Raw genomic sequence first — 57,671 nt, 5'->3', positions numbered from 1 at the left:
GATCGCCGACGAGCCGACCACGGCGCTGGACGTCACCACGCAGGCGCAGATCATCGAACTGGTCGCCGACCTCCAGGCCCGGCTCGGCACCGCGGTCGTCTGGGTCACCCACGACCTGGGCGTGGTGGCGGGCATCGCCGACACCGTGGCGGTCATGTACGGGGGACGGATCGTCGAGCAGGGCCCCGTCGACGCGGTGTTCGACACGCCCACCCACCCGTACACCCGGGCGCTGCTGGCGGCCCGGCCGGACCCGTCGCGGCGCGGCGAGGACCTGGTCGCCATCCCCGGTTCGCCGCCGAGCCCGCTGGACCTGCCGCCCGGCTGCGCGTTCTGGCCGCGCTGCCCGGTCCGTGCCGATCCCCGCTGCGAGCACGAACTTCCCCCGCTGACCCCGGTCGGCGAGGGGCACACGGTCCGCACCTTCTACAGTGGAGAGACCGGATGAACGCCGACACCCCGGACGTGGTGGCCGAGCTGGACGACCTGAAGGTGCACTTCCCGACCCCGGCGGGAACGGTCCGCGCGGTGGACGGCGTCAGCCTCGCCGTACGCCGAGGGGAGACGCTCGGGCTGGTCGGCGAGTCGGGAAGCGGCAAGTCCACTGCAGGTCTGGCGCTGCTGCGGCTGGTCGACCCGACCGCCGGCCGGGTCCGGGTGGCGGGCGAGGACGTGACCCGCTGGTCCCGCCGGCGCCTGCGCGCGACGCGCCGCCACGTGGCGATGGTCTTCCAGGACCCGCAGGCGTCGCTGGACCCGCGCCGCACGGTCGGCGACAGCATCGCCGAGCCGCTGTTCGTGCACCGGCTCGCCAGGTCCGCCGCCGCCCGCAAGGCCCGGGTCGCGGAGCTGCTGGACCTGGTCGGCCTGCGCGCCGACACCGCCGGCCGGTACCCGCACGAGCTGTCCGGCGGCCAGCGCCAGCGGGTCGGCGTGGCCCGCGCGCTGGCCGGGGAACCGGACCTGATCGTCCTGGACGAGCCGATCGCCTCGCTGGACCTGAGCGTCCAGGCGCAGATCATGAACCTGCTCCGGCACCTGCAACGCGACCTCGGGCTGACCTACCTGTTCATCGCGCACGACCTGGCCGCCGTCGAGCACATGAGCGACCGGATCGCGGTGATGTACCTGGGCCGCATCGTCGAGACCGGCCCGCCCGAGCGGATCTACCAGCACCCGGCGCACCCCTACACGGCGGCGCTGCTGTCGGCGGTGCCGGTGGCCGACCCCCGCGTCGAGCGGGAGCGCCGCCGCATCGTGCTCACCGGCGACATCCCCAGCCCGGTGGACCCGCCCAGCGGTTGCCGCTTCCGTACCCGCTGCCCGCAGGCCCGCCCCGCGTGCGCCGAGACCGACCCGGTGCCGGCCGAGGTGGGCCCGGGTCACCACGCGGCGTGCCTGTTCCCGCTCGACGGCGAGCGCGACGGCGGCCTGGGGGAGGACGGCGCGACGACGCGCGCCGACGCCGGCACGTCGTAGGCTCGCGCCCATGGCGTTCACCACCCGGCCGACGCTGCGCGGCACGTTCGGCATGGTCTCCTCCACGCACTGGCTGGCCAGCCAGTCGGCGATGGGTGTGCTGGAACGCGGCGGCAACGCCTTCGACGCCGCGGTGGCCGCCGGTTTCGTGCTGCACGTCGTGGAGCCGCACCTCAACGGCCCGGCCGGTGAGGTGCCGGCGATCCTCGCCACCGCGACCGACCCCACACCGCGGGTGCTGTGCGGCCAGGGCCCGGCTCCGGCCGCCGCCACCGGCGCGCACTTCCGGTCGCTCGGCCTGGACCTCGTCCCCGGTGCCGGACCGCTCGCCGCCGTGGTGCCGGGCGCCGTCGACGCCTGGCTGTTGCTGCTGCGTGACCACGGCACCCGCACGCTCGCCGAGGTGCTGGAACCGGCGATCGGCTACGCCGCCGCCGGCCACCCGCTCGTCGGCGCGGCCGGGCAGACCGTCGCGCGGGTCCGGTCGCTGTTCACCGGCCACTGGCCGACCTCCGCGCGCCTCTGGCTCCGCGACGGCCGCCCGCCCGCGCCGGGGGAGATGGTCACCAACCCGGCGTACGCGGACACGCTGCGCCGCCTCGTCGACGCGGGACGGGCCGCCGGTGCGGACCGGGAGGCGCAGATCGAGGCGGCCCGGCGCGCCTGGCGGGAGGGTTTCGTCGCCGAGGCGATCGACGCGTTCAGCCGGCTGCCGTTTCGCGACTCCAGCGGGCGCGCGCACGCCGGGCTGGTCACCGGCGACGACCTGGCCGGATGGTCGGCCACCTGGGAGGCGCCGGTCACGCTGGACTGGCACGGGCACACGATCGCCAAGACCGGCTTCTGGGGCCAGGGTCCGGTGCTGCTCCAGACGCTCTCCATTCTGGACGCGCTCGACGACCCGGCCGTCCACGACCCGTCGAGCCTGGAGGGCATCCACGCGCAGGCCGAGGCGCTGAAGCTCGCGTTCGCCGACCGGGAGGCGTGGTACGGCGACACCGGCGTGCCGGGGCCAGCGCTGCTGTCGGCGCGGTACGCCCGCTCGCGGGCCGCGCTGGTCGGCGAGCGTGCCGACACGACGCTGCGTCCCGGCAGCCCGGCGGGTGAGCCGCCCCGGCTCCCGTCCCACCTGCGCGCCGACGCGGGTCGCGGGGCCGTCCCGCGGGATCCGAGCACCGGCGAACCCACGGTACGGGCGGACGGCGTGACCCGCGGCGACACCTGCCACGTCGACGTGGTGGACCGGTGGGGCAACATCATCTCCGCGACGCCCAGCGGCGGCTGGCTGCAGAGCTCACCCGCCATCCCGGAGCTGGGGTTCCCGCTCGGCAGCCGGTTGCAGATGTGCTGGCTGGAGGAGGGGCTCGCCTCGACGCTGCGGCCGGGCCGGCGTCCGCGTACCACGCTCAGCCCGACGCTCGTGCTCCGCGACGGCGAGCCGGTGATGGCGTGCGGGACGCCCGGTGGCGACCAGCAGGACCAGTGGCAGCTGCTGTTCCTGCTGCGGCACCTGGCCGGCGGGCAGGAGTTGCAGGAGGCGATCGACGCCCCGATGTGGCACACCACGAGCCTGCCCGCGTCGTTCTATCCGCGCGAGGTCGAGCCGGGCGTGCTGGTGCTGGAGGACCGGATCGACGCGGATGTGCTGGCGGGCCTGCGCGCCAGGGGCCACACCGTGCGCCTGTCCGGCCCGTGGAGCCTGGGCCGCATGTGCGCCGTGACACGCGACCCGCGCACCGGAGTGCTCTCCGCCGCGGCGAACCCCCGAGGCGCCCAGGGCTACGCCGCAGGCCGCTGACCCTCCCGGTCAGGTGTCGATGCGGGTGATGTTGCGGATCTTGTTGGCGGCGTCCAGGGCGGCCACCTTGTACGCCTCGGCCAGCGTCGGGTAGTTGAAGACGGCGTCCAGCAGGTAGTCGACGGTGCCGCCGCAGCCCATCACGGCCTGCCCGATGTGGACGATCTCGGTGGCACCGGTGCCGAAGACGTGCACCCCGAGCAGCCGCCCGTCCTCGGGTGAGACGAGCAGCTTCAGCATCCCGTAGGAGTCGCCGACGATCTGCCCCCGGGCCAGTTCCCGGTAGCGGGCGATGCCCACCTCGAACGGTACTGACGCCTCGGTCAGTTCCTCCTCGGTCTTCCCGACGAAGCTGATCTCCGGAATCGTGTAGATGCCGATCGGTTGCAGGTCCGACATGCCGCGCGCCGGTTCGCCGCAGGCGTGCTGGGCGGCCAGCCGGCCCTGTTCCATCGAGGTGGACGCCAGCGCGGGGAAGCCGATCACGTCGCCGACGGCGTAGATGTTGTCGACGGCGGTGCGGTAGTCGGCGTCCACGGTGATCCGGCCCCGGTGGTCGGCGGTGAGCCCGGCCGCCTCCAGCGCGAGGTCGTCGGTCTGCCCCTGCCGCCCGGCCGAGTACATCACCGTGTCCGCGACGATCTTCTTGCCGCTGCGCAGGACGCAGAGCGCGGCGCTGCGGTGCTTCTCCACGGAGGCCACCTCCTCACCGAAGCGGAAGGTCACCGACAGGTCCCGCAGGTGGTACTTCAGGGACTCGACGATCTCCTCGTCGCAGAAGTCGAGCATCCGGGGGCGTCGCTCGACCACCGTCACCTTGGTGCCGAGCGCGGCGAACAGGGACGCGTACTCCATGCCGATCACCCCGGCCCCGACCACGACCATGCTGCCCGGGACGGCCTGAAGGTTGATGACGCCGTCGGAGTCGACGATCGTGCGGTCGTCGAAGTCGACGCTGTCCGGGCGGGCCGGGCGGGTGCCGGCGGCGATGACGGCCTTGTCGAAGCTGACCCGGGTCTCCCGGCCGGAGCCGGCGTCCACCCAGACGGAGTGGGCGTCGGCGAACCGGCCGGTGCCGGTGATCAGCGAGATCTTGTTGCGGGCCAGCTGGTTGCGGATGACGTCGGTCTGCCGGGTGATCACGTGCTGGGTGCGGGCGGCCAGGTCGGCGACGGTGATCTCCTCCTTGACCCGGTAGCTGCTGCCGTAGAGGTCGCGCTGGCTCAGCCCGGTCAGGTAGAGGACCGCCTCACGCAACGTCTTGGAGGGCACGGTGCCGGTGTTTATGCACACTCCGCCGAGCATGTCGCGGCGGTCCACGATCGCCACCCGGCGGCCCAGCTTCGCCGCGGCGATCGCCGCCTTCTGTCCACTCGGTCCGGAGCCCAGCACCAGCAGGTCGTAGTCATACACGAGCGCCAGCCTCGCAGGGTCTCGCAACCTGTGCCAGCCGGGACGCCCCCACGAAGATCGATTACTGCCGTAGGGTGCGCTGGTGCGCCGCCCCATAACCCTGATCATGATCCTCGGACCGCTGCTCGTCGCCGGGTGCACCACCGCTCCCGCCGCCCCGGCCGCGACCCCCTCCGCCTCCACCCCGCCGAGCCCGACCGCGCCCGCCGTCGACTACGCCGCCTGGCAGGCGGGGCGGTCGACGCCGGTCGCCGACCCGGTCTATCCGGCCCGGGGCACCGACGCGCTGGACGTCCTGCACTACGACCTCGCGCTGGAGTGGGCGCCGTCGACCACCACCCTCACCGGCACCGCCACGCTGCGGATCCGGCCGGTGAAGGACGCGCCGGACCTGGTCCTCGACTTCATGCCCTACCAGCTCGACAGCGTCACGCTGGACGGCGCGACGGTTCCCGGCGCGGTGGCCAAGGAGAAGCTGACCGTCTCCGCCCCGGTGGCGGCGGACAAGCCGGTGACCCTGGTGGTCACCTACCACGGCCGGCCGAAGACGACCCCGATGCCGTCGCACCGCAAGGACACCGAAGCCCTGGGTCTCACCGTCAGCAAAGAGGGCGGCCTCTGGACCATGCAGGAGCCGTTCGGGGCGTTCACCTGGTACCCGGCGAACGACCAGCCCTCTGACGAGGCCCTCTACGACATCCGGGTGACAGTGCCGGCGGGCTGGTCCGCGATCGCCGGCGGCACGCCCGCCGGTCAGTCCGGCACCACGTTCAGCTACCGCAGCACCGACCCGGTCGCGACCTACCTGACCACGCTCGCGGTGGGGAGGTACCAGAAGCTGACCGTGGCGGGGCCGCGCGGAGTGCCGCTGACCTACTGGTACCGCAAGGGCACCGACGACAAGCTGCTGCCGTACCTGAAGAAGTCCCCGCAGTACCTGACCTGGCTGGAGAAGAAGTTCGGCCCGTACCCGTTCCCCTCCGGCGGCGTCGTGGTGGTGGACTCGGCGTCGGGCATGGAGACCCAGCAGATGATCACGATGGGCCGGAAGATCGAGAACACCGCGGCCCGCCGGGACCGCTGGGGCAGCGACCTGATGCACGAGTACGCCCACCAGTGGTTCGGCAACTCGGTCACGCCCACCACCTGGCGGGACCTGTGGCTGAACGAGGGCTGGGCGACGTACATCCAGGACCTGCACACCAAGGAGAGGATGAAGCTCAGCGAGGCCAGCCTGGACCGGTACCTGCGCGAGGGTGACGCCGCCCTGCGCAAGAAGCTGGGCCCGCCCGGCCGGCCCGACCCGAAGCGGTTCGCCGAGGGGAACGTCTACCTGTGCCCGGCGGCGATGCTGCGCGAGATCCACCGGACGCTCGGCGACAAGGCGTTCTTCGCGCTGGCCCGCGCCTGGGTCCAGGAGCAGCGCAACACGCCGCAGGACCGGGCCTCGTTCATCGCCTTCGTCAACAAGCAGACCGGCCGGGACTTCACCGCGCTGATCAACGCCTGGCTGGACTCCCCGACCACCCCGAAGAAGATGACCCCGAAGAAGATCGGCTGACGCATCGCGGGGCCCCACCCGTCCGGCGGGGCCCCGCGCCGCGTCTCAGCGGCCCTGCAACGCGCGGACGTTGTCGCCGAACGTCCAGCCCTTCGACCCGTCCCAGTTGACCGACCAGGTCATCAGGCCCTTCAGCCGCCCCTGGTAGGTGTTCCACGCCTGGGCCACCAGCGCCGGGCTCATGTAGCCGCCGCCGGCGCCGACCTGCGCGGGCAGCCCGGGGACCTGCCGGTCCAGCGGGACGCGGACGGTGGTGCCCTGGATGACCAGGCCGGCGTCGAGGCAGTTGGTCTGCGCGACGAAACCGGCCACCGTGCCGGCCGGGTACGAGTCACCGGCGCAGCCGTACATCGAGCCGTTGTAGTACTGCATGTTCAGCCACCACAGCCGCCCGTTGTCGGCGTACTTCTTGACGATCGGCAGGTACGCGCCCCAGATCGAGCCGTAGGTGACGCTGCCGCCGGTGACGTACGCGGTCTCCGGCGCCATGGTGAGCCCGAAGCCGGCCGGCATCTGGGCCAGCACCCCGTCGATGATCCGGATCAGGTTGGCCTGCGAGGGGGAGAGCTGGTTGATGTTGCCGCTGCCGGTCAGGCCGGTCTCGATGTCGATGTCGATGCCGTCGAAGTTGTGCCGTTTGAGGATCGGCACGACTGTGGCGACGAACCGGTCGGCGACAGCGCTGGAGCTGAGGTCGATGCCGGCGGTGGCGCCGCCGATGGACAGCAGCACGGTGAGCCCGGCGGCCTTGGCCTGGCACACCTGCGCCGGGGTGGGCACCTTGACGCCGGCGTCCATGCCGTCCTCCCAGAGCACGGTGCCGTCGGCGCGGATGACCGGGAACGCGGCGGTCACCACGTTGTAGCCGTGCCCGGTGATCCGGGAGTCGGTGACCGGGATCCACCCGAGCCCGGGGTGTACGCCGTTGGCGGCACCGTCCCAGTTCTCCCAGTAGCCCTGGAGCACCTTCCCGGACGGCCGGGACCGCAACGCACAGGTGTCCCCGCCGGGCGTGGTCGGGCTGGACGACACGGTCGGCGTGGGCGATGGCGGCCGGGTGGGGGAGGCGGACGGAGAGGCGGAGGGCGTGGGCGATGGCGGCCGGGTGGTGGGGCTCGGCGACGGCGTGCCACCGGTGCAGGCGCCGAGGTCGGTCCAGAGCGCCGGTACGGCGGCCGGGGTCCAGCCCGCGCCGGCCGGCGGGGTGTGCGTGACGAGCGCCTGGTAGAGCCGGCCGGCATAGGTGGCCCGGCTGCCGGCGGTCCAGGTGACGCCCTCGGCCCAGACCGGCGCGTCACACGCGACGAGCGCGCCCACGGCGCCGGTCGGTGTGGCGGCGGTGGCGGGCAGGGCGGCGGCGGTGGCGGCGAGCAGCGCGACGCCACCGAGCAGAGCGGTCATCCCACGTCGAAGTCGCATGACATACCTCCTCATCGATGCGCCGGAGGTTATCAGTTAACTTTGTTAAGTGTAAATGCGGCGTACCCTGTCACCACCCCGCTCAGGGCGTGAAGCAGGAACGAAAGCCGCCCTCGGGCGGCCGGGAAGGACGGCGGCGGACGTGGACGCCAGACGCACCACGGTGCGCGACATGCGCCGGGCCAACCGCTCGGTCCTGCTCACCCGGATCTGGCTGGACGGCCCGCTCAGCCGGCACGAGCTGGGCCAGTCCACAGCGCTCAGCCTGGCCAGCGTCAGCAACCTGGTCGGCGAGATGATCAACGAGGGCCTGGTCGAGGAGGCCGGCTCGGTCGAGTCCGACGGCGGCCGTCCCCGCGTCCTGCTGCGCGTCGCGCCCGGCTACGGCTACCTGGTCGGCGCCGACGTCGGCGAGACCCGCGTCCAGGTGGAGCTGTTCGACCTGAGCATGACCGCGCTGGCCAAGGCCGAGTACCCGATCGACGCCGCCGACCCGGACCCCGAGCGGGTCGCCGGGCACCTGCGGCACGGCCTCGCGGCCGTCACCGAGCAGGCCGGCGTCGACCCGGCCGCGGTGCTCGGCTTCGGCGTCGCCGTCGCCGGCACCGTCGAGCGCGCCGCCGACGCCGTGGTGCACGCCCAGACGCTCGGCTGGGACGGCGTGCCGCTCGGCGCGATGCTGCGCGCCGGCACCGACGTGCCGGTGCACGTGGACAACGGCGCGAAGACGCTCGGCCAGGCCGAGATGTGGTTCGGCGCAGGCCGCGGCGTCCGGCACGCGGTGGTCGCCCTGGTCGGCTCCGGCGTCGGCGCGAGCGTGGTCGCCGACGGCGTCGGCTACCGCGGCGCGCACAGCAGCGCCGGGGAGTGGGGCCACACCACCATCGTGTACGGGGGCCGCCGCTGCCGCTGCGGCAACCTCGGCTGCCTGGAGGCGTACGTCGGGGCGGAGGCGGTGCTGGACCGGTTCCGCCAGGCCAACCGGGGCCGCCCGGCGCCGGGCGCGGACGAGGAGACCGCCTTCGGCGAGCTGCTGCGCTCCACCGGCCGCACCGCCGCGACGGTGATCGACGAGACGGTCGGCTACCTGGGCGCGGGGGTGGCGAACCTGGTGAACCTGTTCAACCCGGAGCGGGTGGTGCTCGGCGGCTGGGCCGGACTGGCCCTGGGCGAGCGGCACCTGCCCGCCATCCGCGAGGCCACCGCGCGGCACGCGCTGCGCCAGCCGTACGCGCAGACCTCGATCGAGCTGTGCCGGCTCGGCCCGGACGCGGTCGCGATGGGCGCGGCCACCCTGCCGATGACCCGGCTGCTGCGCGACGGCGGCGTGCCCCGCGACCCGGCCGCCCGCCCGGGCCCGGCGTGGGGGCCGGGCCGCCGTCACTGACCTGACCGGCCCTGCCCCCACGCCGGACGACGTCAGCGCTGCCCGCGTACCCGCCGGACGGTGTCGCGGTACCAGAGCGCGCTGCGCTTGGGGGTGCGGCGCTGGGTGTCGTAGTCGACCCGGACGATGCCGAACCGCTTGTCGTAGCCGTACGCCCATTCGAAGTTGTCCAGCAGCGACCAGGCGAAGTAGCCGCGCACGTCGGCGCCGGCCGCCCGGGCCCGGGCCACCGCCCGCAGGTGCTCGGTGAGGTAGCCGACCCGGTCGTCGTCGGCGACGAACCCGTCGGCGTCCGGCTCGTCGTCGAACGCGGCGCCGTTCTCGGTGATCACCATGGGCACGCCCGGGTAGTCGCGGTGCAGCCGCACCAGCAGGTCGGTGAAGGACTCCGGCACGATCTCCCAGTCCATCGCGGTACGCGGCAGGTCACGGCGCACCACCCGGCGTACCGGCCTGCCGTCGTCGTCGCGGTCCCGGCCCCGCTCGTCCACGCCGGAGTGCAGCTGCCCGAAGTAGTAGTTGACCCCCAGCACGTCGATCGGGGTGGCGATGACGTCCAGGTCGCCGTCCTGGACCGGAATCTCCACCCCCTCGGCGGCCAGGTCGGCGATCACGTCCTGCGGGTACGCCCCGCGCAGCACCGGGTCGAGGTAGAGCCGGTTGCCCAGCCCGTCGGCGGCCCGCGCCGCGTCCCGGTCGGCGGCGCTGTCGGTGGCCGGGTCGGCGGTGGCCAGGTTGAGCGTCAGGCCCAGCTCGATCGGGGACCGGGCCGCCTCGCGCAGCCGCCGCGTCGCCAGCCCGTGCCCGAGCAGCAGGTGGTGCGCCGCGGCGATACCGTCGCCCAGGTTCCGCCGGCCCGGGGCGTGGTCGCCGTAGGCGTACCCGAGCATGGCCGAGCACCACGGCTCGTTCAGCGTGGTCCAGGTGCGGACCCGGTCGCCGAGCGCGGCGAAGACCAGCTCCGCGTAGTCGGCGAACCGGTGGGCGGTGTCCCGGTTCGGCCAGCCGCCCGCGTCCTCCAGCTCCTGCGGCAGGTCCCAGTGGTAGAGCGTCACCCACGGCTCGACGTCGCGGCCGAGCAGCTCGTCCACCAGCCGGTCGTAGAAGGCGAGCCCGGCCACGTTGGCCGGACCGCGCCCGCCCGGCTGCACCCGGGGCCAGGCCACCGAGAACCGGTACGTGTCCAGCCCCAGGTCGGCGATGAGCGCGACGTCCTGCGGCATCCGGTGGTAGTGGTCGCAGGCCACGTCGCCGTGGTCGCCGTTCGCCACCGCGCCGGGCACCCGGCAGAAGGTGTCCCAGATGGACGGCGTCCGGCCGTCCTCGGCCACCGCGCCCTCGATCTGGTACGACGACGTCGCCACCCCCCACCGGAAGGTCGGCGGCAGCGTGTCGATCGGGTCCGTACCGGCGGCCGGCGACGGGCGGGTGAGGTCGGTGTCCATGGTTCTCCTCGCGGGTAGCGGGTGGTGGTGTCGGGCGGGTCAGCGGGACACGGGCGCGACTGCCGGGTGCAGCCGGCACGCGACGGCCCGCGCCGGGTCGTCGACGCGCGGCGCGCCGAGCACCGGCACCTGCTCGTCGCACCCGTCGAACGCCTCCGGGCAGCGGGGGTGGAACGCGCAGCCGGACGGCATGGCGCGCAGGTCCGGCGGGGAGCCGGGGATGCCGGTCAGCTCGCGGCGCGGCCCGTGCAGCGCCGGGAACGAGTGCAGCAACCCCTCGGTGTACGGATGCAGCGGCTCCCGGTACAGCCGTGCGGCGGGCGCCTCCTCGACGATCCGGCCGCCGTACATGATCGCGATCCGGTCGGAGAACTCGACCAGCAGCGACAGGTCGTGGGTGATGAACAGCACCGCGAAGCCGAGGCGGTCGCGCAGCTCGGCGAGCTGGCCGAGGATCTGCCGCTGCATCACCACGTCCAGCGCGGTGGTCGGCTCGTCCATGATGACCACCTGCGGCTCCAGCGCCAGCGCCATCGCGATCATGACGCGTTGCCGCATGCCGCCGGAGAGCTGGTGCGGGTAGCTGTCCAGCCGGTCGGCGGAGATGCCGACCAGGCGCAGCAGCTCCTTCGCCCGGGCGAGCCGGCCCGTCGCCGTGCTCTTGGGGTCGTGCGCCCGGATCACGTCGAGCAGCTGGGTGGAGACCTTGTGCACCGGGTTCAGCGAGTTCATCGCGCCCTGGAACACGATCGACGCCTCCGCCCAGCGGAACTCGCGCAGCTGCGCCGGGCTGAGCGTGAGCACGTCGACGGGCGGGCCGTCCGCCGGGTGGTAGATCACCTGACCGCCGCTGACCACGCCGGGCGGGGGCAGCAGCCGGGTCAGCCCGTAGGCGAGCGTGGACTTGCCGCTGCCGCTCTCTCCGGCCAGGCCGAGCACCTCGCCGCGGTGCAGCGTCAGGTCGACGTCGCGGACCGCGCGGACCGCTTCCGCGCCGACGCCGTAGTCGACGCACAGCCTGCGGATCTCCAGCACCTGGTCGCTCATGCGCGCGTCCCTCTCTCGTCGGCGTCGGCGGGCGGCCCGTCGGTGCCCCGCGCCCGCATCGGCACCGTGGCGGTGACCGGCGCGAGCACCGGGGTGAACCCGACCCGCATGCGGACGGCCCGACCGTCGGCGGTACGGATCCGGGTGCGGCCGCCGGTGCGCAGCCGCGGGCTGACGAACTCGTCGATGCCGAAGTTGATCAGCGCGAGCGCGGTGCCGAGCAGCGCGATGGCCAGCCCGGCCGGCACGAACCACCACCAGGCGCCCTGCGCCAGGGCCTGCTGTCCCTGGGCCCAGAACAGGATCGTGCCCCAGTTCCACGACGTCATCGACGAGACGCCGATGAACGCCAGGGTGATCTCCGACATCACCGCGAAGATGACGGTGCCGACGAAGCCGGAGGCGATGATCGCGGTCAGGTTGGGCAGGATCTCGAACCCGATGATCCGCCAGGTCCGTTCGCCGGTGGCGCGCGCGGCCTCCACGTAGTCACGGCGGCGCAACGACAGCGTCTGGGCGCGCAGCACCCGGGCGCCCCACGCCCACGACGTGAGGCCGATGATGAGCGCCACGAGCATGTCGCTCGCCTGGTCGACGAGAGACGTGACGATGATGATCAGCGGCAGCGCCGGGATCACCAGGAACACGTTCGACACCGCCGACAGGCCCTCGTCGGCAGCACCGCCCAGGTAGCCGGCGGTCACGCCGATCAGGATCGACAGGATCGTGGCGAGCACGCCGGCGGTCAGGCCCACCACCATCACGCTGCGCGCGCCGACCAGGATCTGACTGAAGATGTCCTGCCCGAGGTGGGTGGTGCCGAACCAGTGCCGGGCCGAGGGCGCCTGGAGCACGTCGGCGCTGCGCGCGTCCGGGTCGTACGGCGCTATCCACGGCCCGATCACCGCCAGGAGCACGTACACCCCGAGGACGGCGAGGCCGGTCGCGGCCTTGCCGTTGGCGACGAAGCGGAACCGGCGGCGGCGGGCCCGGGCCGCGGGCTGCGCCATCGCGCCCTGGCCGGGGATGACCTGCTCGATGCTGGACGGGGAGAGTGTCATCGTTCAGCTCTTTCGGGTCCGTGGGTCGAGGAGCAGGTACGCCACGTCGGCGAGCAGGTTCGCCACCAGCACCGAGATCGTGATGATCAGGAAGATGCCCTGCATGAGCGGGTAGTCCTTCGCGCCGACGGCCTGGAAGAGCTGGAACCCCAGGCCGGGGTACGAGAAGACGATCTCCACGAGCAGCGTGCCGCCGACGATGAAACCGAGCGACAGCGCGAACCCGGACACGTTCGGCAGCAGCGCGTTGCGGGCGGCGTAGCTGAGCGCCACCCGGCGCTCGGACAGCCCCTTGGCGTGCGCCACGGTGATGTAGTCCTCGCTGGCGACGGTCACCATCATGTTGCGCATGCTGAGGATCCAGCCGCTCATCGACGACACCAGGATGGTCGCCGCCGGCAGGATGCTGTGCTGGATCGCGCTCGGCACGAAGTACGCGTCGAACGCGGGCACCAGCCCCGGCTCGTAGCCGCCCGAGGAGGGGAAGAAGCTGCCCGGCCCGGCGAACAGGGCGATCGCGACCAGGCCGAGCCAGAAGTACGGGATCGAGGACAGGAACGTGGTGGCCGGCAGCAGCCCGTCGATCCACGAGCCGCGCCGCCAGCCGGCGCCGACGCCGAGCGCGGTGCCGAGCAGGAAGCTGACGATCGTGGTGACGCCGACCAGGCCGACCGTCCACGGCAGGCTGTCGCCGATCACCTGCGACACCGGGGCGGGGAAGAACGTGAACGACAGCCCGAGGTCGCCGCGCAGGAGCTGCCCCCAGTAGGCGACGTACTGCTCCCACAGCGAACTGTCGGAGTCCAGCCCGAACAGCACCCGCAGCGACGCGACCGCGTCGGCGCTGATCCGGCCCTGGTTGCGGGAGATCAGCGACTGCACCGGGTCGCCCGGGACCATCCGCGGGATGAAGAAGTTGAGCGTGATCGCCGCCCAGGCGGTGAACAGGTAGAAGGCCACCCGTTGCAGCAGGAACCTCACCGGGCCGCCTCCGTTCCCGCCGCCGTCACGCCGTTGGCCCGCGCGGCCGCCACCGTGTCCGCGTCGTACAGCCAGCAGGCGGCCCAGTGGCCGGGCGCGTCGTCGACCGGGATCGGCTGTGGCAGGTCGGTGGCGCAGCGCGGCATCGCCGCCGGGCAGCGCGGGTGGAACCGGCAGCCGGCTGGCGGGCGGATCAGGCTGGGCGGCTCGCCGTGGCCCCGCTCGCCCGCCGCCGCGTCGTCGCCGCCCGCGCCGGTGATCCGCTCCGGGTCCGGCGCCGATTCGATGAGCAACCGGGTGTACGGGTGGGCCGGCCGCTGGGTGACAGTCTCGCTGTCGCCGCCCTCGACCATCCGCCCGGCGTACATGACGATCGTCTCGTCGGCGAAGTAGCGGGCCGAGGCGATGTCGTGGGTGATGTAGAGGATGGCCAGGTCGAGCCGGTCCTTGAGGTCCTGGAGGAGGTTGAGCACGCCCAGGCGGATCGACACGTCCAGCATGGACACCGGCTCGTCGGCGAGCAGCACCTCGGGGTCGGCGCCGAGCGCCCGCGCGATCGCGACGCGCTGGCGCTGCCCGCCGGACAGCTCGTGCGGGAACGCGTCGAGGTAGCGCTCCGGCGGGGTGAGCGCGACCCGGGTCAGCAGGTCGGCCAGCGCCTTCTCCAGCCCGTCCGGCCCGGTACCGGCGTTGCCGTGGACGCGCAGCGACCGGGTCAGGTGGTAGCGGACCGTGTGCACCGGGTTCAGCGAGGCGAACGGGTCCTGGAGGATCAGCTGCACCCGGCGTACGTACGCCCGGAACCGTCGCCCGCCGCGTACCCGGGTCGATTCGCCGTGCAGCCGGATGTAGCCGCCGGTGCGCGGATAGAGCTGGGCCAGCAGCCGGGCGACAGTGGACTTGCCGGAGCCGGACTCGCCGACCAGCGCTGTCACCCGTCCCCGGCGCAACGCGATCGATACGTCGTCGACGGCGTGCACCACCGCCGGGGTGCGGGAGAGGAGGTCACGCAGCCGCCGGCGGACGGGGAAGTGCTTGGTCAGGCCGACGGCCTCCAGCACCACCTCGTCGGCCGGCGCCGGTGCGCTTTCGGTCAACGTCATGCCGCATTCCTGTCTGGGGTTGCCGGTAGCGAGGGGTGGGCGCCGCCGGCCCGGCCGCGCGATCGTGGCCGGACCGGCGGCACCGGGTCAGCCGGCGGCCGGCTTGAGGTGCAGCACCACGTCGACCGCGTTGGGCTGGGTGGGCTGGAGCGCGCCGTACGGGTTCGAGTCGTCCGGCCAGCCGGTCCAGTTCTTCGTGCTGTACGCGCCGCCGATGTTGTCCGCGCCGACCGGGATCATCGGCACCTGCTCGACGAAGATCTTCTGCAGGGTCGCCAGCGCGGTGGTACGGGTGGCGTCGTCGGTGGCGTTGGCGTACGACACCAGCGCGTCGGTGGCATCCTTGCTCTGGAACCGGCCGAAGTTGCCCGCCGGGGAGGCGGTGCCGACCGGCTTGAGCACGCGGCCGTCCATGATGGTCCGGTAGATGTCGTACGGCGTGGCGCCGGACTCGGTCCACCGGAACGTGGCCTCGAAGTTGCCCTGCTCGACGTTGCGGAACCAGGCGTCCTGGTTGGCCTTGTCGATGGTCGCCGCGATGCCGATCTTCGCCAGGTTGCCCTTCACGATCTCCAGACTGGTCTGGTAGTCCGACCAGCCGGCCGGGTCGGTCAGCCGGATCGTGACGGCCTTACCGCTCTTGTCCTTGAGCGTGCTGCCGTCGAGCTTGTAGCCCGCGCCGGTGAGCAGCGCCTTGGCGCCCTCGACGTCGACCTTGTGCTCCTGGCCCTTGTACTCCGGTGCGATGAACGAGTCACCGGCCGGGCTGGGCAGGCCGGTCACGCTCTTGACCTCGGGGTGGAAGTAGCCGGCCTCGGCGGTGGTGAAGATGTCCGCCCGGTCGACGACCATGTTCATCGCCTTGCGCAGCGTCGGGTCGTCGAACGGCTTCTTCGTGGTGTTCAGGTAGAGGCCGTGGATGCCCAGCACCGGCGGCGCCCACATCTTGTGGTTCTTCTGGTCCTTGGCCACGAACACGGTCTGGTAGTTCGGGATGAAGACGAAGCTCCACTCCGACTCGCCGTTCGCCAGCGCGGTGGTCTGCGCGCTGTTGTCCGTGTAGGACGTGTACCGCAGCTCCTTGACCTTCGGCGGGTCCTGCCAGTAGCCGCTGTCGCGTACGGAGAGCGTCGTGGTCGCCGGGGTGAACGACTTCAGCGTGTACGGGCCGCTGCCGACCGGCTGCTTCACCGGGTCGGTGGCCGGGTCGGCGATCTTCTCCCACAGGTGCTTGGGCACGATCGGCACCCGCCACAGCACCTTCTGCTGGTTGACGAACTGCGGGCTGGACATCGAGATGGTGACCTCGTTGCCGCTGGCCACGGCGTCGGTGTACGGCACACCCTGGTCGTTGAGGGCCGGGAACTTCTTCACCAGGTTGTAGGTGAACGCGACGTCCTCGGCGGTGACCTTCTGCCCGTCCGACCAGGTGGCGTTCTCCCGGATGGTCACCTTGACCGTCTTGTAGTCCGACGACCACTCCGCCTTGGTGGCCAGCCACGGCTTGAACGGCTCGGCCGGCTTGACCGGGTTCCACATCATCAGCGGCTCGTAGATCTGCCACCGGTAGCCCAGCGACGCGGCGGCCGAGGTGGTGAGGAACGGGTTGTTGTTCTCCGCCTGCGGGCCGTTGGGCATGCCGACGTTCAGCACCGTCGCGGCCTGGCCGTTCTTCTTGTTCGCGTTCGGGCTGTCGCCGCAGGCGGCGGCGCCGGTGACCATCGCGCCGGCCAGCGCGAGGGCGAGGAGTTGCCGTCTTCTCATGGAGGTCTCCCTCGGTAATCCCGCATTCCTCGGGCGGGATGTGGTGGATGGAGGGTGTGCGGTGGTGCCACCGGCGGGCGGACCCGCCGGCACGGTCGCCGGGTACGCGGGGTGGGTCAGGTGACGCGGGCGCCCGTCGGCTCCCGTGTGTCCGCCGGGTCCTGTGTGGTCGGGTCGCTCGCGTTCCCGCTCACGCCGGTGGAGTCGCGGGCGGTGAAGCCGGTGGGGATGACGGTCGGGGTGTCAGGTAGCGGGGTGCCGGCGAGGTGGCCGATGAGCAGCCGGGCGGCGGCCGTACCCATCTCCCGCAGGGGTTGGCGCACGGAGCTCAGCGGCGGGTGGGTGTGCCCGGCCAGCGGGAGGTCGTCGAAGCCGACCACCGCCACGTCCTGCGGGACGCGCCGTCCGGCGTCGCGCAGCGCCTGCAACGCCCCGGCGGCCGACAGGTCGTTGTGGGCGAAGACGGCGTCGAACGGTACGCCGTCGGCGAGCAGCCGCCGCACCGCCGCGCGCCCGCACTCGACGGTGAAGTCGCCCTCCACCACCCGTTCCGGCTCGATCTTCAGGCCGGCTTCGGCGTACGCGCCGGCGAACCCGGCGAGCCGCTCCCGGGTGCAGCCGAACCGGCGCAGGCCGGTGACGATGAGCGGCCGTCGTCGCCCGAGCGCCAACAGGTGCGTCGCGGCGGCCCGCGCCCCTGCCTCGTTCGTGGTCCGCACCGACGGGAAGCCCGGCTGGTGGCCCCGGTCGTCGATGAGGATCACCGGCAGGCCGCGGCGGTGCAGTCCGGTGATGTAGTCCAGCGTGCCCTCGGGCTCGACCACGAGCAGGCCGTCGAACGACTTGGCCGACACCTGGGAGGCGAACCGGCGCATCGACTCGTCGCCGTGGGTGCAGGTGAACAGCAGCATGCCGTAGCCGGCCGCCTCGACCACGTCGGCCGCGCCCTGGAGCACCTCGCTCATCCAGGGCCAGGTCAGCGCCGGCACCAGCATGCCGACCACCCGGGTACGCCCCCGGGCCAGCCCGACCGCGCGGGCGCTGGGCACGTACCCGAGGTCGCTGATCACGGCGCGGACCCGGTCGGCGGTGCGCACGTGGACCTCACCCTTGCCGTTGAGGACCCGGGAGACCGTCGTCTTGCTCACCCCGGCGCGGGTGGCCACGTCGGCGATGGTGATCGGCACGTGACGCTCCTGGGTCGCAGGGATGTGCGGGGTGTTTCGGAACCGGTTGCGGAAGCGGTTCCGTGGCAGTCAACCCAAGTGGCGTCGGTCACGTCAATCACAGATGGATAACGATGTATTACTAAGTTCGAGCCTTGAAAAAAGCGCCCGGGCTGGGGGTCTGCCGATCACGGTGATGAGCAGGGTCGATGCCTCGTCGTCGGGCGCGCCGTCGTCCGAAATGGATGCTCAGGCGCGCGCGTACACGTCGCCGGAGTTGGCCTCGTCCGGCAGCGCGCGCAGGTACGCGGCCACCTCGGCCGCGGGGCGCCAGCCCGGCAGCGCGAACCGCATCTCGTCCCCGAGCGCCACTGTGAAACCGGTGAAGCCGAGCGCGGTGAGCCGGTCCAGGCAGCGCGCGGCCAACTCGCGGGCGATGGTGGTGAACTCGAACGACAACGCCGGGACCGGCCGGCTCAGTCCGGCCAGCACGGCGTCCTCGAAGCCCTCCACGTCGATCTTGACGAACGCCGGCACGCCGTACGCGGCCACGAGCGTGTCCAGCGTGGTCCCCGGCACCTCGATCTGCGCGTCCCAGGTCTCGTCCGCCCAGCCGGGTGCCCCGACGGCGGCACGCACGAACCCGGGGGAGGCGGTGGAGACGGTCGGGTTTGCCGAGTTCACGTGCAGCCGCACCGGATCGGCGGTACGCCCGCAGGCCGCCTCCACCACTGTCACCGCACCGTCGCCCGCGTAGATCTCGCGCAGCGCCCGGGCGCACAGCGGCTGCGGCTCGACCGCCACCACCGTCGCGCCGAGGCGGCGGAAGCTGCCCAGCCGGTCGCCCACGTGCGCGCCGACGTCGAAGACCAGGTCACCGGCGCGGACCAGCGGGGCGTAGAACGCGTCCAGGGCGGAGTCGCGCGCCGGATCCCCGTGATAGAAGTCAAGCGACCGGCGCAGGCCGGCCATCGCCGGGTCCGCCCTGAGCGCCTCGACCACCCCGTCCCGCACCCCTCCGACGCTAGCCAGCGAGCCCGCCCCGCGAGCGTCATTCGTATCCTTGAGGCGAGCACCACATCCTCCTAGGATGCTGTAGAAGTTGTGGCGTGCCACGCCCGCTGAGCGCGTCATGCGAGCCCGCGATGACAACGCCTGGGAGATCTTGGTACGAAGCGGCCCGCATGGGGGCTGCCCGCATGGGGGCTGCCCGCATGGGGGCCCTCTCGTACCAAGATCTCCTGCAATCACGGTGACCGGAACGCGGATCCCGCCCATTAGGAGCCGCCCTCGTTCGCTGGCGCCGGGAAGCCGTTACGGGGTTTCGACGACCTCCTGGCCGAGCGGCCACAGCGCCGCCGGAACCAGCTTGAAGTTCGCCACCCCGAACGGGATGCCGATGATCGTCACGCAGAGCGCGATGCCCGCGAGGATGTGCGACAGGGCCAGCCACCAGCCGGCCAGCACCACCCAGAGCACGTTGGCCAGGCCGGAGGGGAGGCCGGCGCCGGGCTTGGGCACGATCGTGCGGCCGAACGGCCACAGCGAGTACAGGGCGAGCCGCAGCGAGGCGACGCCGAACGGGATGGTGACGACCAGGAGGAAGCAGATCAGCGCGGCCACGCCGTAGCCCAGGGCCAGGACGAAACCGCCACCGAAGACGAGCCACAGCAGGTTCAGCAGAAAGCGGATCACCACTCCATGATCCCTCGCGTCCGCAAGGGCCCGGGAATACCGGCGCGAGCGCCGGGTAGAGGAGGACGTGATCGAGCCCGAGTCGGCGTGCCCGTGGCGCCCGGGCGGGCGGTGCCGTGACCCCCGTCGCTCCAGCGGCACGCCGGGAGTTCCGGGAGGCGTACGAGCGGCTGCGCCGGTACTTCATCGTGGCGCTGCAGGCCGGCCTGGCCGCCGGCTTGGCCTGGTACGTGGCAAGCACGCTGCTGAAGAACCCGCAGCCGCTGTTCGCACCGGCGGCAGCTGTGGGCACCATCGCCGCGGCGATCGGCAACCGGATCCGCCGCACCGCCGAGCTGCTCGGCGGGGTGATCGTCGGTGTGCTGGTCGGCGACCTGATCATCAAGCTGATCGGTGCGGGTCCGGTGCAGACCGGCCTGGTGGTCGCCCTCGCCATCTCGCTCGCGGTGGTGATCAGGGGCAGTGGCGCCGTGATGGTGCAGGCCGGCAGCACCGCTGTGCTGCTCGGCACCGTGGAGCCCAACGCACCCGACCTGGCCGTGCCGCGTACGGCGAACGCGCTGGTGGGCGGCGGGGTGGCGGTGGTGGTGGCGCTGCTGCTGTTGCCGCTGAACCCGGTCCGGGTGGTGCACCGCGCCGCCGGGCCCACCCTGGACCTGTTCGCCAAGGAGCTGACCGCCACGGCGAACGCGCTCGCCGCGGGTGACGCGCGGGCGGCCGGGGCGGCGCTGGAGCGGCTGTCGGACATCGCCCGTTCCCGGGCGCGGGCGGCCGGCCTCGGCTTCTCCGGCACGATCGTGGCCTCGCAGCTCTTCATCGTGGTCGGCGAGCTGCTCCAGGCATCCGGCATGACCAAGATCGAGGCGGACCGGATGGCCGGCGTCTGCGAACACCGAGCGGAATCCCGCCCGGACCCGAACGCCCGTTAATCTGCGGAGGTGGGAGTCGATGATCTGTACCCCGCCGCGCGGCTGCCCGCGGCGCAACGCGCGACCGCCGCGGCGGGCCTGGACGCGCTGCTGCTCACCCCCGGTTCCGACCTGCGCTACCTGACCGGCTACGACGCCCGCGAGGGGGAGCGGCTGACCTGCCTGGTGCTGCCCGCCGAGGGTGAACCGACGCTGATCGTGCCGGTGCTGGAACGCCCCGACGCCGAGGCCGCGCCCGGCACCGGTTTCCGGATCGTCGACCACGCCGACGGCACCGACCCGTGGCCGCTGGTGCGGGCGGCGTTGCCCGGCCCGGTCCGTGCCGTCGGCCTGGCCGACCGGATGTGGGCCCAGCAGGTCCTCGCGCTGCGCGACGCGCTGCCCGGCGCGGCCCAGCGGCTCGCCTCCGACGTGCTGCGGGAGATGCGGATCCGCAAGTCGCCGGCCGAAATGGCCGCGCTGGCCGAGGCGGGCGCCGCGATCGACGCGGTGCACCTGCGGATGGGGGAGTGGCTGCGCCCCGGTCGCACCGAGCGGGAGGTCGCCGCCGATCTCGCCGCGGCGATCCGGGCGGCCGGGCACGCCGCTGTCGACTTCGTCATCGTGGCCGCCGGCCCGAACGGCGCGAGCCCGCACCACGGCACCTCGGACCGCCCGATCGGTGCCGGCGAGCCGGTGGTGGTCGACATCGGCGGCACCATGCCGTCGGGCTACCGCTCCGACTGCACCCGCACGTACGTCGCCGGTGGAAGCGCCCCGGCCGAGTTCGCCGACTACTACGCGGTGCTGTGGGAGGCGCAGCGCGCAGCGGTGGCCGCTGTCGCGCCGGGCGTGACAGCCGAGGCCCTCGACGCGGTCGCCCGGGACGTCATCGCCGCCGCCGGTTTCGGTGACGCCTTCCTGCACCGCACCGGGCACGGCATCGGCCTCGACGGCCACGAGGAGCCGTACGTGGTGACGGGCAACCCCCGGCCGATGGAGCCCGGCATGGCCTTCTCGATCGAGCCCGGGATCTATCTGGCCGGGCGGCACGGCGCCCGGATCGAGGACATCGTGGTCTGCACGGGCGACGGCGTACGACGGCTCAACACCACCACCACGGAACTCGTCACGCTGTGACCGCCGGTCACCCCGCGTCGAGGGCCACCAGCCGCTCCCGCACCTCGGCCACGACGGGATGCTCCGGCACCAGGGCCGCCAGGGCGTCGGCGAACGCCCGGCCGGCGGCCAGGTGCCGGTAGTCGCGCAGCGTGTCGAGCGCCGCGAGCAGTTCCAGCCGGACCGGCCCGGGCCGGGACAACTGCTCGCGTACGCGCGGCGGCAACCGCGCGTACGCCTGCGCGCGGAACGCCGGGTCGGTCATCCCGGGCACCTCGAGAAGCAGATCGACCAGTTCGCCGTCGTTCAGGGACGACGGCGAACCGGTGGCGGTGCGGGGCGCGGGCACGACGGTCGCCCGCGGCGGCTCGGCGGCCAGGTGCAGCAGCGCCTGCCGGAGGACGACATAGGACCGGTGCCGCGGGGAGTCGGGCCGGACGATGCCGAAGTGGTCGCCGGGCAGCACTCCGGTGTCCGGGAAGACGCTGCGGGCGGACGCCGGTGACACGACGGCGTCGCTCTCGCCCGCGAACGCCAGCACCCGCATCGACGGTTCGGGCACGTGCACGATCCGGTGCAGCACGGCGCGTTGGGCGTCGAGCACCGCGGCGTTGAGCGGCCGTAGTTCCCGCTCCTGCGGGTTGGCGCGCAGCAGCACCCGGCGGGCCGGCAGGCCGAGGTCGGAACCCGCCGTCGGGCAGGCGTACATGAGCAGGAGGCGGATGCGGGCCAGGTCGGGATCGTCGTCGGTCAGCATCCGGGCCAGGGCCCGCTGCGCCACCAGGCCGCCCTGGCTGTGCGTGACCAACGCCAGCCGGGGACAACCGGCGAGATCGTGGCGCAGGAACGTGCGCAGCCCGTCGGCCACCTCGTCGAACGTCGGCACCTGCCGCAGCGGGTGCACGGACAGCAACGACGTGGCGTAGCGGAAGGCGTGTGTCTCCACGTCGGCGAGCGCGGGATCGCGGCGGATCAGATCGCGCCAGGCCGACCACACCTCGTCCGAGGAGAGGAAGCCGTGGACGAACACCACAGTGGTTGTGGCCACGGCCTCACGCTAGCACCGTGCCGCCCGCCGAGGACCGTCCGAAAGCCGTCGCGCCACGTTGTGGCGATTCGGCAAGCCGGGCGCTGTCGAGGGCCGCCAATATGGATAATGACTCCCCGTGAATCAACCGTACGCAATCGACGTCGACTCGGAGTTAGTCGATCTTGGAGCGGTCTCATTGGACCGCCTTCCTGAGCTTGACCAGGAGATTCTCGGTCCGGTCATGGGCCGGCTGCTGCGCCGTGTCGACGATCCCGAGAGCATCACCAGTGGTTACAATCCGCAACGACTCGACTGATTTCGGCCGTCCGGGTGGAGGACGCATGACCGTCACGCTGCCGCTGGACGAGCCGGTGCGGCACCGGCTCGGCCGCCACCACTTCGGGGCCCTGGCGGCGGGCGGCGGCGACGCCGGCACCGTCGATGAGCTCCTGACCGCCGAGCACAGCTGGCGGCTCCTGCAACTGCGCGCCGTGCTGGACGCGGTGGCCGAGACACCGGAGGCGGCGGGTCCGCTGCCGCCGGTGGCCGACGCCTGGGCGCTGCTGGTCGCCGCGCAACGCCACGCCCCGGCCGTCGTCGACCGGCTGCTCGCGCATCCGCACGTCGGCACCTGGGCCGGTTACGTCCTGCGGCGGCTGCGCGGCTCCACAGTCACCGCCGAGGGTCCACTCTGGGTGGACCTCGGGTACCTGCACGCGCTCGCGGCCGCGGCCGGCGTACGCGCGGGCCTGCCGTCGTTCACGCTACGGGTGCCGGTGCGCGACGGGTTCGCCGCGCTGCCGACGCTCGGTGGCGCCGTGCTGCCGGCCGGGCAGCGGTGGGCGGTGGCCGAGGTCGCCGCCGCCGACGGCGAGGCGACGGTCGCGCTGGACGGCCACCGGGTCGAGTTCGACAGCGCGGGCGGCGGCACGGACGGCTGGTTCGCGCTGCCCACCGTCCGGGCCGAGGCCGGAGGGCAGGAGCTGACGGTCGGGCTGGACTTCCTCGACCCGTACCGGAATCTGCGCAGCCCGACCCCGCCGGACCTGGACACGGTCGCGGCGATCGACCGCTGGCGGACACTGCTCACCCAGGCGTGGGAACTGCTCGTCCGGGTGTGCCCGGAACGTGCGGCGCCCATCGCCCGTGGCCTGTTCTCGGTGGTGCCGCAACGCCCCGCGGAGCGGTTCCGCACCATGAGCGCGTCGGCCGGGGACGCGTTCGGCAGCATGCTCATCTCCGAGCCGGAGGACGCGCCGGAACTCGCTGTCACACTGGTCCACGAGTTCCAGCACATCAAGCTCGGCGGCCTGCTGCACCTGACCCCGCTGCTGGTCGCCGAGCCGCGGCACAGGCTGTACGCGCCGTGGCGGGACGACCCGCGCCCACTGGGCGGTCTCCTCCAGGGCGTGTACGCCTTCGTGGGAATCACCGAGTTCTGGCGGGCGTACCGTCCGGTGGCCGGCGGCGCGGCACGGACCGTGGCGCACTTCGAGTTCGCCAGGTGGCGGCGGCAGGTCACCGCGACCCTGGCGGAGCTGCGGACCCGGCCCGAGCTGACCGACGTCGGCCGGCGCCTGCTGGCCGGCCTCGCCGACACCGCCGCGACCTGGTGGTCCGAGCCGGTGCCGGCGGAGGTGCTCGCCGCGGCCGACGCCGCTGTGGACGATCACCGGGCCCAGTGGCGGCTGCACCACCGGCGTCCCGACCCGGCGGTGGCGCAGGCGTTCGCGGCGGCCCGGGAGGCCGGTGACGCCCGCCCGGACGGCGACTACCCGGAGCCGCCGGTCGAGGCGGACGCCGGCGCGCGTCGGCTCGACACCCGCGCGGTGCTGCTGCTGTGGCGGCTCACCGACCCGGAGGGCTTCGCGCGGTTGCGCAAGGACCCGTCGAGCGTCGGCGAGCAGGTCAGCGGCGCGTCCGCGGCCGACCTCGCCTACGCCGCCGGTGAGGTCGGACAGGCACACGAGCTCTATCTGGCGGAGCTGTCGACCGGCTCGGCCAGCCCGTCGGCGTGGGCCGGGCTGGGGCTTACCACAGCCGCGCTGGGCTTCGCCCCGGCGGCCGAGGCGCTGCGAAGCCGGCCCGAGCTGGTCCGGGCCGTGCACCGTCTGCTCCGCGCCGGATCGCCCGTCGACCCGGTGGACCTGGCGGCCTGGGTGGGACCCTCCGCGGGTTGACGCCACTGTCCACGGTGGCGGGCGGTCACCGCCACCGTGGACCCCCGGGCTACAGCGGCATCGGATCCAGGTCGCAGTCGCCGCGGACCGTCGGGTCCAGACCGGCGCGGGTCGCCGGGTGTGTGTCGCCGAGGGTCCGGCGGAACGTCGGGCCGATCTCGTCGAGCAGCGCCCGGCCTTCCGTGTCCCGGCCCAGCGCGATCAGATCCATCGCGAGGTTGCCCAGCGCGATCAGCGTGGTCGGGTGCTCCGGCCCGAACACCTCCCGCGCCCGCTCCACCGTCGCCTGGTCAAGCTCGTACGCGGCCCGGTGCTCGCCGAGCACGTAGAGGTCGTTGCCGAGGTTGATGGACGCGGCGAGGGCCAGCGGATGGTCCCCGCCCAGGCGGCGGGTCAGCACCGCCAGGCCCGCCTCGTTCATCGACCGCGCCCGCGCCGCGTCGCCGCGCAGCCGGTGCACGATCGCCGCGTTCGCCCGGGCCGCCACCGTGTACGGGTGCTCGTCGCCGAACAGTTGCCGGTAGTGCTCGCCGATCTCCTCGCTGAGCTGCGCCGCGGCGTCCAGTTCGCCGGTGGCGCGCAGGTCGACGGCGAGACCGAACGCGGCGAGCAGCGTGTCCGGGTGGGCCTCGCCGTACCGGGCGGCGAAGCCGTCGCGTACCTCCTGGGAGAGGGCGCGGGCGGCGACGTGGTCACCGGCCTTGCGCACCGCGGAGGCCAGCCGGCGGCGGGCCAGCAGCGTCTGCGTCTGGGCGCTGCCCCAGACCAGCGGCAGCCGGTCCACCACATTCTGCATCTCGGCCCGGGCGGGCAGGTACTCGCCCAGTTCCCGCCGGTCGATGATGAGGTTCAGCAGGGACTCCAGCGTCTGTGCGTGGTCCTCGCCGAACAGCAGCACCCGGTGCGCGTAGGTGGCCTGGTCGACGGCGAAGGCCCGCCGCATGTCGCCGGTGAGGCGCAGGCTGACGGCGAGGTTGTGGGCGGCGTTGAGCGTGCTCGGGTCGTCCTCGCCGAGCAGGGCCACGTGCCGCCGGTAGACGTCCTCGTCGATCCGGAGGGCCTGGGTGAAGTCGCCGGCGACCCGCAGGTCGGCGGCGACCGCGCCGAGGGCGCTCAACAGCTCCTCGGTGTCCTCGGCGGTGGCGCTCTCGTGGGCCCGCAGGATCCGGGTGTTCAGGTCGGCGGCCTCGGAGTGCCGGCCGAGCCGGTAGAGCATGAAACCGAGCCACTGGCCGACCTGGAGCGTCATCGGGTCGGTCTCGCCGAGCCGCTCCCGCCAGGTCTGGTAGGCGTGCCGGGACAGCTCCAGCGACGCCTCCATGTCGCCCCACCAGTAGAGGTAGCGGGCCTCGTTGTAGACGAGTTGATGCACCCAGCCCTGGGCGGACTCGACCGCGCCGGAGACCAGCACGTGCGGGTACAGGTCGGCGTAGCTCGGCCAGTTGCCGGGCGTGTCCGGGTCGTTGCGGTCGCCGGTGGCGAGCAGCCGGTGGGCGCTGGCGCGCATGGCGTCGCGTTCGCCGTCGTTCATCCGGTCCAGGAGCACCGCCTGGATCAGCCGGTGCATCTGGATCGAGTTGGTGCGGTGGATGACCCGGGCCAGCGCGTACCTGTTGATGTCGCGGATCGCCCGGCCGAGCCGCATCGGGTCGCGCAGCGCGCCGTTGAGGTCGGGGTGGATGTCGGCGTTCTGCGCGCCGCTGAACAGCGTGCGGGGGATGGGCTCCGGGGCGAGGAAGGAACACACCTGCAACAGCCGGAACGCGGCCGGGTTGGCGACCACCAGGCGGTCCAGCGAGACGTTCCACGCGGCCGCCACCGGCAGCTGGTAGTCCATCGGGGGCGCCTGTTCGAGCAGCTCGACCCGCTTCTCCTCGAACAGCCGCAGATACTCCTCGGCCGGCATGCCGGTCTCGGCCCGCCAGGCGGCGGCCTGCTCCAAAGCCAGTGGCAGGTCGCCGAGCGCCTCGGCGAGCCGGTCGGCCTCCTCGTCGGTGAGTTCCGGGCCGCGCCGGCGGAGCAGCTCGACGCTCTCGGTACGGCTGAAGACGTTCACCTCGAGCGTGCGCGCCATGGAGGCCCACTGCGGGTTGCGCGAGGTGATCATGATGCTGCCGGAACCGCCGATGGGCAGGTACGGCAGGAGCACCTCGGGGCTCTCCGCGTTGTCGAAGATCAGCAGCCAGCGCGGGTAGGGCCGCCCGAGCCGCAGCGCCTCCTGCACCGCGAGGCGGGCGCTGCCCACGTCCGGCCCGGCGGTCAGGTTCATTCGGTGGGCCAGCTCGACCAGCGAGGCGCCGATCTGGGTGGCGCGCTCGGCGGGGATCCACCAGATCAGGTCGTACTCGCCCTGATGCTGGTAGACGTACTCGACGGCGAGATGCGACTTGCCCACCCCGCCCATGCCGTGCAGCGCGTGCGGCAGCACCGCCGTGGTGCCGCCCTGAATCTGGCGGTGCAGCAGGGCGAGCAGGTCGGCGCGGCCGGTGAAGTTCGGGTTGCGGGGCGGGACGTTGCCCCAGACGGCGGGGGTCCGGCTGGGGGTGGTGGCGTCCACTGGGGTCGACGACAAACCGGCTCCTTCAGCGGGGACGCTACGGGGGACGTCGGCATCTTCGCCTACCGCCATGATGACATTCGTGCCCCGCGATGCGGGAGTGTCGCGGACGTCGCGTTCGCCCGGCGTGTCCGGCTCGATCGCCTCGCGCAGCCGCCGGGCCCGCCGCAGGTAGCGCCCGGACAGCGCGCGCAGCACCGCCGTCTCGATCCGGGCGACGGAACCGGCCGGGTCCAGCGGCGTGCCGTCCGGGTCGGACAGCACGCGGCCCCACGCCGCCAGCTCCGGCCGCTCCGGGCCGAGCCGGGCCGCGACCGTCCGCCAGACCCGTACCGTGTCGGCCCGGCGGCCGATCGCCAGCAGCTCCTCCCGGACGCCGGGGCGGAAGTCGACGCCCGCCCGCCCCGGCCGCGGCTCGACCAGCGGCCCGGTGAACACCTCGGCGAGGTGCACGTCGCCGGCCTCCGGCACCACCTCGTCGCGGACCACCGCGATCACCGCCGGCTCCAGCGGCGCCGCGGCCAGGCCGGTGGCCAGCCGCAGCGCCGTCGGTGAGGCCCAGGAGACGAACTCGCGTAGCGCCGCCGCCGGATCCCACCGCTGCGGCGCCCGCCGTCGCGGCGGTTGCGGCGGTTGCGGCGCCCGGGCGTACGCCAGCACGGCGGGCAGGTCGACCCAGCGCGGATGACGGCCCGCGATCAGGTCCACCCAGGCGGCCAGCCAGCGGGTCCGCAGCTCCACCACGGGCACCGGGATGGCGTCGGGGTCCGCCCGGCGGCCCAGGTCGGGCAGCGCCCGCAGCGGGTCCGGCTGCCGCCACCACAGGCGGGCGTTCGGCACCCCGGCCCGGGGCGCCCGCAGGCCCAGACGCTGCGCGGCGAGGCCGCCCCGGTGCCACATCTGCTGCGGCAGCAGGTGCACGACGGCCACCGGGTGGCGTTGCGCCCACGCGCGCAGGTGCGGCAGCGCCGCGCCGCTGCGCCAGGCCGGGGCGGCCCCGTCGGAGAGCACCAGGACGATCCGGTGCCGCCGTACCGCAGGCAGTCCCGTCCCCGCGGGCACGGCCGGGCCGTGACGACCGTGGCGCAGCATCACCTCCTCGGGGCCGGTTCCGCTGGTATCGAGGCGGCACACGCGTACGTCGTGGAAGGCCACGTGCCGGCGCAGCAGCGTGACGAAGGTCCGCACCCGGGCCGACCAGACCGACATCGACGGGTGGTCGTCCACCACGAGCACCGCGTCCCAGCGAGCCCGGGCGGCCCGCCGTAGCACGGGCCGGACCAGGCCCGCCTCGGCCTGCGCGGCGGTGGCCTCCTCGTCGTACACGATCAGTTCCCGCGGCGAGACCAGCCGCCGGAAGGGACGCAGCACCTCGGCGAGGTTCTCCTCGCCGGAGGTCGTGCCGGCACCGGCCGGGCCGACGGCGAGCCGGGCCGGCACCGTCATTCCGGGTCCGCCGTCGGCCCGCCACGCCACAGCACCTCGGCGAGACGGTCCCAGTCGGCCTCGCCGCCGTCGGCGGTGGCGAGCTGCACCGCGTCGAGGAGCTGGTCCAGCGTCGGCGGGTCCGGATCGCGTTGCCGCTCCAGGAACGCCCGCACCAGCCCGGCGGCGGCCGCAGGACGCTCGGCGAAGTGGGCCTCCACCATCCCCAGCAGGGTCGCCTCGTCCGGGTCGGCCATCCGCAGCCGCAGGCAGTGGCGCAGGAACGCCGGCGGGAACGCCCGGTCCTCGGTGCAGGTCATCACCACGAGCGGGAACTCGTGGCACCGGATCCGGCCGCCGCGCACCGTGGCCCGGCCGCCCGGGTCGGCCGTGTGCACCGTCACTTCGGGGCTGCGCGGCGCCGCCCGGACCAGCTCGGGAATGGCGAAGCCGCCGTCGTCGAACACGGTACGCAACTGCTGGGGCAGGTCGATGTCGCTCTGGTCCAGCTCGTCGATGAGCAGCACCCGGGGGGTGCGGTAGGGCAGCAGCGCGGTGCCCAGAGGCCCGAGACTGAGATGCTCGCCGAGTTCCTCCCCGACGGACCGGCCGGGGCTCTGCCCGGCGCGCACCCGCCCGAGCGGGTCGTGCTGCCAGAGGCCGGCGCGGACCGTGTCGTGGGTGCTGACCGGCCAGTGCAGCACCCGGCCGAGGCCCAGCTCCCGGGCGATCCGGTAGGCCAGGCTGGACCGGCCGGACCCGGCCCGGCCGGTGACCAGCAGCGGGCGGCGGAGCAGCAGCGCCGCGTTGACGACGTCCACCTCGCGCGGGTCCGGGTGGCGGGTCGTGACCGGGCCGAGCCGGCGCTCCCGGTCCGGATCCTCGGCGGGCGCCGGTGGCTCGTCCGGCCCGCCGTCGAAGGCACGCCAGCGTGGCGGCGCCGGCCAGCGCCGGTCCCGATCGGCCGGGTCGATCGGTTCCCCGGTGCCCCGGTAGACGCGCCAGCCGGCGCTCTCCGGCGCGCTCATGCCGGCCACCCCAGCCGGTCGTCCGGCCGGTTCAGCTCCGGGGTGCGGTCCGGGTCGTCCCAGAGCACCACCAGGTGGCGGCCGTTGTGGCGGTCGGTGTGCGGCTCCAGGGCGAGCGCGTCCAGCCGCGCCCGCCGGGCGTGCACCGGGAGGCGCGCGATGCGTCCGTCGGCGGTCATGTCCCGGATCTCCTCCCAGAACTCGGTGTCGGACGGGCGGGTGCGGTGCCAGACGATCACCGGCAGGCCCGCCCGCAGGGCGGTCATCACTTCCTTGAAGCCGAACCGGTTCTCCGGCGGCGTCGCCGGCGCGGAGCTGAGCAGCAGCGTCGACCAGCTCAGGTCGGCGGTCAGCTCGGCCTCCAGCCGGGTGAAGTACGCCGTGCCGTCGGGCCGGCTGCGGAAGAGGCGGCTGTGCGCCGGCTCGGCCTGGAGGTGTTCCCAGCGGCGTCGCCACGCGCGGTGCCATTCGGGCTGGCGCAGCCGGTCGAGACTGCGGACGACCACCGGGTAGTCCATCGCCAGCACCTTCTGCTCCAGGTGGGCGCTGGCCGCCTCCTTACGCCACCAGGCGACGTCCTCGTTGAGCAGCTCCACCGGCAGGACCAGCTCGACGGCGACGTCGGCCCGCCGGTCCGACCACTCGATCTCCATCTGGTGGACGATCCGCTCCACAGTCGCCTCCAGGTCCGCGTACGCGACGTCGGTGAGCTGGCCGTGGCGGCGGGAGTGCCAGCCCTGCGCGCCCTGCCACTGCCGGTAGTGGGAGACGGTGTAGACGGTGCTGCCGGGGGCGAGGTCCGGCTCGACCTGGATCACCAGGTAGACGTACGGCTCGGGGGTCTGGTCGCCGGCGTTGACCCGCGCCCGCCGCAGGTCCAGGTCCCCGGTCAGGCCCAGCAGGCTGGCCTGCCGCTGGTTGCGGTCGCGGATCGCGCGGGCCGTGGCGGTGTCCACCTCGTGCTCCAGCAGGACCAGGAAGAGCATGTTCGGGGGCAGCCCGCGTGCGGGCGCGTTCTGTCCGGTCAGGTAGACGAAGACGTCCCAGGCGCTGACGCACCACGACGGGGGCGTGGCGGTCGTGTGGGCGGTGGCCCGCTGGTAGAGCCAGCCGAGCGAGTCCGGTCGGTGCGTGGACAGCGCCGGGCGCAGCCTGGTCCAGTCCTCGGGGGTCAGCAGCTCCACCACGTCCATCTCGTGGCGCAGCCGGTGCAGCCGGCCGAGCTGGGCCGCGGCCGGCCCGAAGAGGGCGACGACGTCGACCAGGGCGCCCAGGTCGCCCCGGCAGCCGCGGACGATCTCCGCGCTCTGCGCGCGGGGGTTGCGGTAGTCGTCGAGGCCCTGGTCGGACAGCCGCTCGCGCAGCCGGACGACCAGTTGCTGGCGGCTGTCGGCCTCCTGGAGCAGGCGCATCCCGGACAGCAGCTCGACCAGCTCCTCCTCGATGCGGTGCCGGGGATCGGCGCCGGGAGACGGAAGCTGCGTCATGTGCCATCCGGTTCGTCACGCGGCTGGGGAACAGGGCCGACCTGCGGTGCCGCGACGGCGCGGCGACGGGCGGCGGCGATGGACGTCCATGATCGCAGTAGGGGAGACCGTCTCACGTAGACTGTCCGGTCTCCGACACCGGCGGCGTAATCCATCGGCACCCTCCGATCGATGACGGCCGAGCACGCACCATTCTGACGGTCGGGTCAAGTGGCGACCACGGGGTGTGCGCGGAGGTGCTCCCTGCCCTACCCGAACGACCGTTAAGCTGAACGTGTCCGTACCCCGGACGCCGCACCGGCTCACCCACCCCACGGAGCTCACCGCGCTATGAACGTCGACCGGATCCTGCCCACCGGCGAGGCCCACGACCTGCTGGACCTCGCCACCGAACTCGCCGACCGCGAGCTGGCCCCGGCAGCCGCCGGGTTCGAGTCCCGCGGCGAGTTCCCCCGGGAGGTGCTGCGCACCCTGGGCCGGGCCGGACTGCTCGGCCTGCCGTACGCCGAGGAACACGGCGGCGCCGACCAGCCCTACGAGGTGTACCTCCAGGTGCTGGAGATCCTCGCCAGCCGGTGGCTCGCCGTGGCCGAGGCGGTCAGCGTGCACACGCTGTCCTGCTACCCGCTGGCCCAGTTCGGCACCGACGAGCAGCGCAAACTGCTGCCCGACATGATCGGTGGGGAGCTGCTCGGGGCGTACTGCCTCTCCGAGCCGCAGGGTGGCTCGGACGCCGCGTCGCTGACCACGCGGGCGGTACGCGACGGCGGCGGGTACGTGGTGACCGGCACCAAGGCGTGGATCACGCACGCCCGGGTCGCCGACTTCTACAACATCTTCTGCCGCACCGGCGGCCCCGGCCCGAAGGGCATCTCCTGCCTGCTGGCCGACCGGTCCACCCCGGGCATCCACCCGCAGGCCGCCGAGCGCACCATGGGCCTGCACGCCTCGCCGATCGCGCAGATCGCCTTCGACGACGCCCGGGTGCCGGCGGAGCGGCTGATCGGCGGCGAGGGCGCCGGGTTCACCATCGCCATGTCCGCGCTGGACTCGGGTCGCCTGGGCATCGCCGCGTGCGCGGTGGGCCTGGCCCAGGGCGCGCTGGACTACGCCGTCGGGTACGCCCGGGAGCGCAGTCAGTTCGGCCGCCCGATCATCGACTTCCAGGGGCTCGGGTTCAACCTGGCCGACGCCGCCACCCAGATCTCCGCGGCCCGGGCGCTCACGCTCGCCGCCGCGCGGCTGCGCGACGCGGGCCGCCCGTACTCGATCGAGGCGGCGAAGGCGAAGCTGTTCGCCACCGACGTGGCGATGCGGGTGACCACCGACGCGGTGCAGGTGCTCGGCGGCGCCGGGTACGTCGTCGACCACCCGGTCGAGCGGTACATGCGCGAGGCCAAGGTGCTGCAGATCGTCGAGGGCACCAACCAGATCCAGCGGCTGGTCATCTCCCGCGCGCTGGCGAGGGGCTAGCCTGTCGCGGTGACCTTCCCCCGGATCACCGTGGACCCCGACGTCATGGGGGGTGCGCCCTGCGTGCGGCAGTCACGCATCCCCGTGGCCACCCTGCTGGCCATGATGGCCGAGGGCATGTCCGTCACCGACATCCTCACCGACCTGCCGTTCACGGACGACGAGGACATGGCGGAGGTGCTGAACTACGCCGCGGACGCGGTGCGCGACCGGACGGCGCGCTGAGGGTCACCGCGGCGGGCCGGGTGCGGCGTGGGAGCGCTTTTCCGGCTAGGGTGCAGCGCGTGGAGGAGATCGACCGTGCCATCGTCGCCGCGCTGACCGGGGACGGTCGGCTGTCGTACACGGACCTGGCCGAGCGGGTGGGCCTGTCGGTGTCGGCCGTGCACCAGCGGGTCCGCCGGCTGGAGCAGCGCGGGGTGATCAAGGGGTACGCCGCGCGGGTGTCGTTCGAGGCGCTGGATCTGCCGCTTACCGCGTTCGTGGCGATCCGGCCGTTCGACCCGTCGCAGCCGGACGACGCGCCGGATCGGCTGGCGCACCTGCCCGAGATCGACTCGTGCTACTCGGTGGCGGGGGAGGACTTCTATCTCCTGCTGGTGCGGGTGGCCAGCCCGGCCGACCTGGAACGGGTGCTGCAGGAGATCCGCACCTCCGCGAACGTCACCACGCGCACGACGGTGGTGCTGTCCACGCCGTACGAGAACCGGCCGCCGAAGATCAGTGGCGAGCTGTCCGGTCGGGGGCGTCCCCGGCCGGCGTCGGAGCCGGCAGGTTCCACCGCCTGATCACCCGCCGGCCGTGCTCGTGTCCGAGCACGCTGAGCGTCGCGGTGTCCAGCCGCAGCAGCGCGCCGGCCGAGGGCGGCAGCCCGATCCAGCGCGCGCCGAGCACCCGCAGGCTGTGTCCGTGCCCGACCACTGCGACGTCGCCCTGCACCAGCAGCGCTGCGGCCCGGTCCAGGACCCGGTCCAGGCGGTCGCCCACCTGGTGCGGTGACTCACCGCCGGGGCCGCCGTCGGTCCAGATCGACCAGCCCGGCCGTTCCCGCTGGATGTCCGCGGTGGTGCGGCCCTCGTACTCGCCGTAGTTCCACTCGGCCAGGTCGGGTTCGACCGCGTCGACGGTGAGCCCGGCCAGGGCGGCGGTGCGGGTGGCGCGCCGCCGGGGGCTGGACAGCACCCGGGCGAAGCGCCGGCCGGCGAGCAACGGGGCCAGCGCGGCCGCCTGCCGCTCGCCGTCGGGGGTCAGGTCGAGATCGGTGTACGAGGTGTGCTGGTGGGCGGCGCTCCAGGTGGTCTCGCCGTGCCGGATCAGCAGGATCTCGTTCACCGGCCCAGTCAACCACGCCGGGGCGGAGCCGGCCCGCCGAAGGTTTACCGGGAAGGCGGCGCTACCGGGTCGCCGGCGCGGGCTCGGTGTCGCGTGCCGGCTCCGGCCGGCCTGGCGCCTGTTCCCGGTCCGGCGCGCGGCCGGGGCGCAGTTGCAGGACCGCGGCGGAGGCCAGCACCAGCGCGCCTCCGGCGAGCTGCGCGGGGGTCAGGGCCTCGCCGAGGGTGAGCGTGGCCAGTGCGGCGGTGACCACCGGTTCGAAGGTGGACAGGATGGCCGCGGTCGACGGACCGGTCCGCTTCAGGCCGGCGAAGAAGGCCAGCATCGCCACGACCGTGGAGACCACGGCGATGGCGGCCAGCCAGAACCATCCGCGCCACCCGAAGCTGAGGTCGACGCCGCCGGTGAGCAGGGCGCGACCGCCGAGGGTGCCGGCGGCGCCGGTCATCACCAGCGCCGACAGCGCCACGGGTGCCAGCCGGTGTACGACGGTGTCGGAGACCAGGATGTAGACCGTGTAGGTGACGGCGGCGGCGAAGGCCAGCAGCGCCCCGAGCGGATGGAAGCCCGCGCCACCGGCGCCGAGCAGCACCAGCAGCGTCCCACCCGAGGCGGCCACCAGCGCCGCGCCACGTCTCGGGCTGAGCCGGTCCCGGCCGAGCAGCACCGCCGCCACTGTGACAAGGACCGGGTACGTGTAGAGGATCAGCGCCAGCAGGGACGCGTCCATCAGTTCCAGTGCGGCGAAGTACAGGCTCGCCTGCGTGGCGTATCCGACCGCGCCCAGCCCGAGGGCGACCGCCGCGATCCGGCCGCGCCTCGTCGCCGGCCGCCCGCCGCCCGCGTCGCCCGGCCCCGGTGTCACGCGGCGCAGGCCGGGCCGCGCGAGCAGGACGAGTCCGAGCAGTACGGCGGCCAGGCCGAAGCGCACCAGCAGCAGCGCGGTGGGGGAGACGCCGGCGTCGTACGCGAGCTTGCCGAAGACGGCCATCGCGCCGAAACAGGCGGCGGACAGGAGACACAGTGCGGCACCCACGCGCCAAGGATCACCGGAGCCGACTGCCCAGGTCCAGCGATGAATTCCGCAGCTTAATCATTAGGATTCCCGCATGATCGAGCTGGACCTGCGGCGGTTGCGCTTCCTGCGGGAGTTCGAGGAACGCGGCACGATGGCCGCTGTCGCCGCGGCTCTGGGCTACAGCCCGTCGACTGTCTCGCAGCAGCTTGCCCTGCTGGAGAAGGAGGTGGGCGTCCGGCTGCTGGGCCGGGCGGGTCGCGGCGTACGGCTCACCGAGGCCGGGCACGTGCTCGCCCGGCACGCCCGGGTGCTGCTGTCGGCGGCGGAGGCGGCGGAGGCGGACCTGGCCGCCCTCGACGGTGACGTCCGGGGAACCGTCCGGGCGGGCGGCCTGCAGTCGGCGGCGCGCCGCCTGCTCGTGCCGGCCGTCGCCCGGATGGGAGCCGAGCACCCGCGGGTCCGGGTGGAGATCTTCGAGCTGGAACTCGAACAGTCCCTGCCGGGCCTGCGCCTGGGCAGTGTCGACCTGGTCATCGGCGACGAGTACGACAGCCAGCCCCGACCTCGGCCGGCGGGGCTCCGTTTCACGCTCCTGCTCGAGGAGCCCTTGCGGCTCGTGCTTCCCGCCGCTCATCGTCTCGCCCGGCCCGGGGGACACGTAGCGGTCACCGACCTGCGGTCCGAGGTGTGGACCGCCTCCGCCGAGGGCACCGGGCACCACGCCATGGTGGTCGGGACGTGCCGCCGTCTCGGTGGCTACGAACCGGACCTGCGGCACCGTTCCAGCGATGCGGACGTGCAGCTGGAGCTGGTCCGGGCCGGGGCCGCTGTCGCCCTGATGCCGGCGCTGACGCTGCCCGGGGACGACCCGGCGCTGGCGGTCCGTGGCATCGCCGAGACCGACCTCCGGCGTCGCCTGGTGGCTGTCACCCGGGACACGCCACCGGCGCCGGCGCTCACCGCGTTCCTGACCGCCGTCACGGACCGGGTGCGTGACCTGGGCCGGTAGGTGCCCACCTTCAACCTATTGTCCTAGGACGCCCTACGCGATGTGCGCCGGGCAACAACGTTTGCGACGACCGGCACCGGGGACGCGACAAGGGCAAGGCTCAGCCGGACGATCGGAGGGCGACATGAGCTTCACCGACAAGGCGAAGAACAAGGCCCAGGAGATGAGCGGCATGGCCAAGGAGCGGATCGGCGACGTCACCGACAACGAGCGGTTGCGGGCCGAGGGTGCCTCCGAGCAGAGCACGGCGCGCGCCCGGCAGGCCGGGGAACACGCCAAGCAGGCCGGCCGCGACGCCAAGGACGCCTTCACCAAGTGAGTACGCGAACGGCGGGCCACCTCATCGCAGAGGTGGCCCGCCGTCGGGTGTCCGGGATCAGTCGTCGCGGTGCGCGAGCCACCAGGCCTGGCCGGCATCCGGCAGCGTGTCGATCGGGTCGTAGTAGGCGTACCGCTTGTTCAGTGCCTCCAGGTCGGCCGACTCGATCGAGGTGCGGTAGTTCTTCGTCCAGTACGAGATGCCGCGCTCACGGTCGTAGTCGGTGAGCATGTGCACCCAGCGCTTGCCGACGAACGGCACGTCACAGACGATCCGCGGGGTGGCGTAGCCGGGCAGGTAGCCCATGATGTCGTGCTGGAGCTGCTGGGCGTGCCAGACCGGGACGCGCCAGTGCTCGGCGTTGGGGATCATGTCGCACATGTAGAAGTAGTACGGCAGGATGCCCGCCTCGCCCTGAAGCGCGAAGCAGAGGTCGAGCAGGTCGGCGCTGGTGGCGTTGACGCCGCGCATGAGCACGCCCTGGTTGCGCACGTCGCGTACGCCGACGTCGAGCGCGGTCTGTGCGGCCTTGGCGACCAGCGGGGTCAGCGACTGGGCGTGGTTGACGTGCGTGTGGATGGCCAGGTTGACGCCACGGCGGGCGGCGGTGCGGGCGACCCGTTCGAGGCCCTCGACCACGTCGGGCTGGAGCCAGTGCTGGGGCAGGCCCATGAGCGCCTTGGTGGCGAGCCGGATGTCGCGGATCGTCTCGATCTCCAGCAGGCGCATCAGGTACGACTCGAGGTTGCGCCACGGCACGTTGGCGACGTCACCGCCGGAGACGACCACGTCGCGTACGCCGGGGTGGGCCTTGAGGTAGGTGATGTGGGCGTCGTAGCGGTCGACGGGCTTCAGGGTGAGCTTGAGCTTGTCGACGGCGGGGGTGGAGTTGCCGACGAGGTCCATGCGGGTGCAGTGGCCGCAGTACTGCGGGCAGGTGGAGAGCAGCTCGGCGAGGACCTTGGTGGGGTAGCGGTGGGTGAGCCCCTCGGCGACCCACATGTCGTGCTCGTGGAGGCTGTCGCGGCTGGCGTACGGGTGCGAGGGCCAGTCGGTGCGCCGGTCGGAGGCGACCGGGATCATGTAGCGGCGGATCGGGTCGGCGAGCAGCGCCTCGGTGCTCATCGGCTCAAACGGCACCATGGTGTTGAGCATCTGCGGCGGCACCAGCATGGACATGGTCGCCAGCGCCTTCTGGTCGGCCTCCAGGTCGGCGTAGAACGTCTCGTCGACGGTGTCGCCGAGGACGGCGCGGAGCTGCTTGATGTTCTTGACGCAGTTGACCCGCTGCCACTGGGCGTTCTCCCACTGGTCGCGGGTGACGTGGCGCCAGCCGGGGAAGCGGGTCCAGTCGGGTTCGACGAGGGGCGCGCGGCGGTATTCGTAGGGCTGGCCGGCGGTCGGAACGGCGACCGGCGCGGGGCGGGGCGTCGGGATGGTCTCCACCGGTTGGGTCTGGGTCACGGCCCCTCCTCGTCAGCGTGCGGGTTGATCAACGGATGCGTAGGCTACTGGAAAATCTGCGGTGAAGAAATTAGTCTGCCGGAAGTTTTCCCGCGACGCGAGTCCTGACCAGGGGTTCGGGCGGCTGGACATAGGGGGTCGGCGTGACGTCACCGGTGGGTCTGCACCGAGTAGTGGAACCGGCGGGGGTGCTCCCGCAGGCGGCCTGGCGGCTGGACCCCGACCCGCGGATCGCGGCGAACGAGGTGCGGATCCGGGTCGAGCGGCTGAACCTGGACGCGGCGAGTTTCCGGCAGCTGGCGGAGAAGCACGGCGGCGACGGGGACAAGGTCCGCGCCGAGGTGCTGGAGATCGTGTCGACCCGGGGGAAGATGCAGAACCCGGTGACCGGTTCCGGCGGCATGCTGATCGGCACCGTCGAGGAGGCGGGCCGCCGCTCGCCGCTGGGGCTGAAGCCGGGTGACCGGGTGGCGACGCTCGTGTCGCTGACGTTGACGCCGCTGACGATCACCGACGGGCTGGCCCGGTGGGACGGGCGCAGCGAGCAGGTGCCGTGCGAGGGGTACGCGATCCTGTTCGCCCGGTCGATCGCGGCGGTGCTGCCGCCGGACCTGCACCCGGAGTTGTCCCTGGCGGTGCTGGACGTGTGCGGGGCGCCGGCGTTGACGGCGCGGGTGGTGGCCGAGCAGGTGGCGCGGCGCTCGCGTGAGGGTGATCCGCGTCCGGTGTCGGTGGCGGTCATCGGCGGTGCCGGCAAGAGCGGGTCGTTGTCGCTCGCGGCGGCGCGGCGGGCGGGTGCCGCCCGTACCGTCGGGGTGGTTCCGGTGGAAGCGGAGCGGGAGGCGCTGGCGGCGGCCGGGCTGGCCGACGCGGTGGCGCTGGCTGACGCGCGGGATCCGGTGGGGTTGTCGACGGCGGTGACGACGGCGCTGGGTGTGCCGGCGGACGTGACTGTGGTGTGCGTGGACGTGCCGGGGTGTGAGCACGGCGCGGTGCTGGCCACGGCGGACGGCGGTACGGTGATCTTCTTCTCGATGGCGACGAGTTTCGCGGCGGCGGCGCTTGGCGCGGAGGGCCTGGCGGCGGACGTGACGATGCTGGTGGGCAACGGGTACGTGCCGGGGCACGCGGCGCTGGCGCTGGATCTGTTGCGGGCCGAGCCGGGGGTGCGCGGCCTGTTCGAGGCGCGTCTTTCGGCAGACTGACACCATGACGAACCCCTCGACGCTGTATCGCGGCGGAGTGCTGCACTGTCCGGCCGACCCGAGCGCGACGGCGCTGCTGGTGCGCGACGGGCGGATCGCCTGGTTGGGTACGGACGCGGAGGCGCCGCGCGCGGACCGGGTGGTGGAGCTGGGTGGTGCGCTGGTGACGCCGGCGTTCGTGGACGCGCACGTGCACGCGACGGATACCGGGTTGGCGTTGTCGGGGCTGGATCTGTCGGCGGTGCGGTCGGCTGGTGAGTTGCTGGAGGCGGTGTCGGCGTTCGCGGCGGGGCTGCCGGGTGACACGGTGGTGCTGGGGCACGGCTGGGACGAGTCGGGCTGGGCGGATGCGGTGTTGCCGGGTGCGGCGGCGCTGGGTCGGGCGGCCGGTGGGCGGCGGGTGTATCTGTCGCAGGCGTCGATCCATTCGGCGTTGGTGTCGGCGGAGTTGCTGGCGGCGTGCCCGGAGGTGGTGTCGGCGGCCGGGTACGACGCGTCGGGGTGGTTGCGGCGCGACGCGCATCACGTGGTGCGGGCGGCGGCGTTCGGGTCGGTGACGCGGGCGCAGCGGGTGGCGGCGCAGCGGCGGGCGTTGACGCACGCGGCGTCGCTGGGTATCGCGGCGGTGCACGAGTGCGGTGGGCCGGACATCTCCGACGAGGAGGACTTCACCGGGCTGCTGGCGATCTCGGGGGCCGGGGTGCCGGAGGTGTACGGGTACTGGGGTGAGCTGCTGGGCGCGGCGAAGGCGCGGGAGCTGGGCGCGGTGGGCGCGGGTGGTGACCTGTTCGCCGACGGGGCGCTGGGGTCGCGGACGGCGCACGTGTCGGCGGCGTACCTGGACGGTGAGGCGGGGGCGTGCGGACACGGGTACGTGTCGGCGGAGCAGGTCCGTGATCATCTGCTGGACTGCGCGGCGCACGGGTTGCAGGGCGGGTTCCACGCGATCGGGGACGCGGCGATCGGGACGGTGCTGGAGGGGTTCGGTCTGGCGGCGCGGTCGCTGGGTGTGGACCGGCTGCGGGCGGCCCGGCACCGGGTGGAGCACGCGGAGATCATGAGCAAGGCGTTGATCGCCGGGTTCGTGGAGTTCGGGATCGTGGCGTCGATGCAGCCGGCGTTCGACAGGTTGTGGGGCGGCGCGGGCCGGATGTACGAGTCGCGGCTGGGGTTGGCGCGGTCGTTGGAGTCGAATCCGATGGGTGCGATGCACGGCGTCGGGGTGGCGTTGGCGTTCGGGTCGGATTCGCCGGTGACGCCGCTTGATCCGTGGGGGTCGGTGCGGGCGGCGGCGGCGCATCACAATCCGGCGCAGCGGATGAGTGTGCGGGCGGCGTTCGCGGCGCACACGCGCGGCGGGTGGCGGGCGGTGCACCTGGACAACGAGGGTGTGCTGGCGTTGGGGGCCCCGGCGACGTTCGCGGTGTGGGACACCCCGGCGGGCGTGGAGCGGGGTTTGCCGGTGGTGCTGGCGGAGGATCCGGAGTTGCGGGGGGCGGACGATCCGACGCCGCTGCCGGTGTGCCGGGCCACTGTGTTGCGCGGTGACGTGATCTATCAGGAAGGGTCTTCGTGACAGGGAAGCTTGGGCTGGATCCGGCGCTGGTGGCGCGGGCGCGGGAGTTGGCGCGTCGCGCGGGGCAGCCGGTGGTGGATCTGGCGCGCAGCCACACCACGGTGTCGGTGGAGCGGGCGGTGCTGCGGCTGGCCGGGGTGTCCGGCGCGGACCCGGACGGCATTCCGTGGGTGAACCGGCTCGTGGACGCGGTGGTCGCGGACGTTGGCCTGGGGCACGGGGTGGCGGCGCCGGTGTTCGACGCGCTGGCGCGTGAGGGCATCGCCGATGTGACGTTGCTGGCGCAGAAGGCGGCGGCCGGGTCGGTGCGGTTCGCGCAGCCGTCGGGGAAGGCGGCGACGGCTGCCCGGCGGGCGTCGCGTAAGGCGGTGGCGGCGGGGATCCGCGGCATCGACAGGCGGCGGGCGGAGCGGGACCGACTGGTGAAGCGGTTCGGTGATCCGGCGCGGCGGCCGTGGATCTATCTGATCGTGGCGACGGGTGACATCTACGAGGACATTCCGCAGGCGCAGGCGGCGGCGCGGGCCGGCGCTGACGTGATCGCGGTGATCCGGTCGACGGGGCAGTCGCTGCTGGACTACGTGCCGGAGGGGGCGACCCGGGAGGGGTTCGCCGGCACGTACGCGACGCAGGAGAACTTCCGGTTGATGCGGGCGGCGCTGGACGAGTCGTCGCGGGAGCTGGGCCGGTATGTGCGGTTGACGAACTACGCGTCGGGTCTGTGCATGCCGGAGATGGCGACGCTGGCCGGCCTGGAGCGGCTGGACATGATGCTCAACGACTCGATGTACGGGATCCTGTTCCGCGACATCAACCCGATCCGCACGTTCGTGGACCAGCGGTTCTCGCGGCAGGTGCACGCGCGGGCGGGGATCATCATCAACACCGGTGAGGACAACTACCTGACCACCGCGGACGCGGTGGACGAGGCGCACACGGTGACGGTGTCGCAGTTGCTGAACGAGTTCTTCGCGCACGAGGCGGGGCTGGCGGACTGGCAGCTGGGGCTGGGGCACGCGTTCGAGATCAACCCGGATGTGCCGGAGTCGTTCCGGTTGGAGCTGGCGCACGCGTTGCTGGCGCGGGAGTTGTTCCCTGACGCGCCGTTGAAGTGGATGCCGCCGACGAAGCACATGACCGGTGACGTGTTCCGGGGCAACCTGCTGGACGGGTTCTTCAACCTGGTGGGCACGATGACCGGGCAGGGGATCCTGCTGGTGGGGATGATGACCGAGGCGGTGGTGACGCCGTGGCTGTCGGACCGGGACATCGCCCTGCAGAACGTGCGGTACGTGCTGGGCGCGGCGGGCGGGTTGCACGAGGACTTCGTGCCGGCGCCGGGCGGGTTCATCCAGGCGCGGGCGCACCGGGTGCTCGGTGAGGCGGTGGACCTGCTGGAGCGCATCGGGGACCAGTCGTTGCTGACGGCGATCGCCGAGGGCACGTTCGGGATCATGAAGCGGCCGGCGGACCGGGGCAAGGGCCTTTCCGGGGTGGCGCGGCACGAGGCGGACTACTACAACCCGGCCACGGAGATCCTGGAGCAGCCGGCATGAGCGAGCGCACCGAGCGAAGCGAGGGCCGCGAGGCCATGCCCGGCCAGCACAGCATGAGCGAGAAGACGGTCGTGCGGCCGTACGGGGACACCACAGGTGACGGCATGGTGCAGGTGTCGTTCACGTTGCCGGTGCCGCACGACAAGCGGGCCGAGGGCGCGGCGGTGCAGCTCGCGAACAAGATGGGCATGGACCCGGCGATGCTGGTGCACGCCAAGCCGATCGGCGACGGGTTCACGTTCTTCGTGGTGTACGGGCGGGTGAACCACCTGGTGGACCTGGCGAAGGTGCAGGTGGTGGAGCGTGACTATCCGCTGCTGTCGGCCAAGGAGGTCAACGCGGTGGTGAAGCGGCGGCTGCGCCGCAAGCTGTCGGTGGTGGGCGCCTGCATCGGCACCGACGCGCACACCGTGGGCATCGACGCGATCCTCAACGTCAAGGGCATCGCCGGCGAGAAGGGCCTTGAGTACTACCGGGAGCTGAAGGTCACGAACCTCGGCGCGCAGGTGAGTGTGCCGGAGTTGGTCGAGGCGGCCCGGCGGGAGAAGGCGGACGCGGTGCTGGTGTCGCAGGTGGTGACGCAGCGCGACGCGCACCTGCACAACACGCGGGAGATGTCGGCGGCGTTCCGGGAGGCGATGCCGGCCGGGCGCCGGCCGCTGCTGATCGTCGGCGGGCCGCGCTTCGACGAGACGATGACCGGTGAGCTGGGCGTGGACCGGATCTTCGGCCGTGGCACCACCCCGGGTGAGGTCGCCAGTTACCTCGTGCATGCCCTGATCACCTCCAGGAAGGCGAACACCTGATGAGCGATTCCCGTGTCGGTCTTACCGTCGTCCACCGCCGGTATGTGCCGTACTCCCACGCCCACTACGCGGGCAACCTGGTCGACGGGGCGTACGCGCTGGGGTTGTTCGGTGACGTGGCGACCGAGGTGTGCATCCGCACCGACGGTGACGAGGGGTTGTTCGCCTCGTACGCCGACGTGCAGTTCCGGGCGCCGATGAAGGCCGGTGACGTGCTGGAGGTGACCGCGACGGTGACCCGGGTGGGCACCCGCAGCCGCACCATCGACTTCGCCGCGACTGTGGTGTGCCGGGGCCGCCCGGACAGGGGCGAGTCGGCCGCCGAGGTGCTCGACGAGCCGATCGTGGCGGTCACCGCGACCGGCACGGTGGTCGTGCCAGCGTCGGCGTGAGCGCGAGGAGCGAGCCGGTCGTCGTCTGCGCCGACGTCGGGTCGACGTACACGAAGGCCGCGGTGGTGGACCTCGACGGCGGCCGGCTGGTCGCGGCGGCGTCGGCGCCCACCACTGTGGGCACCGATGTGCTGCACGGCCTGGACGCCGCGGTCGGCGCGGCCACCGCGTCGGCCGGGGTCGCTGAGGTGCCCTGGTACGTGTGTTCGTCGGCCGGGGGTGGGCTGCGCCTCGCGGTCGTGGGTTACGAGCCCCTCGTCACCGCTCAGGCGGGCCGGCGGGTCGGTCTGTCGGCGGGCGCGAACGTGGTGCACGTGGCGGCGGGCCGGATGTCGGGCGCGGACGTGGCGGCGTTGCGGGCGGCCCGCCCGGACGTGGTGCTGCTGGTGGGTGGCACCGACGGCGGGGACGCCGAGACGGTCACCCACAACGCGACGCGGCTGGCGAGGGCCCGTTTCCGGGTGCCGGTGGTCCTGGCGGGCAACGCCGACGTGCGGGACGAGCTGTGCGCGCTGCTGGCGGGCGCGGGGGTGCCGGTGACGGCGGCGGGCAACGTGCTGCCGCGCATCGGGGTGCTGGAGCCGGCGTCGGCGCGGGCGGCGATCCGGGAGGTGTTCCTGCGGCACGTCATCGGCGGCAAGAAGCTGTCCCGGGGTACGCGGTTCGCGCGGCTGGTCCGCGCCGCCACCCCGGACGCGGTGCTCACCGGCGTGGAGGTCCTCGCCGGCACGCTCGGCGGTGACCTCGCGGTGGTGGACGTGGGTGGGGCGACCACCGACGTGTACTCGGTGCTCACCCCCGACGAGCGGGACAGCGGCCCGAGTCAGGAGGTCGCCGGGACGCTGTGGCGGGCCCGCACCGTCGAGGGGGACCTGGGCATGCGGTGGAGCGCGCCGGGTGTGGTGCGCGCGGCGGTCGAGGAGCGGCTGCTCGACCCGGCCGACGAGGCGGAGCTGGCGGCAGCGGCGGCGGTCCGGGCCGCCGACCCGGGGTTCCTGCCCGCCGGTGACGGCGAGCGGGCCGTGGACCGGCGTATCGCCGCGCTGGCCGCGACCGTGGCGTTGCGGCGGCACGCGCGGGGTGCGGCGACGGGGGAGCGGGCCGGGCGGGACCTGCGGGAGGTGAAGCTGCTCGTCGGCTCCGGTGGGGTGCTGCGGCACGCCGATCCGGGTGACGCGGCGGCGGTGCTCGACGCGGTGCTCACCGACCATGCCGGCGGGTGGGCGTTGCCGCGGGCGGCGCGGCCGGTCGTCGACGTGGACTACGTGCTGGCCGCCGCGGGGCTGCTCGCCGACGATCATCCGGGTGCGGCGGCGGCGGTGCTGCGGCACCACCTGGGCGCCTGAACCGGGCTCGGGAATCGAGACGCGCCGACGCGACACGCCGTGTCGCAACACACGACAGGCCCGGGTGGGTTGACAGCGGCGGGGGTCTACGCCGTACCGTCTTTGAGTCCTACCACGGGAAGCGGCTGTTGTTCGCTTCGTCCCTTCGTCCGCTGGCCGAGCGACCGGAAGGTTGCGGCGGCCAGGTCCAGCGGGCGGGGGTCGGCGGGGCGGCGCGAACCGGCCGCGGTTACCGGTGTACGGGCAGGGTGAGAGGCACGGCCAGTAGACAACGGCCAGGCGGGGGCAGCCAGTCCACGTCGGGTCGGTCCGAAGGTCGGCGCCGATCGTCTTCGCCCCACCGGCCGGGAAGGGCCTGGGAGCATCGGGGCGCGGCTTCGGCCGCGCCCCGATTTCATCCCCCCGATGTCCCCCGTGTCAGCGGCCCAGCCGCCGGTAGCGGCGCACCGCAGCCGGGGCGGCCACCGCGATCAGCGCCAGCGGCCAGGCGATCGCCAGTTCCAGCGCGTGCCGGGCCGGCCATGTGTCCCCGCCCAGGCCCGGGTTGCCGAACAGGTCCCGGGCCGCCGCGACGGTCGCCGACAGCGGGTTCCAGGCGGCGATCGCGCCCAGCCAGTGCGGCATCAGCTCCGGCGCCACGAACACGTTCGACAGCGCGGTGAGCGGGAACGCCAGCGGGAACACCACCACCGCGACCGTGTCCGGGTTCGGCACGAGCAGCCCGAACAGGATGCCCACCCAGGTCAGCGCGACGCGCAGCAGCAGGATCAGCGCCACCGCCGCCAGTGCCCGGCCGACGCCGTCGCGCCACTGCCAGCCCACCAGCTTGCCGGCGCCGCCCGGCCCGTGCAGGGTGACCAGCCGGGCCGCGCCGAGCAGCTCACCCACGCGCCGCAGTTCCCCGTCCCGGCCGACGAAGCTGGTCAGCGGGCTCGGCAGCCGGGCGGGCGGCGCGGCGTCGTCGCGCAGCAGCGCCGTGTGCAGCGCGGCCAGCTCCGCCGACGGGTCGGTGCCCAGCTCCTCGGCCAGCACCCGGCGGGCGTCGGCGTAGACGGCGAGCGCCTCGGCGCGGCGACCGGCGCCGTGCAGGGCACGCATCAGCAGCCCGTGCAGCCGTTCCCGCAGCGGATGCGCCGCCACCAGGTCCCGCAGCTCGGCGATCAGCGGCTCGGCGGCCGGCGCCAGCGCCAGTTCCGCCTCCACGCGGTCCTCGACCGCGGCCAGTCGGGCCGCCCGCAGCCGGGCCGCCTCCACGCCGGCGAACGGCGCGTCCGTCACGTCCGCGAGGGGTTCGCCGCGGCGCCACGGTGCGGCCGGCGTCGAGCAGGAGCAGCACCAGCAGCGCGCGCAGCCGCCCGCCGGTGACGGGCAGCACGCTGCCGTCGGCGGCGTACGCCTGGGTCGCGCCGAGCACACCGAACCGCATGCGCCCGATTGTCGCCTGTCCGCGCGCGGGCGGTGGCACGCCCCACACCGGTTCGGTCCCGCGACGGTCCGGGCGGGTAGCCTTCGGCCCGTGATCGTGGGGAGGTGCCGGTGACGACGCTGGACCGGGAACAGCCGCGTGCCACCGACGGGGCACCCGGTGACGGCGGCACGCGTCCCCTGCCGCTGACGCTCGCCGTGCCGGCCGCCGTGCTGGCCGGGGTGGCGCTGCTGCTGGCGTTCCCGCCGTACGGGTGGTGGCCCCTGGCGCCGGTCGGTGTGGCGTTGCTGGCCGCCGCGGTGCACCGGCGGCGGCTGCGCGCCGGCGCCGGGCTGGGCTTTCTGACCGGGGTGGCGTTGTTCGCGCCGCTGCTGGAGTGGACCAACCTGCACACCGGTTACCTGCCGTGGGCGCTGCTGTCGCTGCTGCAGGCCGCCTATTTGGCGCTGCTGGGCGCCGCCGCCGCGTGGGTGTCGCCGCTCGCCGACCGGCACCGGGCGGCGTGGCCGCTGCTCACCGGTGTGCTGTGGGTGGGGCAGGAGGCGCTGCGTGACCGCACCCCGTTCGGCGGGTTCCCGTGGGGGCGGCTGGCGTTCAGCCAGGACACCTCGCCGCTGTTGAAGCTGGCCGCGCTCGGCGGCGCCCCGCTGGTCACGTTCGCCGTCGCGGTCGCCGGTGGGCTGCTGGTCACCGCCGCGTGGCGGGACTGGCGGCGCGCGCCCGGGCAGTGGCGGCCGGTGGCCGGGCTCACCGCCGCGCTGGTGGCGCTGCTCGCCGCCGGCACGGCCGTGCCGACAGGGGTACGCGGCGCGGGCGACACCGTCACCGTCGCCATCGTGCAGGGCAACGTGCCGCGCCTCGGGCTGGACTTCAACGCGCAGCGGCAGGCGGTGCTGAACAACCACGTCGACGCGACGCTGGAGCTGGCGCGGCGGGTCGCCGAGGGCGGGCAGGACCGCCCCGACGTGGTGGTGTGGCCGGAGAACTCCAGCGACATCGACCCGTTGCGCAACCCGGGCGCGGGGGAGCGGATCTCCCGGGCGGCCGACGCGATCGGCGCGCCGATCCTGGTCGGTGCGGTGCTGGTCGGTCCCGGCCAGGGTGAGGTGCGCAACGCGGGGCTGCTGTGGCGGCCGGGAACCGGCCCGGATCTGGACCAGGTGTACACGAAGCGGCATCCGGTGCCGTTCGCCGAGTACGTGCCGTTGCGGTCCATCGCCCGCAAGGTCAGTTCCCAGGTCGACCGGGTCCGGTCCGACTTCGTCGCCGGTGACCGTCCCGGCGTGCTGAACACCGGCCCGGCCGTGCTCGGCGACGTGATCTGCTTCGAGGTCGCCTACGACGGCATCGTCCGCGACACGGTCACCGGCGGCGCGCAGCTGCTGGTGGTGCAGACGAACAACGCCACGTTCGACGTGGCCGAGGCCCGCCAGCAGCTGGCGATGGTGCGGCTGCGGGCCGTGGAGCACGGCCGGGCCGCGTTGATGGCCTCCACGGTCGGGGTGTCCGGGTTCGTTTCCCCGGACGGGCGGGTAGACGGTGCGACCGGGTTCAACACCGCTGCTGTGGTGGTGCGGCAGATGGAACTCGGAGACGGGCGTACCCCGGCGACCACGGCCGGAGTGTGGCCGGAGGTGGCGCTGACGGCGCTGGCGGTCGCGGCCCTGGCCGGCGCGGCGGTGCTGCGCCGGCGCCGGGAGGTCGCTCCCGGCTGAGCCGACGAGAGGTGGTGCGACGGTGGGCGTGGCAGCCGACAGGCGGACGGTCGGGCATCCCGGGGTGGGACGGGTCCTGGTGGTCATCCCCACCTACAACGAGGCCGGCAACGTCGGGCGCATCGTCGCCCGGGTACGCGAGGCGGCGCCGGCGGTGGACGTCCTCGTCGCCGACGACAACAGCCCCGACGGCACCGGCGCGATCGCCGACAGGATCGCCGGCGGCGACCCGCGGGTGCACGTGCTGCACCGGGCCGGCAAGGAAGGGCTCGGCGCGGCCTACCTGGCCGGGTTCGCCTGGGCGCGCGCACGCGGCTACGACGCGGTGGTGGAGATGGACGCCGACGGCTCGCACGCCCCGGAGGACCTGCCGGCGCTGCTGCACGCCGCCCGCGACGCCGACGTGGTGATCGGCTCCCGGTGGACGCGTGGCGCGCGGGTGCTGAACTGGCCGTGGCGGCGGCTGCTGCTGTCCCGGGTCGGCAACCTGTACGCGCGGCTGGCGCTGGGCATGCCGGTCAGCGACGCCACCGGCGGCTACCGGGTGTACCGGTCCAGCGCGCTGGACGCGATCGACCTGGACTCGGTGCGGTCCCAGGGGTACGCGTTCCAGGTGGAGCTGTCGCGGCTGGCGCACCGGGCCGGGGTGCGGATCGTGGAGGTGCCGATCACGTTCGCCGAGCGGGAACACGGCGACAGCAAGATGAGCCCGCTGATCGTGGCGGAGGCGCTGTGGCGGGTCACCCGTTGGGGCGTGCGGGACCGCCTGGCGGCCACGCCGTCGCGCCCGGATGCGCTCGCGCGCTGGCCTTGAGCGAGGGCGTGTCATGCTTGACGGGCGTGATGACCCCGGTCGGATGAGGTGAGATGCGCCGAGGACTGAAGTTCGTACCACCGGCCCTGCTGCTGCTCGCGCTGCTGGAGCTGACCGTTTTCGTGCTGGTCGGCCGGGCCGTCGGGTTCGGCGTGGCGGTGCTGCTGGTGTTCGGGGCGTCCCTGCTGGGCCTGGTGCTGCTGCGCCGCGAGGGCATGCGGGCGTGGCGCGGCTTCCGCGCCGCGGCACCGGCCGGCCGGCCGCCGGGCCCCGAGGTGACCGACGGGCTGATCGGCCTGCTGGGTGCGTTGCTGCTGGCGCTGCCGGGCCTGTTCAGCGGCGTGGTGGGGCTGCTGTTGCTGGTGCCGCCGCTGCGCCGGCTGGCCGGCGGCGGGGTGCGCCGGGCCACCGAGCGGCGGGTGTCGTCGATGGTCGCCGGTGACCTGTTCGGCCCGCGCCGGGTGCGTGTGTACCGGGGTGCGCCGCAGCCGGCCCCGGAGCCCGCCCCGGCCTCGTCGCCGTCGCCGCAGCCGGTCACCGACCCGGGCAAGGCCATCGAGGGTGAGATCGTCGACCGCTGAGGCGCGTGGAGACAGCGAAACGCCCCCGGGTGATCCCGGGGGCGTTTCCGCGCGTTACAGACGGTCAGGCACGACCCCGGCGGGTACGGACCTCCTGGAGCCGTTCGGCGAGGATGTCCTCCAGCTCGGCGATCGAGCGCCGCTCCAGCAGCATGTCCCAGTGGGTACGCGGCGGCTTGGCCTTCTTCTGCTCCGGCTCGGTGCCGTCGACCAGGCGGGCGACGCTGCCGTCGAACTTGCACTCCCAGGTCGTGGGGACCTCGGCGTCGACGGCGAACGGCACCTCGAACTGGTGGCCCTTGGCGCAGAGGTACTCGCGGGTCTGGCGTGGCGCGAGCTCCGTGTTGCGGTCGGACTCGTAGCTGACCGCGCCCAGCCGGCTACCGCGCAGCATGCGCTCGCCCATGATCGACTTCCCCTCGTTCGTGGTGCTGGTCTTCGGGTGTAACGGCCGGTGACCGCTCGCCCATTCCCCGGGGCCACGGCGGCAGGGCCGTACGCGGGTCGGGAGTGTCAAGGGTAACCGGCCATGACAGCTGCCCGGCGGGGTCGTCCCCGGCCGGGCCGAATCGGTGGAGTGTTTCGCCTGCCAACGGGGATGTTACCCACCTGTTTGCGTGCCGGAGGTGACGATGAGCAGTGACGCGCCGGTCGGGGCCCGACCGCCCGCCGGGAAGACCTTCTTCGGTCATCCCCGCGCGCTGTCCACGCTCTTCCTCACCGAGATGTGGGAGCGGTTCAGCTTCTACGGCATGCGGGCGATCCTGGTGCTGTACCTGACCGCCGCGGTCGCCGACGGCGGCCTGGACCTCGGCGAGTCCAGCGCCAACGCCGTGTACGGCACCTACAACGCCATGGTCTACCTGATGGCGCTGCCCGGCGGCTGGGTCGCCGACCGGCTGATCGGCGCGCGCCGCAGCGTGCTCTGGGGCGGCGTGGTGATCGCCGCCGGCCACTACGTGATGGCGATCCCGACCGGGTGGAGCGTGTTCGCCGGCATGGCGCTGATCGTGGCCGGCACCGGCCTGCTCAAGCCGAACATCTCCACCATGGTCGGCGACCTGTACGAGCGGGACTCGCCGCGCCGCGACGCCGGGTTCTCCATCTTCTACATGGGCATCAACCTGGGCGCGTTCATCGCCCCGCTGATCACCGGCTTCCTGGGCGAGAAGATCAACTGGCATCTGGGGTTCGGCGCCGCGGCGGTCGGCATGACCTTCGGTGTGCTCCAGTACGTGCTGGGCCGCCGCAACCTGGGCGACGCGGGTGCCCGCCCGGCGGACCCGCTGCTCGGCGCGGACCGGCGGCGCGCGCTGACCCGCGTCGGCGTGGCGAGCGTCGTGCTGCTCGCCGTGCTGCTGGTGCTGCTGCTGGCCGGCTGGTTCACCGTCGACACGGTGGTCAACCTGCTGACCGTGGTGACGGTGCTGGTGACGGTCGGCTACTTCGCGCGGATCCTCACCGACCGGGAGATCAGCGCCACCGAACGCAGCCGGATGAAGGCGTACGTGTGGCTGTTCCTGTTCGCCGCCGCGTTCTGGCTCATCTACGACCAGGCCGGGTCGGTGCTGAACATCTTCGCCGCCGACCAGACCGACCGGTCGGTGGGCGGGTTCACGTTCCCGGCGTCCTGGCTGCAGTCGGTGAACCCGATCCTGATCATCATCGGCGCGCCGCTGGCCGCCGCGCTGTGGCTCAAACTCGGCCACCGGGTGTCCACGCCCACGAAGTTCGCCGTCGGCCTGGTGCTCAACGGCCTGTCGTTCGTGCTGATGGCCGCCGCCGCGCGGGCAGCAGTCGGTGGCGACCTGGTCTCACCGCTGTGGCTGGTCGCGGTGTACGCGATCCAGGTCGCCGGTGAGCTGTCGCTGAGCCCGGTCGGCCTGTCCGCCACCACGAAACTCGCCCCGGTCAAGTACGCCAGTCAGATGCTGGGCCTGTGGTTCCTGGCCACCGCGGTCGGTGACGCCATCGGCGGTCAGGTGGCGCGGCTGGCCGGCACCTGGTCCCAGCCGGTGTACTTCCTGACCTTCGGGCTGGCCTCGGTGGTGCTGGGCCTGGCCGCGGTGATGTTCACCCGCCAGATCCGGCACCTGATGGCCGGCATCCACTGACCGGGCTCACACCGCCGGGGTCGGTGGCAGCGGCAACGGCAGCCCGGGCAGCCCGTCGATGCTGGTGGCCACGTGGTCCTTGCCGGCGAAGTACGCGCTCAGCGAGGTGTCGTCCTCCCGGGCGAACCGGCGCTCGTGCAGGTCCCGGTCGGCGTCGTAGGTCATGAACGGCACCGCGTAACCGCACGTGTCGCGGATCAGCTCGGCGTGCACCACGATGATCGCCCGCAGGCCGTGCGGGCCGGGGTCGATGTCGGGGAAGTGGGTTAGCAGGTCGGGCCAGCGCGGGTCGTCGCGGAACACCGGCTCGCCGCGCCCGTGCACCCGCACGATGTTCGGCGGGCCGGCGAACGCGCACCACATCAGCGTGATGCGGCCGTTCTCCCGCAGGTGGGCGATGGTCTCGGCGTTGCTGCCGGCGAAGTCGAGGTACGCCACGGTGTGCTCGTCGAGCACCGCGAAGCAGCCGCGCAGCCCCTTCGGAGACAGGTTGACGGTGCCGTCACCTGACAGCGGGGCGGTGGCCACGAAGAACATCGGCTGCGCCTCGACGAAGTCCCGCAGCCGGCCGTCGATGCGCTCGTACGTCTTTCCCATGCCCTGATCCTCGCCGCCGGGCCGGGTGCGGCGCTGCCCCGTTCCCAGCCCGTGGCCGCTCAGCCGGTACGCGTGCCGAGCCGCGCCAGCGCCGTCGCCAGATCGCTCACCTGGTCGGCGAGCTGCCCGGCCCGGCGCTGCGCGGCGTCCCGGTCCGCCTCGATTGTCGCCGTCCGCGCGGCCAGGTCGGCCGCCCGGGCCTCGGCGGCGCTCGCGGCCCGCCGCGCCTCGGCCAGCTCCGCTGCCAGCGCGTCCCGCTCGGCGGTACGGGCGGCGGCCTGCTCCACCGCGCCGGCCGTCTCGGCGCGGGCTCGCTCGACGGCGGCGGAAGCCTCGGCGCGGACGCGTTCCAGCGCAGTGTCGGCGCGGTCCCGCTCGGCCCGGGCCTGCTGTGCGGCGGCGGCCTGTGCGTCGGCCCGCTCGGTCGCGGCCCGGGCGGAACGGTCCGCCTCGGCGGCCCGGCCCTGGGCGGCCTGCGCCTCGGCGCGGGCCCGGTCGGCCTCGGCGCGGGACTGTTCGGCCTGGTCCAGGGCCTCGGCGGCGGATCGGGTGGCCCGCTCGGCGTCGGCGCGGGCGGCGTCCCGCTCGGCGGTCAGCTCGCCCGCGCGGCGGCGTTCGGCGTCGCGTTCGGTGCGTACCGTGCGCAGTTCGTGCCGGGCCGCGTCGCGGTCGCGTTCGGCCTGCACCCGCAGGGCCTGCGCCGCGCCCGCCTCGGCGCGGGCGGCGTCGCGGGCGTCCTCGGCCGCGGCGGCCCGCTCGGCCGCCGCCGAGGCCGTGGCCTCCGCCCGCTCGGCGCGTTCGGCGGCGGTGTCGCGTTCGGCGTACGCGGCGCGGGCCTGCTGCCGGTCGCGGGCCGCAGCCGCGCTGGCGTCCTCGGCCTCCCGGCGGGCCTCGTCGCGTTCGGCGTGCGCGGCGGCCACCTGCGTGGCGGTCTCCGCGCGCAGTTCGGCGAGCTGCCGTTCCACACCGGCCGGGGACAGTTCGGCGTGCAGCGCCTCGGTGAGCGTCTCCACGATCTGGTCGAGCCGGTCCACCGCCTCCCAGGTGCGCGCCACCTGACCGGGCAGGCCGGGGGAGTTGCGGTGGCGCATCCGCGAGTTGCGGGCGGCCCGCTGGCAGGCGCCGTCGTTGTCCCGGCAGTAGCGGAACGGACGGCCCGCGCCGACACGTTGCGGCACGTCGCGTCCGCAGTGGGCACAGGGTCGGATGTCGGTGGCGGGCTCGGCGTCCATCGGGGGCGAAGTCTATCCGGCGGCGTCCGCGCGGGCCGCGCCGTCGAGGGTGTAGCGGCGTTGCAGCAGCACCGCCACCACCATCACGACGGCGGGCAGCAGCCCGAAGCCGTAGCGCAGCGCGTCCAGCGCGGCCGGGGACTGGGTCACGCTCTGCCCGGCGGTCGAGGCCACGAATCCGCCGGCGGCCAGGCACAACGCGTACGCGTAGGGGCCCAGCGCCGCGCCGGTGGCCTCGGTGGCGGTCCACACCCCGGTGTACGTGCCGGCCCGCTCGGTGCCGCCGGCCGCGCGGATCACGTCGGGCAGCATCGAGAACGGCAGCAGCTGCATGCCGGCGAACGCCACCCCGAGCACCGCCACGGCGGCCACCAGCACCGGCAGCCCGGCCGGACGGCCGATCGCCAGCACCAGCGACCCGGCGGCGAACGCGGCCTGCCCGGCGAGCAGGGCACGTTGCTTGCCGATCCGCCGCGCCACCGCCAGCCAGCCCGGGGTGACCAGCAGTGCCGGCGCGACGAACGCGGCCACCAGCACCGTGGTGAGGCCGGGGCGGCCCAGCTCGTACTCGGCGTAGTAGGGCACCCCGGCGAGCACCAGGTGGGTGGTGGTGGACATGGCCAGGTACGCGCCGACCAGCCAGCGGAACTGCCGGTCCCGCAGGCTCGCGGCCAGTGCCCGCCACCCGCCCGGGCCGTGCGGCGGGACCGCGTCGGCGGCGGTACGGCGCAACCGGCCGATCCCGGCGACGCCCACCAGCATCGCGGCGAGCATCCCGGCCGCCAGCACCACGCCCATCAGCAGGTACCCGTCCCGGGTGGCGTCGTCGCCACCGGCCAGCAGCGGCGCGAGGAGCCCGGAGACGAGGATGCCGAGGGTCAGCACCACCATCCGGAACGCCATCAGCCGGGTCCGCTCGTGGTAGCCGATCCGCAGGTCCGCCGGGGTCGCCAGGTAGGGCACCTGGTAGGCGGCGAACAGCAGGTTGCCGGCGACGAAGAAGACCGCCACCCAGCCCGCGGCGGCGGCGCCGGTGAGGCCGCCGGGCACCGCGAACAGCGCGGCGAACGCCAGCGGCAGCACGCAGCCGGCCAGCAGCAGCCGGCGCCGGTGTCCCCGGCGGGCCTGCTCGACGTCGCAGCGGTGCCCGATCCACGGGTGCAGCAGCACGTCGGCGATCTTCGGCAGCAGCAGGGTGAGCCCGGCGAGCCACGGCGCGACCGCCAGCACGTCGGTCAGGAAGTAGAGCAGCAGCAGGCCGGGCACGGTGACCCAGACGCCCATGCCGAGCGAGCCGGTGGCGAACCCGACGAGCGGGCCGCGCGGCAGGGTGACCGCGTCGGAGCGCTGATCCAGCCCGGTCATGGGGGTCTCCTGTCCTCGGGGCACGCCGGCCCCAATCCAACGGTTGCTGGATTGTAGGGGGAACAATGGCCGGATGACCACGCCTCGCCGCCGTCCGGGCCGGCCCCGCCGCGACGACCAGCGGCCGACCCGTGACCTGGTGCTCGCCGCCGCCACCGCGTTGTTCGCCGAGCGGGGCTTCGACGCGGTGAGCGTCCGCGACGTCGCCGCCGCCGCGGGCGTGGACGCGGCCACCGTCGCGCACCACACCGGCACCAAGGCGCAGCTCTACGACGCCTGCTTCGCCCGGGTGTTCAGCGCCGAACGGGAGGTGATCGAGGCGGCCGGGGAGCGCGCCCGGGCGGCCCTGGCAGCGGGCCCGCAGGACGCGCTGCGGGCGCTGCACGACCTGGTGGACGTGTTCGTCGACTTCCTGGAGGACCGGCCGGAGACCACCGCGCTGTGGCTGCGCCGCTGGCTGGAGCCGCAGCGGCACGGCGAACTGGACCGCCGCTACGCCGCGCCGCTGTACGGGCTGGTCGAGGAGCTGCTGCTGGCCGCGGCCGAGGCGGGCGCGCTGACCGAGCCGACCCCGCACGTGACGGTGCGGTCCCTGGTCTGGGCGGTGCACGGGCACGTGGTGACGCTGGCCGCCGGGGCCGGGTCCGGCGCGCGGGAGCGGCGCGAGTTCCGGGCGTTCGTGCACCGGTTCCTCGACGCGCTGTACCAGGGCGGCCCGGACGGCACCCGGGCTTGACGCCGGCCCGCGCTCCGGAGATTATCCATCGGTCGTTGGATTAAGGAGGCGGGCATGGCCACACCGAGGGTCGCTGTCGTCGGCGCCGGGGCCGCCGGACTGGCCACGCTCAAGGCGCTCGCCGACGCGGGTGTCCCGGCGGTGGCGTTCGAGGCCGCGGACACGCTCGGCGGCCTCTGGGTGTACGGGTCGCCCGGCTCGCCCGCGTACCGCACGCTGCACCTGAACACCAGCAAGGGGCGTACCGAGTTCGCCGACCACCCGATGCCCGCCGACTGGCCGGACTACCCCGACCACACCCGGATCGCGGGCTACCTCGGCGACTACGCCGACCGGTTCGGGCTGCGCGAGGCGGTACGGCTGCGGCACACAGTCGACCGGGTCACCCGCACCGGAGACGGCTGGCGGGTACGTGCCACCGGGCCGGACGGCCCGGTCGAGGTCGACGTCGAGGCGGTGGTGGTCGCCAACGGGCACAATCGGGTGCCGAAGCGACCCGAGCCGTACCCGGGCGAGTGCACCGCCGAGCAGATGCACAGCCACGACTACCGGGGGCCCGAACAGCTCGCCGGACGCCGGGTGCTCGTGGTCGGCGGCGGCAACTCCGCCATGGACATCGCCGTCGACGCCTCGTACGCCGCCGAACGCACACTGCTGTCGCTGCGCCGGGGCGTGTGGGTGGTGCCGAAGTACCTGCTCGGCCGCCCCTCGGACACGCTCAACGGCGCACTGGCCCGGCGGCTGCCGTGGCGGCTGCGGCAGCGGATCAGCCAGACCATGATCACCACGGCGGTCGGTCCGCCCAGCAGGTACGGGCTGCCCGCACCGGCGCACGGCTTCCTCCAGGACCACCCGACGCTGTCCGACGCGCTGCTGTCCCGGCTGACCCACGGCGACATCCAGGCCCGGCCCGGCATCGCCCGCCTCGACGGCCACCGGGCCGAGTTCACCGACGGCCGCCACGACGAGGTCGACCTGGTGATCTGGTGCACCGGCTACCGGGTCGAGGTGCCGTTCCTCGACCCGGCGCTGCTCGGCGACGGCGCGGACCGGCTGCCGCTGTACCGGCACGTGTTCCACCTGGACGCCCCCGGGCTGGCGTTCGTCGGGCTCATGCAGTCCACCGGCGCGGCGTTCCCCCTGGTCGAGGCGCAGGCCCGGCTGGTGGCCGCGCGCCTGGCCGGCACCTGGGCGCCACCGGATCCGGCCCGCCAGGCCGCCGCCTGCCGCGACGAGCTGCGCGCCGCCACCGCCCGGTGGGGCCAGCGCCGCCCGCACATGCGCGTCGACTTCGACGTCTACCTGGCCGAACTGGGCCGGGAACTGGCCGCCGGTCGGCGTCGCGCCGGAGCGGCCCGATGAGCGGCCGGGACCCGGCCGCCGGGGCGCGGCGGACCGGAACCGGCGCGGTGCGCGGGCTGGCCGGGCGGCGGGTGCTTGTCACCGGCGCCCGGGGCACGTTCGGGCAGCACCTGGGCGCGGCACTGACCGCCGCCGGTGCCCACGTGGTCGGGCTGGACCTGCACGCCGACCCCGACGCCACCCCGCCGGTGCTCGGCGTCGACCTGACCGATCCGGCCGCGACGCCACCGGCCGTGGCGGCGGCCGTCGACCGGCTCGGCGGGCTCGACCTGCTCATCAACAACGCCGGTGTGGGCGGGCCCGCGCCCGCCGAGCTGCCACCTGACGAGGTGGTACGCCGCCAGATCGAGGTGAACCTGCTCGCCGCCTGGCGGACCACAGCCGCCGCGATGCCGGCCCTGGAGGCCGCCCGCGGCCGGGTGATCTTCGTGGCCAGCCGGATGGCAGTCCTGCCGCTGCCGCTGGCCGCCGCGTACGGGGTGAGCAAGCGGGCGCTCGTCGCGTACGCCGACGCGCTGCGCCACGAGGTCGGCACGCACGTCGGCGTCAGCGTCGTCTACCCCAGCATGGTCGCCTCCCCGATCCACGACAGCACTGTGGCGGCCGGGCTGTCGCTGAACGGGGTCTCCCGCCCGGAGCCGGTCGACGGGGTCGTCGCGGCGATCCTGCGCGCCGCCACCGCCCGGCGCGCGCCACGCGACGTGGCCACCACCCGGCGCGGCCGGATCGAACTGGCGCTGGCCCGGCACGCTCCGGCGCTGGCCGACCGGATGGTGCGCCGTACCGTCGCCGGGCGGCTGGCCGCCGGTGACCTGGACGGCGCGACGCTGGCCGAGGGGATGGTCCGGCGGCACCGGCAGGACCGCCGGTAGCGTGCTCGTCATGGCCGTCTCGCCCTACATCGCCCGGCTGCGCCGGCACGTCGGCCACGACCTGCTGATGCTGTACGGCGTCAGCGGCGTGGTCACCGACGACGCGGGACGGGTGCTGCTGGCCCGCCGCTGCGACAACGGCCGCTGGTCGGTCCCGGCCGGCACCGTGGACCCGGGTGAGCAGCCCGCTGACGCGCTGGTGCGCGAGGTCCGCGAGGAGACGGGCGTGCGGGTGGCCATCGACCGGCTCGCCGGCGTGGCCACCCACCCGGTGGTCTACCCCAACGGCGACGCCTGCGAATACCTCA

The 57,671-nt window shown here is 73.7% G+C and carries 50 protein-coding genes (2 of these 50 cut by a window edge); 28 read left to right on the top strand and 22 right to left on the bottom strand.

The features are described 5' to 3' along the window. The 3 genes in view from AB0C17_RS16465 to AB0C17_RS16455 are tightly spaced (at most 10 nt apart) and all read left to right on the top strand, a layout consistent with a single transcriptional unit that may run on beyond the window. Positions 1-448 carry the final stretch of an ABC transporter ATP-binding protein gene (locus AB0C17_RS16465; RefSeq protein WP_357384656.1) on the top strand. 530 nt of this gene lie to the left of the window's left edge, so only the last 448 of its 978 coding nucleotides appear in the window; the start codon falls outside the window, past its left edge; the stop codon is at positions 446-448. After that, positions 445-1,479: an oligopeptide/dipeptide ABC transporter ATP-binding protein gene (locus tag AB0C17_RS16460; protein ID WP_357479198.1), complete on the top strand. Its 1,035-nt coding sequence runs from the start codon at positions 445-447 to the stop codon at positions 1,477-1,479. The genes AB0C17_RS16465 and AB0C17_RS16460 overlap by 4 nt, the downstream gene beginning before the upstream one ends. A gap of 10 nt (positions 1,480-1,489) precedes the next feature. Then, on the top strand, positions 1,490-3,277 hold the full coding sequence (locus AB0C17_RS16455; protein ID WP_357479195.1) for a gamma-glutamyltransferase: 1,788 nt from the start codon (positions 1,490-1,492) through the stop codon (positions 3,275-3,277). A gap of 9 nt (positions 3,278-3,286) precedes the next feature. Here the strand turns inward: AB0C17_RS16455 and sthA are convergent, their stop codons facing one another. Continuing rightward, a complete protein-coding gene (gene sthA, locus AB0C17_RS16450; RefSeq protein WP_357384572.1) occupies positions 3,287-4,690 on the bottom strand; it encodes a Si-specific NAD(P)(+) transhydrogenase in 1,404 nt (467 codons plus the stop codon). Between the two features lie 82 nt (positions 4,691-4,772). Here sthA and AB0C17_RS16445 point away from each other — a divergent pair, with 82 nt between their 5' ends. Continuing rightward, entirely contained in the window at positions 4,773-6,251 is a 1,479-nt protein-coding gene (locus AB0C17_RS16445; RefSeq protein WP_357472753.1) for a M1 family metallopeptidase, read from the top strand. Positions 6,252-6,296: 45 nt separating this feature from the next. Here AB0C17_RS16445 and AB0C17_RS16440 read toward each other — a convergent pair whose 3' ends face one another. Then, entirely contained in the window at positions 6,297-7,670 is a 1,374-nt protein-coding gene (locus tag AB0C17_RS16440) for a glycosyl hydrolase family 18 protein (RefSeq protein ID WP_357479192.1), read from the bottom strand. A 142-nt stretch (positions 7,671-7,812) separates the two neighbouring features. On the opposite strand from AB0C17_RS16440, the gene AB0C17_RS16435 reads away from it, so the two are divergent. Further along, positions 7,813-9,057: an ROK family transcriptional regulator gene (locus tag AB0C17_RS16435; protein WP_357384578.1), complete on the top strand. Its 1,245-nt coding sequence runs from the start codon at positions 7,813-7,815 to the stop codon at positions 9,055-9,057. 32 nt (positions 9,058-9,089) lie between these two features. Here AB0C17_RS16435 and AB0C17_RS16430 read toward each other — a convergent pair whose 3' ends face one another. The 9 genes from AB0C17_RS16430 to AB0C17_RS16390 all read right to left on the bottom strand — a co-directional run bounded on the left by AB0C17_RS16430 (position 9,090) and on the right by AB0C17_RS16390 (position 19,319). Next, the gene (locus AB0C17_RS16430) at positions 9,090-10,502 is read right to left on the bottom strand and encodes a GH1 family beta-glucosidase (RefSeq protein WP_357384580.1); all 1,413 of its coding nucleotides are present in this window, start codon (positions 10,500-10,502) and stop codon (positions 9,090-9,092) included. 39 nt (positions 10,503-10,541) lie between these two features. Then, a complete protein-coding gene (locus tag AB0C17_RS16425; RefSeq protein WP_357384582.1) occupies positions 10,542-11,549 on the bottom strand; it encodes an ABC transporter ATP-binding protein in 1,008 nt (335 codons plus the stop codon). Beyond that, complete coding sequence (locus AB0C17_RS16420) at positions 11,546-12,610, bottom strand: ABC transporter permease (protein ID WP_357384584.1); 1,065 nt, start codon at positions 12,608-12,610, stop codon at positions 11,546-11,548. The genes AB0C17_RS16425 and AB0C17_RS16420 overlap by 4 nt, the downstream gene beginning before the upstream one ends. A gap of 3 nt (positions 12,611-12,613) precedes the next feature. Beyond that, a complete protein-coding gene (locus AB0C17_RS16415; protein ID WP_357384586.1) occupies positions 12,614-13,591 on the bottom strand; it encodes an ABC transporter permease in 978 nt (325 codons plus the stop codon). After that, a complete protein-coding gene (locus AB0C17_RS16410; protein WP_357479188.1) occupies positions 13,588-14,694 on the bottom strand; it encodes an ABC transporter ATP-binding protein in 1,107 nt (368 codons plus the stop codon). The genes AB0C17_RS16415 and AB0C17_RS16410 overlap by 4 nt, the downstream gene beginning before the upstream one ends. Positions 14,695-14,781: 87 nt before the next feature. Then, positions 14,782-16,458, bottom strand: a complete 1,677-nt coding sequence (locus tag AB0C17_RS16405) for an ABC transporter substrate-binding protein (protein WP_357479186.1) — start codon at positions 16,456-16,458, stop codon at positions 14,782-14,784. Between the two features lie 116 nt (positions 16,459-16,574). After that, entirely contained in the window at positions 16,575-17,645 is a 1,071-nt protein-coding gene (locus AB0C17_RS16400) for a LacI family DNA-binding transcriptional regulator (protein WP_357479183.1), read from the bottom strand. Between the two features lie 228 nt (positions 17,646-17,873). Then, positions 17,874-18,596, bottom strand: coding sequence for an FkbM family methyltransferase (locus tag AB0C17_RS16395; protein ID WP_357384658.1), 723 nt, complete (start codon positions 18,594-18,596; stop codon positions 17,874-17,876). A gap of 342 nt (positions 18,597-18,938) precedes the next feature. Then, positions 18,939-19,319, bottom strand: coding sequence for a YccF domain-containing protein (locus AB0C17_RS16390; RefSeq protein ID WP_357384592.1), 381 nt, complete (start codon positions 19,317-19,319; stop codon positions 18,939-18,941). Between the two features lie 116 nt (positions 19,320-19,435). Here AB0C17_RS16390 and AB0C17_RS16385 point away from each other — a divergent pair, with 116 nt between their 5' ends. Next, a complete protein-coding gene (locus tag AB0C17_RS16385) occupies positions 19,436-20,248 on the top strand; it encodes an FUSC family protein (protein WP_357479180.1) in 813 nt (270 codons plus the stop codon). 9 nt (positions 20,249-20,257) lie between these two features. Beyond that, positions 20,258-21,367 carry a Xaa-Pro peptidase family protein gene (locus AB0C17_RS16380; RefSeq protein WP_357472739.1) on the top strand — a complete coding sequence of 370 codons (1,110 nt, stop codon included), beginning with the start codon at positions 20,258-20,260 and terminating at the stop codon, positions 21,365-21,367. Positions 21,368-21,374: 7 nt separating this feature from the next. Here the strand turns inward: AB0C17_RS16380 and AB0C17_RS16375 are convergent, their stop codons facing one another. Then, positions 21,375-22,394: a hypothetical protein gene (locus AB0C17_RS16375; RefSeq protein WP_357472736.1), complete on the bottom strand. Its 1,020-nt coding sequence runs from the start codon at positions 22,392-22,394 to the stop codon at positions 21,375-21,377. Positions 22,395-22,512: 118 nt separating this feature from the next. Between AB0C17_RS16375 and AB0C17_RS16370 the strand changes: the two genes are divergently transcribed. Then, positions 22,513-22,692: a hypothetical protein gene (locus tag AB0C17_RS16370; protein ID WP_354869538.1), complete on the top strand. Its 180-nt coding sequence runs from the start codon at positions 22,513-22,515 to the stop codon at positions 22,690-22,692. Positions 22,693-22,717: 25 nt separating this feature from the next. After that, a complete protein-coding gene (locus tag AB0C17_RS16365; protein WP_357479178.1) occupies positions 22,718-24,556 on the top strand; it encodes an HEXXH motif domain-containing protein in 1,839 nt (612 codons plus the stop codon). 49 nt (positions 24,557-24,605) lie between these two features. Here AB0C17_RS16365 and fxsT read toward each other — a convergent pair whose 3' ends face one another. Together fxsT and AB0C17_RS16355 are read right to left on the bottom strand one after the other, a co-directional pair. Then, positions 24,606-28,883, bottom strand: a complete 4,278-nt coding sequence (gene fxsT, locus AB0C17_RS16360) for an FxSxx-COOH system tetratricopeptide repeat protein (protein WP_357479175.1) — start codon at positions 28,881-28,883, stop codon at positions 24,606-24,608. Between the two features lie 679 nt (positions 28,884-29,562). Next, positions 29,563-31,053: a hypothetical protein gene (locus AB0C17_RS16355; RefSeq protein ID WP_357384603.1), complete on the bottom strand. Its 1,491-nt coding sequence runs from the start codon at positions 31,051-31,053 to the stop codon at positions 29,563-29,565. Between the two features lie 330 nt (positions 31,054-31,383). On the opposite strand from AB0C17_RS16355, the gene AB0C17_RS16350 reads away from it, so the two are divergent. Genes AB0C17_RS16350 through AB0C17_RS16340 form a run of 3 tightly spaced genes read left to right on the top strand, consistent with a single transcriptional unit; the run spans position 31,384 to position 33,314 of the window. Beyond that, complete coding sequence (locus tag AB0C17_RS16350) at positions 31,384-32,526, top strand: acyl-CoA dehydrogenase family protein (RefSeq protein WP_357384605.1); 1,143 nt, start codon at positions 31,384-31,386, stop codon at positions 32,524-32,526. Between the two features lie 9 nt (positions 32,527-32,535). Then, positions 32,536-32,751: a DUF433 domain-containing protein gene (locus AB0C17_RS16345; RefSeq protein WP_357479172.1), complete on the top strand. Its 216-nt coding sequence runs from the start codon at positions 32,536-32,538 to the stop codon at positions 32,749-32,751. Between the two features lie 59 nt (positions 32,752-32,810). Next, positions 32,811-33,314 (top strand): Lrp/AsnC family transcriptional regulator, encoded by a 504-nt coding sequence (locus AB0C17_RS16340; RefSeq protein WP_357384608.1) that lies wholly within the window; start codon positions 32,811-32,813, stop codon positions 33,312-33,314. Here the strand turns inward: AB0C17_RS16340 and AB0C17_RS16335 are convergent. Together AB0C17_RS16335 and AB0C17_RS16330 are read right to left on the bottom strand one after the other, a co-directional pair. Next, positions 33,247-33,858, bottom strand: coding sequence for a histidine phosphatase family protein (locus AB0C17_RS16335; protein WP_357384610.1), 612 nt, complete (start codon positions 33,856-33,858; stop codon positions 33,247-33,249). The two genes, AB0C17_RS16340 and AB0C17_RS16335, sit on opposite strands and share 68 nt — an antisense overlap. A gap of 61 nt (positions 33,859-33,919) precedes the next feature. Then, a complete protein-coding gene (locus tag AB0C17_RS16330; protein ID WP_357384612.1) occupies positions 33,920-34,894 on the bottom strand; it encodes a DMT family transporter in 975 nt (324 codons plus the stop codon). Between the two features lie 73 nt (positions 34,895-34,967). On the opposite strand from AB0C17_RS16330, the gene AB0C17_RS16325 reads away from it, so the two are divergent. Further along, positions 34,968-35,885: a LysR substrate-binding domain-containing protein gene (locus tag AB0C17_RS16325; protein WP_357384614.1), complete on the top strand. Its 918-nt coding sequence runs from the start codon at positions 34,968-34,970 to the stop codon at positions 35,883-35,885. Between the two features lie 124 nt (positions 35,886-36,009). Further along, positions 36,010-36,204, top strand: a complete 195-nt coding sequence (locus tag AB0C17_RS16320; protein ID WP_174534135.1) for a CsbD family protein — start codon at positions 36,010-36,012, stop codon at positions 36,202-36,204. 57 nt (positions 36,205-36,261) lie between these two features. On the opposite strand, the gene AB0C17_RS16315 is transcribed toward AB0C17_RS16320, so the two are convergent. Next, entirely contained in the window at positions 36,262-37,668 is a 1,407-nt protein-coding gene (locus tag AB0C17_RS16315; RefSeq protein ID WP_357384616.1) for a lysine 2,3-aminomutase, read from the bottom strand. A 143-nt stretch (positions 37,669-37,811) separates the two neighbouring features. Between AB0C17_RS16315 and AB0C17_RS16310 the strand changes: the two genes are divergently transcribed. The 6 genes from AB0C17_RS16310 to AB0C17_RS16285 are packed head-to-tail and all read left to right on the top strand — an operon-like array spanning position 37,812 to position 44,549. Next, positions 37,812-38,873, top strand: coding sequence for a zinc-binding alcohol dehydrogenase (locus AB0C17_RS16310; protein WP_357384618.1), 1,062 nt, complete (start codon positions 37,812-37,814; stop codon positions 38,871-38,873). Positions 38,874-38,877: 4 nt separating this feature from the next. Continuing rightward, complete coding sequence (locus AB0C17_RS16305) at positions 38,878-40,449, top strand: amidohydrolase family protein (protein ID WP_357479169.1); 1,572 nt, start codon at positions 38,878-38,880, stop codon at positions 40,447-40,449. Beyond that, a complete protein-coding gene (locus tag AB0C17_RS16300; protein ID WP_357472706.1) occupies positions 40,446-42,005 on the top strand; it encodes a lysine 5,6-aminomutase subunit alpha in 1,560 nt (519 codons plus the stop codon). The genes AB0C17_RS16305 and AB0C17_RS16300 overlap by 4 nt, the downstream gene beginning before the upstream one ends. Before the next feature lie 53 nt (positions 42,006-42,058). Beyond that, positions 42,059-42,811, top strand: a complete 753-nt coding sequence (locus AB0C17_RS16295; protein WP_357384624.1) for an OAM dimerization domain-containing protein — start codon at positions 42,059-42,061, stop codon at positions 42,809-42,811. Continuing rightward, positions 42,811-43,203 (top strand): hotdog domain-containing protein, encoded by a 393-nt coding sequence (locus AB0C17_RS16290; RefSeq protein ID WP_357384626.1) that lies wholly within the window; start codon positions 42,811-42,813, stop codon positions 43,201-43,203. The genes AB0C17_RS16295 and AB0C17_RS16290 overlap by 1 nt, the downstream gene beginning before the upstream one ends. Beyond that, entirely contained in the window at positions 43,200-44,549 is a 1,350-nt protein-coding gene (locus AB0C17_RS16285) for a glutamate mutase L (RefSeq protein WP_357479167.1), read from the top strand. Before AB0C17_RS16290 ends, AB0C17_RS16285 begins: the two co-directional genes overlap by 4 nt. Positions 44,550-44,966: 417 nt before the next feature. Here the strand turns inward: AB0C17_RS16285 and AB0C17_RS16280 are convergent, their stop codons facing one another. Then, positions 44,967-45,827 (bottom strand): BTAD domain-containing putative transcriptional regulator, encoded by an 861-nt coding sequence (locus tag AB0C17_RS16280; protein ID WP_357479164.1) that lies wholly within the window; start codon positions 45,825-45,827, stop codon positions 44,967-44,969. Between the two features lie 258 nt (positions 45,828-46,085). Between AB0C17_RS16280 and lnt the strand changes: the two genes are divergently transcribed. The 3 genes from lnt to AB0C17_RS16265 are packed head-to-tail and all read left to right on the top strand — an operon-like array spanning position 46,086 to position 49,085. After that, positions 46,086-47,690, top strand: coding sequence for an apolipoprotein N-acyltransferase (gene lnt / locus AB0C17_RS16275; protein ID WP_357384632.1), 1,605 nt, complete (start codon positions 46,086-46,088; stop codon positions 47,688-47,690). A 22-nt stretch (positions 47,691-47,712) separates the two neighbouring features. After that, positions 47,713-48,504, top strand: a complete 792-nt coding sequence (locus AB0C17_RS16270) for a polyprenol monophosphomannose synthase (protein WP_357384634.1) — start codon at positions 47,713-47,715, stop codon at positions 48,502-48,504. Between the two features lie 53 nt (positions 48,505-48,557). Further along, on the top strand, positions 48,558-49,085 hold the full coding sequence (locus AB0C17_RS16265) for an FxsA family protein (RefSeq protein ID WP_357479161.1): 528 nt from the start codon (positions 48,558-48,560) through the stop codon (positions 49,083-49,085). Positions 49,086-49,149: 64 nt separating this feature from the next. Here the strand turns inward: AB0C17_RS16265 and AB0C17_RS16260 are convergent, their stop codons facing one another. Beyond that, a complete protein-coding gene (locus AB0C17_RS16260; protein ID WP_007070998.1) occupies positions 49,150-49,491 on the bottom strand; it encodes an RNA polymerase-binding protein RbpA in 342 nt (113 codons plus the stop codon). Between the two features lie 226 nt (positions 49,492-49,717). Between AB0C17_RS16260 and AB0C17_RS16255 the strand changes: the two genes are divergently transcribed. Continuing rightward, entirely contained in the window at positions 49,718-51,199 is a 1,482-nt protein-coding gene (locus AB0C17_RS16255) for a peptide MFS transporter (RefSeq protein ID WP_357384638.1), read from the top strand. A gap of 6 nt (positions 51,200-51,205) precedes the next feature. Here AB0C17_RS16255 and AB0C17_RS16250 read toward each other — a convergent pair whose 3' ends face one another. The 3 genes from AB0C17_RS16250 to AB0C17_RS16240 are packed head-to-tail and all read right to left on the bottom strand — an operon-like array spanning position 51,206 to position 54,393. After that, the gene (locus AB0C17_RS16250) at positions 51,206-51,796 is read right to left on the bottom strand and encodes a pyridoxamine 5'-phosphate oxidase family protein (RefSeq protein ID WP_357384640.1); all 591 of its coding nucleotides are present in this window, start codon (positions 51,794-51,796) and stop codon (positions 51,206-51,208) included. Between the two features lie 59 nt (positions 51,797-51,855). After that, positions 51,856-53,028: a hypothetical protein gene (locus tag AB0C17_RS16245; RefSeq protein WP_357479158.1), complete on the bottom strand. Its 1,173-nt coding sequence runs from the start codon at positions 53,026-53,028 to the stop codon at positions 51,856-51,858. A gap of 12 nt (positions 53,029-53,040) precedes the next feature. After that, the gene (locus tag AB0C17_RS16240) at positions 53,041-54,393 is read right to left on the bottom strand and encodes an MFS transporter (protein ID WP_357387299.1); all 1,353 of its coding nucleotides are present in this window, start codon (positions 54,391-54,393) and stop codon (positions 53,041-53,043) included. Positions 54,394-54,466: 73 nt separating this feature from the next. Between AB0C17_RS16240 and AB0C17_RS16235 the strand changes: the two genes are divergently transcribed. The 4 genes in view from AB0C17_RS16235 to AB0C17_RS16220 are tightly spaced (at most 54 nt apart) and all read left to right on the top strand, a layout consistent with a single transcriptional unit that may run on beyond the window. Next, positions 54,467-55,129: a TetR/AcrR family transcriptional regulator gene (locus tag AB0C17_RS16235; protein WP_357387301.1), complete on the top strand. Its 663-nt coding sequence runs from the start codon at positions 54,467-54,469 to the stop codon at positions 55,127-55,129. Between the two features lie 54 nt (positions 55,130-55,183). Further along, complete coding sequence (locus tag AB0C17_RS16230) at positions 55,184-56,491, top strand: NAD(P)-binding domain-containing protein (protein ID WP_357387303.1); 1,308 nt, start codon at positions 55,184-55,186, stop codon at positions 56,489-56,491. After that, positions 56,488-57,363, top strand: a complete 876-nt coding sequence (locus tag AB0C17_RS16225) for an SDR family NAD(P)-dependent oxidoreductase (RefSeq protein WP_357387305.1) — start codon at positions 56,488-56,490, stop codon at positions 57,361-57,363. Before AB0C17_RS16230 ends, AB0C17_RS16225 begins: the two co-directional genes overlap by 4 nt. 10 nt (positions 57,364-57,373) lie before the next feature. Next, a protein-coding gene (locus AB0C17_RS16220; RefSeq protein ID WP_357387307.1) for an NUDIX domain-containing protein crosses the window boundary here: on the top strand, positions 57,374-57,671 show its 5' portion. Its footprint extends 212 nt past the window's final position; only the first 298 of its 510 coding nucleotides appear in the window; it begins with the start codon at positions 57,374-57,376; its stop codon lies off the right edge, out of view.

It is taken from the genome of Micromonospora sp. NPDC048887 (assembly GCF_040649715.1).
Taxonomy (GTDB): Bacteria; Actinomycetota; Actinomycetes; order Mycobacteriales; family Micromonosporaceae; genus Micromonospora.
The sequence above is the reverse complement of the archived record's forward strand: the minus strand, read 5'-3'. Positions and strand labels throughout refer to the sequence as shown.

Bases quoted from the DNA above. Each gene is read 5' to 3' on its own strand.
- AB0C17_RS16250 (WP_357384640.1), bottom strand. From the start codon at position 51,796: ATGGGAAAGACGTACGAGCGCATCGACGGCCGGCTGCGGGACTTCGTC.
- AB0C17_RS16350 (WP_357384605.1), top strand. From the start codon at position 31,384: ATGAACGTCGACCGGATCCTGCCCACCGGCGAGGCCCACGACCTGCTG.
- AB0C17_RS16255 (WP_357384638.1), top strand. From the start codon at position 49,718: ATGAGCAGTGACGCGCCGGTCGGGGCCCGACCGCCCGCCGGGAAGACC.
- AB0C17_RS16430 (WP_357384580.1), bottom strand. From the start codon at position 10,502: ATGGACACCGACCTCACCCGCCCGTCGCCGGCCGCCGGTACGGACCCG.
- AB0C17_RS16420 (WP_357384584.1), bottom strand. From the start codon at position 12,610: ATGACACTCTCCCCGTCCAGCATCGAGCAGGTCATCCCCGGCCAGGGC.
- AB0C17_RS16230 (WP_357387303.1), top strand. From the start codon at position 55,184: ATGGCCACACCGAGGGTCGCTGTCGTCGGCGCCGGGGCCGCCGGACTG.
- AB0C17_RS16235 (WP_357387301.1), top strand. From the start codon at position 54,467: ATGACCACGCCTCGCCGCCGTCCGGGCCGGCCCCGCCGCGACGACCAG.
- AB0C17_RS16290 (WP_357384626.1), top strand. From the start codon at position 42,811: ATGAGCGATTCCCGTGTCGGTCTTACCGTCGTCCACCGCCGGTATGTG.
- AB0C17_RS16265 (WP_357479161.1), top strand. From the start codon at position 48,558: ATGCGCCGAGGACTGAAGTTCGTACCACCGGCCCTGCTGCTGCTCGCG.
- AB0C17_RS16410 (WP_357479188.1), bottom strand. From the start codon at position 14,694: ATGACGTTGACCGAAAGCGCACCGGCGCCGGCCGACGAGGTGGTGCTG.
- AB0C17_RS16355 (WP_357384603.1), bottom strand. From the start codon at position 31,053: ATGACGCAGCTTCCGTCTCCCGGCGCCGATCCCCGGCACCGCATCGAG.
- AB0C17_RS16295 (WP_357384624.1), top strand. From the start codon at position 42,059: ATGAGCGAGAAGACGGTCGTGCGGCCGTACGGGGACACCACAGGTGAC.
- AB0C17_RS16305 (WP_357479169.1), top strand. From the start codon at position 38,878: ATGACGAACCCCTCGACGCTGTATCGCGGCGGAGTGCTGCACTGTCCG.
- AB0C17_RS16260 (WP_007070998.1), bottom strand. From the start codon at position 49,491: ATGGGCGAGCGCATGCTGCGCGGTAGCCGGCTGGGCGCGGTCAGCTAC.
- AB0C17_RS16365 (WP_357479178.1), top strand. From the start codon at position 22,718: ATGACCGTCACGCTGCCGCTGGACGAGCCGGTGCGGCACCGGCTCGGC.
- AB0C17_RS16245 (WP_357479158.1), bottom strand. From the start codon at position 53,028: ATGGACGCCGAGCCCGCCACCGACATCCGACCCTGTGCCCACTGCGGA.
- AB0C17_RS16325 (WP_357384614.1), top strand. From the start codon at position 34,968: ATGATCGAGCTGGACCTGCGGCGGTTGCGCTTCCTGCGGGAGTTCGAG.
- AB0C17_RS16395 (WP_357384658.1), bottom strand. From the start codon at position 18,596: ATGGCCGGCCTGCGCCGGTCGCTTGACTTCTATCACGGGGATCCGGCG.
- AB0C17_RS16240 (WP_357387299.1), bottom strand. From the start codon at position 54,393: ATGACCGGGCTGGATCAGCGCTCCGACGCGGTCACCCTGCCGCGCGGC.
- AB0C17_RS16440 (WP_357479192.1), bottom strand. From the start codon at position 7,670: ATGCGACTTCGACGTGGGATGACCGCTCTGCTCGGTGGCGTCGCGCTG.
- AB0C17_RS16405 (WP_357479186.1), bottom strand. From the start codon at position 16,458: ATGAGAAGACGGCAACTCCTCGCCCTCGCGCTGGCCGGCGCGATGGTC.
- AB0C17_RS16225 (WP_357387305.1), top strand. From the start codon at position 56,488: ATGAGCGGCCGGGACCCGGCCGCCGGGGCGCGGCGGACCGGAACCGGC.
- AB0C17_RS16320 (WP_174534135.1), top strand. From the start codon at position 36,010: ATGAGCTTCACCGACAAGGCGAAGAACAAGGCCCAGGAGATGAGCGGC.
- AB0C17_RS16455 (WP_357479195.1), top strand. From the start codon at position 1,490: ATGGCGTTCACCACCCGGCCGACGCTGCGCGGCACGTTCGGCATGGTC.
- AB0C17_RS16425 (WP_357384582.1), bottom strand. From the start codon at position 11,549: ATGAGCGACCAGGTGCTGGAGATCCGCAGGCTGTGCGTCGACTACGGC.
- AB0C17_RS16460 (WP_357479198.1), top strand. From the start codon at position 445: ATGAACGCCGACACCCCGGACGTGGTGGCCGAGCTGGACGACCTGAAG.